The 56553-nt window shown below is 38.9% G+C and carries 72 protein-coding genes, 1 riboswitch and 2 other annotated features (2 of these 75 only partly in view); of the genes, 71 read left to right on the top strand and 1 reads right to left on the bottom strand.

Translation table 11 applies throughout. The annotated features are described in order from the left end of the window. From clpC to rpsI, 64 genes are all read left to right on the top strand, one after another. A protein-coding gene (gene clpC / locus KDN24_RS00580; RefSeq protein ID WP_409970870.1) for an ATP-dependent protease ATP-binding subunit ClpC crosses the window boundary here: on the top strand, positions 1-197 show its 3' portion. Its footprint begins 2257 nt before the window's first position; only the last 197 of its 2454 coding nucleotides appear in the window; the start codon falls outside the window, past its left edge; the stop codon is at positions 195-197. An 81-nt stretch (positions 198-278) separates the two neighbouring features. Continuing rightward, positions 279-1658 carry a DNA repair protein RadA gene (radA, locus tag KDN24_RS00585; RefSeq protein WP_409970869.1) on the top strand — a complete coding sequence of 460 codons (1380 nt, stop codon included), beginning with the start codon at positions 279-281 and terminating at the stop codon, positions 1656-1658. 208 nt (positions 1659-1866) lie between these two features. After that, the gene (locus KDN24_RS00590; protein ID WP_409970868.1) at positions 1867-2949 is read left to right on the top strand and encodes a PIN/TRAM domain-containing protein; all 1083 of its coding nucleotides are present in this window, start codon (positions 1867-1869) and stop codon (positions 2947-2949) included. A 34-nt stretch (positions 2950-2983) separates the two neighbouring features. Further along, complete coding sequence (gene ispD, locus KDN24_RS00595; protein WP_409970867.1) at positions 2984-3673, top strand: 2-C-methyl-D-erythritol 4-phosphate cytidylyltransferase; 690 nt, start codon at positions 2984-2986, stop codon at positions 3671-3673. 17 nt (positions 3674-3690) lie between these two features. Continuing rightward, positions 3691-4173 carry a 2-C-methyl-D-erythritol 2,4-cyclodiphosphate synthase gene (ispF, locus tag KDN24_RS00600; protein ID WP_409970866.1) on the top strand — a complete coding sequence of 161 codons (483 nt, stop codon included), beginning with the start codon at positions 3691-3693 and terminating at the stop codon, positions 4171-4173. A 96-nt stretch (positions 4174-4269) separates the two neighbouring features. After that, entirely contained in the window at positions 4270-5727 is a 1458-nt protein-coding gene (gene gltX, locus KDN24_RS00605) for a glutamate--tRNA ligase (RefSeq protein WP_409970865.1), read from the top strand. A gap of 42 nt (positions 5728-5769) precedes the next feature. Continuing rightward, positions 5770-5998 (top strand) — a binding site (T-box leader). A gap of 99 nt (positions 5999-6097) precedes the next feature. Continuing rightward, complete coding sequence (cysE, locus tag KDN24_RS00610) at positions 6098-6766, top strand: serine O-acetyltransferase (protein WP_409970864.1); 669 nt, start codon at positions 6098-6100, stop codon at positions 6764-6766. Next, positions 6747-8150 carry a cysteine--tRNA ligase gene (gene cysS / locus KDN24_RS00615; protein ID WP_409970863.1) on the top strand — a complete coding sequence of 468 codons (1404 nt, stop codon included), beginning with the start codon at positions 6747-6749 and terminating at the stop codon, positions 8148-8150. The genes cysE and cysS overlap by 20 nt, the downstream gene beginning before the upstream one ends. Positions 8151-8155: 5 nt before the next feature. Next, on the top strand, positions 8156-8578 hold the full coding sequence (locus KDN24_RS00620) for a Mini-ribonuclease 3 (protein ID WP_409970862.1): 423 nt from the start codon (positions 8156-8158) through the stop codon (positions 8576-8578). Then, entirely contained in the window at positions 8578-9321 is a 744-nt protein-coding gene (gene rlmB, locus KDN24_RS00625) for a 23S rRNA (guanosine(2251)-2'-O)-methyltransferase RlmB (RefSeq protein ID WP_409970861.1), read from the top strand. The genes KDN24_RS00620 and rlmB overlap by 1 nt, the downstream gene beginning before the upstream one ends. A gap of 2 nt (positions 9322-9323) precedes the next feature. After that, on the top strand, positions 9324-9833 hold the full coding sequence (locus KDN24_RS00630; protein ID WP_409970860.1) for an NYN domain-containing protein: 510 nt from the start codon (positions 9324-9326) through the stop codon (positions 9831-9833). Positions 9834-9837: 4 nt separating this feature from the next. After that, a complete protein-coding gene (sigH, locus tag KDN24_RS00635; protein WP_525931280.1) occupies positions 9838-10560 on the top strand; it encodes an RNA polymerase sporulation sigma factor SigH in 723 nt (240 codons plus the stop codon). A gap of 415 nt (positions 10561-10975) precedes the next feature. After that, a complete protein-coding gene (gene rpmG / locus KDN24_RS00640) occupies positions 10976-11119 on the top strand; it encodes a 50S ribosomal protein L33 (RefSeq protein ID WP_409970858.1) in 144 nt (47 codons plus the stop codon). A gap of 48 nt (positions 11120-11167) precedes the next feature. Then, the gene (gene secE, locus KDN24_RS00645; RefSeq protein ID WP_409970857.1) at positions 11168-11347 is read left to right on the top strand and encodes a preprotein translocase subunit SecE; all 180 of its coding nucleotides are present in this window, start codon (positions 11168-11170) and stop codon (positions 11345-11347) included. Positions 11348-11499: 152 nt separating this feature from the next. Further along, the gene (gene nusG, locus KDN24_RS00650) at positions 11500-12033 is read left to right on the top strand and encodes a transcription termination/antitermination protein NusG (RefSeq protein ID WP_409970856.1); all 534 of its coding nucleotides are present in this window, start codon (positions 11500-11502) and stop codon (positions 12031-12033) included. Between the two features lie 360 nt (positions 12034-12393). Beyond that, positions 12394-12819, top strand: coding sequence for a 50S ribosomal protein L11 (gene rplK / locus KDN24_RS00655; protein WP_409970855.1), 426 nt, complete (start codon positions 12394-12396; stop codon positions 12817-12819). A 407-nt stretch (positions 12820-13226) separates the two neighbouring features. Further along, entirely contained in the window at positions 13227-13970 is a 744-nt protein-coding gene (gene rplA / locus KDN24_RS00660) for a 50S ribosomal protein L1 (protein WP_525931281.1), read from the top strand. A 69-nt stretch (positions 13971-14039) separates the two neighbouring features. Further along, positions 14040-14182, top strand: a sequence feature (ribosomal protein L10 leader region). A gap of 28 nt (positions 14183-14210) precedes the next feature. Further along, positions 14211-14711: a 50S ribosomal protein L10 gene (gene rplJ, locus KDN24_RS00665; protein ID WP_409970853.1), complete on the top strand. Its 501-nt coding sequence runs from the start codon at positions 14211-14213 to the stop codon at positions 14709-14711. 54 nt (positions 14712-14765) lie between these two features. Next, positions 14766-15131, top strand: coding sequence for a 50S ribosomal protein L7/L12 (gene rplL / locus KDN24_RS00670; protein ID WP_491348251.1), 366 nt, complete (start codon positions 14766-14768; stop codon positions 15129-15131). Between the two features lie 103 nt (positions 15132-15234). After that, entirely contained in the window at positions 15235-15837 is a 603-nt protein-coding gene (locus KDN24_RS00675; RefSeq protein ID WP_409970851.1) for a class I SAM-dependent methyltransferase, read from the top strand. 474 nt (positions 15838-16311) lie between these two features. After that, complete coding sequence (gene rpoB, locus KDN24_RS00680) at positions 16312-19881, top strand: DNA-directed RNA polymerase subunit beta (protein ID WP_525931267.1); 3570 nt, start codon at positions 16312-16314, stop codon at positions 19879-19881. Positions 19882-20020: 139 nt separating this feature from the next. Continuing rightward, the gene (rpoC, locus tag KDN24_RS00685; protein ID WP_491348252.1) at positions 20021-23620 is read left to right on the top strand and encodes a DNA-directed RNA polymerase subunit beta'; all 3600 of its coding nucleotides are present in this window, start codon (positions 20021-20023) and stop codon (positions 23618-23620) included. Positions 23621-23769: 149 nt separating this feature from the next. Then, positions 23770-24018 carry a 50S ribosomal protein L7ae-like protein gene (locus KDN24_RS00690; protein ID WP_409970848.1) on the top strand — a complete coding sequence of 83 codons (249 nt, stop codon included), beginning with the start codon at positions 23770-23772 and terminating at the stop codon, positions 24016-24018. A gap of 102 nt (positions 24019-24120) precedes the next feature. Next, a complete protein-coding gene (gene rpsL, locus KDN24_RS00695) occupies positions 24121-24543 on the top strand; it encodes a 30S ribosomal protein S12 (RefSeq protein ID WP_409970847.1) in 423 nt (140 codons plus the stop codon). Positions 24544-24587: 44 nt separating this feature from the next. Next, positions 24588-25058, top strand: a complete 471-nt coding sequence (gene rpsG / locus KDN24_RS00700; protein ID WP_409970846.1) for a 30S ribosomal protein S7 — start codon at positions 24588-24590, stop codon at positions 25056-25058. A gap of 51 nt (positions 25059-25109) precedes the next feature. Further along, positions 25110-27188, top strand: coding sequence for an elongation factor G (fusA, locus tag KDN24_RS00705; protein ID WP_409970845.1), 2079 nt, complete (start codon positions 25110-25112; stop codon positions 27186-27188). 129 nt (positions 27189-27317) lie between these two features. Beyond that, positions 27318-28505: an elongation factor Tu gene (tuf, locus tag KDN24_RS00710; protein WP_409970844.1), complete on the top strand. Its 1188-nt coding sequence runs from the start codon at positions 27318-27320 to the stop codon at positions 28503-28505. A gap of 212 nt (positions 28506-28717) precedes the next feature. Beyond that, positions 28718-30451, top strand: a complete 1734-nt coding sequence (locus tag KDN24_RS00715; protein WP_409970843.1) for an ABC transporter ATP-binding protein — start codon at positions 28718-28720, stop codon at positions 30449-30451. Between the two features lie 244 nt (positions 30452-30695). Beyond that, positions 30696-31004: a 30S ribosomal protein S10 gene (gene rpsJ, locus KDN24_RS00720; protein WP_213104789.1), complete on the top strand. Its 309-nt coding sequence runs from the start codon at positions 30696-30698 to the stop codon at positions 31002-31004. 45 nt (positions 31005-31049) lie between these two features. Further along, positions 31050-31676, top strand: a complete 627-nt coding sequence (gene rplC / locus KDN24_RS00725) for a 50S ribosomal protein L3 (protein ID WP_409970842.1) — start codon at positions 31050-31052, stop codon at positions 31674-31676. 27 nt (positions 31677-31703) lie between these two features. After that, positions 31704-32327, top strand: coding sequence for a 50S ribosomal protein L4 (gene rplD / locus KDN24_RS00730; RefSeq protein ID WP_409970841.1), 624 nt, complete (start codon positions 31704-31706; stop codon positions 32325-32327). Beyond that, on the top strand, positions 32327-32611 hold the full coding sequence (gene rplW, locus KDN24_RS00735) for a 50S ribosomal protein L23 (protein ID WP_525931268.1): 285 nt from the start codon (positions 32327-32329) through the stop codon (positions 32609-32611). The genes rplD and rplW overlap by 1 nt, the downstream gene beginning before the upstream one ends. Positions 32612-32641: 30 nt before the next feature. Then, positions 32642-33472, top strand: a complete 831-nt coding sequence (gene rplB, locus KDN24_RS00740) for a 50S ribosomal protein L2 (RefSeq protein ID WP_409970840.1) — start codon at positions 32642-32644, stop codon at positions 33470-33472. A 60-nt stretch (positions 33473-33532) separates the two neighbouring features. Continuing rightward, entirely contained in the window at positions 33533-33811 is a 279-nt protein-coding gene (gene rpsS / locus KDN24_RS00745) for a 30S ribosomal protein S19 (protein WP_409970839.1), read from the top strand. An 18-nt stretch (positions 33812-33829) separates the two neighbouring features. Continuing rightward, positions 33830-34171: a 50S ribosomal protein L22 gene (gene rplV, locus KDN24_RS00750; protein ID WP_409970838.1), complete on the top strand. Its 342-nt coding sequence runs from the start codon at positions 33830-33832 to the stop codon at positions 34169-34171. A gap of 3 nt (positions 34172-34174) precedes the next feature. Continuing rightward, complete coding sequence (gene rpsC / locus KDN24_RS00755) at positions 34175-34831, top strand: 30S ribosomal protein S3 (RefSeq protein WP_409970837.1); 657 nt, start codon at positions 34175-34177, stop codon at positions 34829-34831. Between the two features lies 1 nt (position 34832). Further along, the gene (gene rplP, locus KDN24_RS00760; RefSeq protein ID WP_409970836.1) at positions 34833-35267 is read left to right on the top strand and encodes a 50S ribosomal protein L16; all 435 of its coding nucleotides are present in this window, start codon (positions 34833-34835) and stop codon (positions 35265-35267) included. Then, positions 35257-35457, top strand: a complete 201-nt coding sequence (gene rpmC, locus KDN24_RS00765; RefSeq protein ID WP_409970835.1) for a 50S ribosomal protein L29 — start codon at positions 35257-35259, stop codon at positions 35455-35457. The genes rplP and rpmC overlap by 11 nt, the downstream gene beginning before the upstream one ends. Before the next feature lie 21 nt (positions 35458-35478). Continuing rightward, positions 35479-35742: a 30S ribosomal protein S17 gene (gene rpsQ, locus KDN24_RS00770; RefSeq protein WP_409970834.1), complete on the top strand. Its 264-nt coding sequence runs from the start codon at positions 35479-35481 to the stop codon at positions 35740-35742. Positions 35743-35782: 40 nt separating this feature from the next. Next, positions 35783-36151 (top strand): 50S ribosomal protein L14, encoded by a 369-nt coding sequence (gene rplN, locus KDN24_RS00775; protein ID WP_409970833.1) that lies wholly within the window; start codon positions 35783-35785, stop codon positions 36149-36151. A gap of 35 nt (positions 36152-36186) precedes the next feature. Further along, complete coding sequence (gene rplX / locus KDN24_RS00780) at positions 36187-36498, top strand: 50S ribosomal protein L24 (RefSeq protein ID WP_409970832.1); 312 nt, start codon at positions 36187-36189, stop codon at positions 36496-36498. Positions 36499-36525: 27 nt separating this feature from the next. Beyond that, on the top strand, positions 36526-37065 hold the full coding sequence (gene rplE / locus KDN24_RS00785; RefSeq protein WP_409970831.1) for a 50S ribosomal protein L5: 540 nt from the start codon (positions 36526-36528) through the stop codon (positions 37063-37065). Between the two features lie 25 nt (positions 37066-37090). Continuing rightward, positions 37091-37276, top strand: a complete 186-nt coding sequence (gene rpsN, locus KDN24_RS00790; protein WP_009499044.1) for a 30S ribosomal protein S14 — start codon at positions 37091-37093, stop codon at positions 37274-37276. A 30-nt stretch (positions 37277-37306) separates the two neighbouring features. Next, positions 37307-37705: a 30S ribosomal protein S8 gene (gene rpsH, locus KDN24_RS00795; protein WP_409970830.1), complete on the top strand. Its 399-nt coding sequence runs from the start codon at positions 37307-37309 to the stop codon at positions 37703-37705. Between the two features lie 31 nt (positions 37706-37736). After that, positions 37737-38273 carry a 50S ribosomal protein L6 gene (gene rplF / locus KDN24_RS00800; protein ID WP_409970829.1) on the top strand — a complete coding sequence of 179 codons (537 nt, stop codon included), beginning with the start codon at positions 37737-37739 and terminating at the stop codon, positions 38271-38273. 32 nt (positions 38274-38305) lie between these two features. Beyond that, complete coding sequence (rplR, locus tag KDN24_RS00805; protein ID WP_409970828.1) at positions 38306-38668, top strand: 50S ribosomal protein L18; 363 nt, start codon at positions 38306-38308, stop codon at positions 38666-38668. Positions 38669-38692: 24 nt separating this feature from the next. Then, entirely contained in the window at positions 38693-39193 is a 501-nt protein-coding gene (gene rpsE, locus KDN24_RS00810; protein ID WP_409970827.1) for a 30S ribosomal protein S5, read from the top strand. Between the two features lie 13 nt (positions 39194-39206). Beyond that, the gene (gene rpmD / locus KDN24_RS00815; RefSeq protein ID WP_409970826.1) at positions 39207-39389 is read left to right on the top strand and encodes a 50S ribosomal protein L30; all 183 of its coding nucleotides are present in this window, start codon (positions 39207-39209) and stop codon (positions 39387-39389) included. Positions 39390-39423: 34 nt separating this feature from the next. After that, positions 39424-39864, top strand: a complete 441-nt coding sequence (gene rplO, locus KDN24_RS00820; RefSeq protein WP_409970825.1) for a 50S ribosomal protein L15 — start codon at positions 39424-39426, stop codon at positions 39862-39864. After that, positions 39864-41159: a preprotein translocase subunit SecY gene (gene secY / locus KDN24_RS00825; RefSeq protein WP_491348253.1), complete on the top strand. Its 1296-nt coding sequence runs from the start codon at positions 39864-39866 to the stop codon at positions 41157-41159. The genes rplO and secY overlap by 1 nt, the downstream gene beginning before the upstream one ends. 64 nt (positions 41160-41223) lie before the next feature. Continuing rightward, positions 41224-41874, top strand: a complete 651-nt coding sequence (locus tag KDN24_RS00830) for an adenylate kinase (protein ID WP_409970824.1) — start codon at positions 41224-41226, stop codon at positions 41872-41874. Beyond that, the gene (map, locus tag KDN24_RS00835) at positions 41874-42620 is read left to right on the top strand and encodes a type I methionyl aminopeptidase (RefSeq protein ID WP_409970823.1); all 747 of its coding nucleotides are present in this window, start codon (positions 41874-41876) and stop codon (positions 42618-42620) included. The genes KDN24_RS00830 and map overlap by 1 nt, the downstream gene beginning before the upstream one ends. A 231-nt stretch (positions 42621-42851) precedes the next feature. Then, positions 42852-43070, top strand: coding sequence for a translation initiation factor IF-1 (gene infA / locus KDN24_RS00840; protein WP_409970822.1), 219 nt, complete (start codon positions 42852-42854; stop codon positions 43068-43070). Between the two features lie 35 nt (positions 43071-43105). Next, positions 43106-43219 (top strand): 50S ribosomal protein L36, encoded by a 114-nt coding sequence (rpmJ, locus tag KDN24_RS00845; RefSeq protein ID WP_000868344.1) that lies wholly within the window; start codon positions 43106-43108, stop codon positions 43217-43219. A gap of 22 nt (positions 43220-43241) precedes the next feature. After that, entirely contained in the window at positions 43242-43607 is a 366-nt protein-coding gene (gene rpsM, locus KDN24_RS00850) for a 30S ribosomal protein S13 (protein WP_409970821.1), read from the top strand. Positions 43608-43628: 21 nt separating this feature from the next. After that, positions 43629-44018 carry a 30S ribosomal protein S11 gene (rpsK, locus tag KDN24_RS00855; protein WP_057776559.1) on the top strand — a complete coding sequence of 130 codons (390 nt, stop codon included), beginning with the start codon at positions 43629-43631 and terminating at the stop codon, positions 44016-44018. Between the two features lie 174 nt (positions 44019-44192). Next, on the top strand, positions 44193-45137 hold the full coding sequence (locus tag KDN24_RS00860) for a DNA-directed RNA polymerase subunit alpha (RefSeq protein ID WP_409970820.1): 945 nt from the start codon (positions 44193-44195) through the stop codon (positions 45135-45137). 80 nt (positions 45138-45217) lie between these two features. Further along, positions 45218-45580, top strand: a complete 363-nt coding sequence (gene rplQ, locus KDN24_RS00865) for a 50S ribosomal protein L17 (protein WP_409970819.1) — start codon at positions 45218-45220, stop codon at positions 45578-45580. Positions 45581-46344: 764 nt separating this feature from the next. Next, positions 46345-47187, top strand: a complete 843-nt coding sequence (locus KDN24_RS00870) for an energy-coupling factor ABC transporter ATP-binding protein (protein WP_409970818.1) — start codon at positions 46345-46347, stop codon at positions 47185-47187. Next, entirely contained in the window at positions 47163-48032 is an 870-nt protein-coding gene (locus KDN24_RS00875; protein ID WP_409970817.1) for an energy-coupling factor ABC transporter ATP-binding protein, read from the top strand. Before KDN24_RS00870 ends, KDN24_RS00875 begins: the two co-directional genes overlap by 25 nt. Continuing rightward, positions 48029-48826, top strand: coding sequence for an energy-coupling factor transporter transmembrane component T family protein (locus tag KDN24_RS00880; RefSeq protein ID WP_409970816.1), 798 nt, complete (start codon positions 48029-48031; stop codon positions 48824-48826). Before KDN24_RS00875 ends, KDN24_RS00880 begins: the two co-directional genes overlap by 4 nt. A gap of 13 nt (positions 48827-48839) precedes the next feature. Further along, positions 48840-49577, top strand: coding sequence for a tRNA pseudouridine(38-40) synthase TruA (gene truA, locus KDN24_RS00885; protein ID WP_409970815.1), 738 nt, complete (start codon positions 48840-48842; stop codon positions 49575-49577). 367 nt (positions 49578-49944) lie between these two features. Beyond that, positions 49945-50382, top strand: a complete 438-nt coding sequence (rplM, locus tag KDN24_RS00890) for a 50S ribosomal protein L13 (protein WP_409970814.1) — start codon at positions 49945-49947, stop codon at positions 50380-50382. A 21-nt stretch (positions 50383-50403) separates the two neighbouring features. Next, positions 50404-50796, top strand: a complete 393-nt coding sequence (gene rpsI / locus KDN24_RS00895) for a 30S ribosomal protein S9 (RefSeq protein WP_409970813.1) — start codon at positions 50404-50406, stop codon at positions 50794-50796. A gap of 68 nt (positions 50797-50864) precedes the next feature. Here the strand turns inward: rpsI and KDN24_RS00900 are convergent, their stop codons facing one another. Then, complete coding sequence (locus tag KDN24_RS00900; RefSeq protein WP_486303951.1) at positions 50865-51143, bottom strand: tyrosine-type recombinase/integrase; 279 nt, start codon at positions 51141-51143, stop codon at positions 50865-50867. A gap of 85 nt (positions 51144-51228) precedes the next feature. On the opposite strand from KDN24_RS00900, the gene KDN24_RS00905 reads away from it, so the two are divergent. The 7 genes from KDN24_RS00905 to KDN24_RS00935 form a co-directional block, all read left to right on the top strand. Beyond that, complete coding sequence (locus tag KDN24_RS00905; RefSeq protein ID WP_409970812.1) at positions 51229-51753, top strand: cysteine hydrolase family protein; 525 nt, start codon at positions 51229-51231, stop codon at positions 51751-51753. A gap of 242 nt (positions 51754-51995) precedes the next feature. Further along, positions 51996-52064: a hypothetical protein gene (locus KDN24_RS00910; RefSeq protein WP_409970876.1), complete on the top strand. Its 69-nt coding sequence runs from the start codon at positions 51996-51998 to the stop codon at positions 52062-52064. A 279-nt stretch (positions 52065-52343) separates the two neighbouring features. Continuing rightward, positions 52344-53504 carry an acyltransferase family protein gene (locus KDN24_RS00915; protein ID WP_409970811.1) on the top strand — a complete coding sequence of 387 codons (1161 nt, stop codon included), beginning with the start codon at positions 52344-52346 and terminating at the stop codon, positions 53502-53504. Between the two features lie 644 nt (positions 53505-54148). Next, a riboswitch (cyclic di-GMP riboswitch) is annotated at positions 54149-54231 on the top strand. A gap of 36 nt (positions 54232-54267) precedes the next feature. After that, on the top strand, positions 54268-54498 hold the full coding sequence (locus KDN24_RS00920) for a hypothetical protein (RefSeq protein WP_409970810.1): 231 nt from the start codon (positions 54268-54270) through the stop codon (positions 54496-54498). Between the two features lie 254 nt (positions 54499-54752). Next, a complete protein-coding gene (locus KDN24_RS00925) occupies positions 54753-55544 on the top strand; it encodes a MerR family transcriptional regulator (protein WP_409970809.1) in 792 nt (263 codons plus the stop codon). A gap of 2 nt (positions 55545-55546) precedes the next feature. After that, positions 55547-56410 carry an ABC transporter ATP-binding protein gene (locus tag KDN24_RS00930; protein ID WP_409970808.1) on the top strand — a complete coding sequence of 288 codons (864 nt, stop codon included), beginning with the start codon at positions 55547-55549 and terminating at the stop codon, positions 56408-56410. Continuing rightward, positions 56410-56553, top strand: partial view of an ABC transporter permease gene (locus tag KDN24_RS00935; protein ID WP_491348254.1) — the start only. It continues 573 nt past the right edge of the window; 144 of the gene's 717 nt are visible here — the first part of the coding sequence; it begins with the start codon at positions 56410-56412; its stop codon lies off the right edge, out of view. The genes KDN24_RS00930 and KDN24_RS00935 overlap by 1 nt, the downstream gene beginning before the upstream one ends.

Here is a 56553-nt window from a genome sequence, read left to right on the forward strand (position 1 = left end):
TCTCTGAGGGCTATGATCCAGAGTATGGGGCTAGACCACTGCGCCGGGCCATTCAAAAGCATATTGAAGACCGCTTATCAGAGGAGCTGCTTAAAGGAGCTATGTTTACTGGTCAACGAGTGATTATCGATGTTCGTGATGACGAGTTTGTTGTTGAAACAGGTTCAAAGAAAAGAACTGCAACACTTCAAAAGTAAATTTCTGATATTACAGAAAAGAAGGTGCACATAAAGAGCAAGTGTGCCTTCTTTTCACGATTTCGGAGAGGATGTAAGCAAATGGCGAAAAGAAAAACAAAGTTTATGTGTCAGGAATGTGGGTATGAGTCTCCTAAATGGATGGGAAAATGTCCGGGATGTGGGCAATGGAATAGAATGGTTGAAGAAGTAGAGAAAGCTTCCACATCAAGAAGAGGCGCTTTTGCACATTCAGAAGGTTCAACAATTCTGTCTAAAGCTACACCGATAACATCCATTGAGACAGAAAATGAACCGAGAATCCACACGGATTTAAATGAATTAAACCGTGTACTAGGTGGTGGGGTTGTAAGAGGCTCGCTTGTCCTAATTGGCGGGGATCCAGGAATCGGAAAATCAACCCTTCTTCTACAAGTGTCCTCACAATTGGCGAACAAGAACATTTCTGTTTTATACATATCAGGTGAAGAATCACTAAGACAGACGAAGCTCCGTGCAGACCGATTAGGTATTTCCTCAGAAAATTTATTAGTTTATGCTGAAACAAGCTTAGAAGAAATTAGTAGGACGATTGAAAGTGTCAATCCGAGCTTTGTTATTATTGATTCCATTCAGACCATTTATCACCCAGAGGTTACTTCTGCACCAGGAAGTGTTTCCCAAGTGAGAGAATGTACAGCTGAATTAATGAGGATTGGAAAAACGAAAGGGATAGCTATTTTTATTGTCGGCCACGTGACGAAGGAAGGCTCTATTGCTGGACCAAGACTATTAGAGCATATGGTAGATACTGTATTATATTTTGAAGGTGAACGCCATCATACATATCGAATTTTAAGAGCGGTGAAAAATCGATTCGGTTCAACGAATGAGATGGGAATCTTTGAAATGAAGGAATTAGGTCTTGAGGAAGTTGAAAATCCGTCGGAAATTTTCCTGGAAGAAAGATCACAGGGAGCGGCTGGTTCGACAGTTGTTGCCTCAATGGAAGGAACACGTCCAGTTCTTGTTGAAATTCAAGCGCTCATTTCACCGACTAGCTTTGGAAATCCAAGAAGAATGGCTACAGGGGTTGATCATAATCGTGTGCCGTTATTGATGGCCGTTTTAGAAAAGCGAGTGGGTCTGCTTTTGCAAAATCAAGATGCTTATTTAAAGGTAGCTGGAGGGGTAAAGCTGGATGAACCAGCCATTGATTTAGCTATAGCCATTAGCATCGCTTCAAGCTTTCGTGATAAACCGACTAGGCCTACAGACTGTATTATTGGAGAGGTTGGCTTAACGGGTGAAATTAGAAGGGTGTCGAGAATTGAGCAAAGGGTTCAAGAAGCTGCTAAGCTTGGCTTTGAAAGAGTCATTTTGCCAGCGAATAATCTTGGTGGATGGACTGGGCCAAAGGGGATACAGCTTATTGGTGTAAATTCAGTTAGTGAAGCATTAAAAGCTGCATTAGGAGAGTAGGAATATTTAAAGTGACTATTGAACTAAAGTAGAGGGTGTGTTAAAATATTCGTTTGCTTTTATTTGACACTGGATTGCAAATGGTGCTACTCTTAGCAGTAGTACAAACTTTATATTAATTTTTTATATATTAATATAATTTATTTTTTAGTCATTTGACGTTTCAATTTATGGGATTTGTTTATAATGAATAAAAGGAGGTGAAGGAATGTTAAAACGTATCGTTCAAGTTTGTTTCCTCATTATTGGGGTTACGTTAGGGATATTATTAATTCCTGATTTATTAAGATTAATTTCATTAGACGACATTCCTTTTATAAATAATCCATACCTGTCCGCTATTTTAGGTGCTATCATTTTTTATCTTATTTCATTCTGGGCAGTCGATTATGTCGTCAATGTAGTGAAATGGATAGAGGAATCGCTTGTAAAGGCTCCGATAACCGATATTATTTTTGGAAGTGTTGGTCTCGTTTTTGGGCTCATTATTGCTTTTTTAATTGGCTATGCTTTAACAGCTATTGATTTTCCCATTTTAAATACAGTTGCGCCAATTCTCCTAACATTATTATTTGGTTATTTGGGCTTTCAAGTAGGCTTTAAAAAACGAGATGAACTATTAACACTTTTTTCAAAGGCAAGGAAGAAGGCAAATGAAGAGGAGCCAGAAGCTGCTCGCAAAAATGTTTTGAAGCTATTAGATACGAGTGTCATTATTGATGGAAGAATAGCGGATATTTGTCAGACAGGATTTTTGGAAGGAACAATCGTTATTCCACAGTTTGTTCTTGAAGAATTGCAGCATATTGCAGATTCTTCTGATGTATTAAAACGAAATAGAGGCCGAAGAGGCTTAGATATTTTGAATCGAATTCAGAAAGAGCTAGCGATTAACGTAGAAATTTATGAAGGCGATTTTGAAGAAATTCAAGAAGTAGATAGCAAGCTTGTAAAGCTTGCAAAGGTTACGAATGGAATTGTTGTGACAAATGACTTTAACTTAAATAAGGTTTGTGAGTTTCAAGGTGTTTCTGTCTTAAATATTAATGATTTGGCTAATGCTGTTAAACCAGTTGTTCTTCCTGGAGAAGAAATGAAAGTACAAGTCATTAAGGATGGGAAGGAGCAAAATCAAGGAATTGCTTATCTCGATGATGGGACAATGATTGTTGTTGAAGAGGGCCGTGATTACATTGGTAAGTATATCGATGTGTTAGTCACAAGTGTCCTTCAAACCTCTGCGGGACGAATGATTTTTGCGAAGCCGAAGCTATTAGAAAAAGCGTTATAATATCATTGGGGAATTTAAACATTGGGGTGTTTTAATGGCTTATCAAGTCATCATTCCTGCAGCAGGCAAAGGGAGGAGAATGGGAGCGGGGAAAAATAAAGTTTTACTTGAGCTCCAATCCTTGCCTGTATTTATCCATACATTACTTGTTTTTCAAATGGATGAGAAATGCGAAGGGATATTTGTCGCTATTCATCCACAAGATGAAGAGGAAATAAAGGCAATTATTGAAGAAAACGAAATAACAAAAGTGATTGCCTTAGTTCCGGGTGGTAAGGAAAGACAGGATAGTATATACAGTGCTTTAAAATGTGTGAAGCAAAATGGAATTATTCTTGTTCACGATGCGGCTAGGCCGTTTATTGAAAAGAAGTATATTCATTCACTGCTTGAAGCGGCTGAAACGAGTGGGGCAGCAATACTTGCTGTCCCAGTTAAAGATACGGTAAAAAAAGCTACTGGCCAAATTGTTACGGAGACTGTCGAACGAACCAGCTTGTGGGCTGTTCAAACCCCACAGGCTTTTCGTTTTTCTATTTTATTAGCTGCTTATCAAAAAGCGGTGGAGGATGACTTTATTGGAACAGATGATGCCAGTTTAGTAGAACGTCTAGGCTATGATGTTTTGATTGTAGAAGGGGATTACGACAATATTAAGCTGACGACTCCGGAAGATTTATATTTTGCTGAGGCCATTATGCGTAAGCGAAGGCAACTACAATGATAAAAGGAGACAATATTATGTTTCGAATTGGACAAGGCTTTGATGTGCACCAATTAACGGAAGGGCGGCCATTAATTATTGGCGGGATTGAAATTCCGTATGAAAAGGGATTAATGGGGCACTCTGATGCGGATGTATTATTACATACAGTAGCAGACGCATGCTTAGGTGCAATAGGTGAAGGAGATATCGGTCGACATTTTCCAGATACAGATTCGGAGTTTAAGGATGCGGATTCAGCCAAATTATTAGAGCATGTTTGGAATCTAGTAAAGGCTAAAGGGTATGAGCTTGTAAATGCAGACTGTACAATTATTGCTCAAAGACCGAAGATGGCCCCATATGTCGAGAAAATGAGAGAAAGAATTGCACAATTGCTTGAATCAAATATTGAAAACATTAATGTAAAAGCGACGACAACAGAACGGCTTGGTTTTACAGGCAGAGGTGAAGGAATTGCTTCACAAGTAGCGGTATTATTGCAAAAAACAGAAAAATAATAGAAGTTTCATTTTGTCGTATGAAACGGATGTTTTCATAATGCTGGAGTGTTAAAATATTCTCAGTAAGATGAAATTTTAGGAGGCAGTATTTTTATGTCAAATGATATTCGTGTACGCTATGCCCCGAGTCCAACTGGACATTTACATATCGGCAATGCCCGTACTGCACTATTCAATTACTTGTTCGCACGAAATAAAGGTGGAAAGTTCATTATCCGTATTGAAGATACTGATAAAAAACGTAATATTACCGGTGGTGAAGAAAGCCAGTTAAAGTATTTGCAATGGCTTGGGATCGATTGGGACGAGAGTGTCGATAAAGACGGCGGATACGGCCCATACCGTCAGTCTGAACGGAATGATATTTATGAGAAGTACTATAATGAGCTGCTTGAAAAGGGCAGTGCGTATAAATGCTATTGTACGGAAGAAGAGTTAGAGGTAGAGCGTGAAGCTCAAATGGCAAAAGGTGAAACGCCAACCTATTCTGGCAAGTGCCGTCATTTAACAAAGGAACAGCGGATTGAATTGGAAGCAGAAGGAAGAGAGCCAAGTATTCGCTTCTTAGTTCCAGAAGGAAAGGTCTATTCTTTCAATGATATGGTGAAAGGCGATGTTTCTTTTGAATCAGATGGGATTGGTGATCATGTTATTGTTAAAAAGGATGGTACACCTACGTATAATTTCGCTGTGACCATTGATGATCATTTAATGAATATCTCGCATGTTTTAAGAGGTGATGATCATATTTCTAATACGCCAAAGCAATTAATGATTTATGATGCATTAGGCTGGGAAGCGCCAATTTTTGGACATATGACTTTAATTGTAAATGAAAGCAGACGAAAGTTAAGTAAGCGCGATGAATCCATTATTCAATTTATTGAGCAATATGAAGAGCTTGGGTATTTGCCCGAAGCACTTTTTAACTTTATTGCTCTATTAGGCTGGTCACCATCAGGAGAAGATGAGATTTTCTCTAGAGAAGAGTTTATAGATATTTTTGATGCGAATCGTTTATCTAAATCGCCTGCATTATTCGATAAACAGAAGTTAACTTGGATGAATAATCAGTATATGAAGAAGATCGATATTGATCGACTTGTTTCCATTTCATTGCCTCATTTAGTGAAGGCTGGTAGGGTTCATGAGCAGTTAACAGAGAATGAATCCGAATGGGTACGAAGCTTAATTGCCCTTTACCAAGAAAAAATGAGCTATGGCGCTGAAATTGTTGAACTGACAGAAATTTTCTTTAATGATGAAATCGTTTTAGATGATGAAGCAAAAGCAGTACTTGCTGAAGAACAGGTACCTGAAGTGCTTGCAGCGTTTTTGGCTGAAATTGAGCAGTTAGCTGAATTTAAGGCGGATGAAATTAAAGCAGCGATGAAGGCTGTACAAAAATCGACTGGCCATAAAGGGAAAAATCTTTTCATGCCAATTCGTGTTGCGATAACAGGTCAAACACACGGGCCTGACCTTCCACAGGCGATTGCGCTATTCGGAAAAGAGAAAGTAAAAAATCGCTTAGCAAGTATTTTAAGTTAACATCTTGCCTAAAATGTAATATAGTAATAAGTAAATTAATAACTAAAAGTGTAGAAGAGGAAAAGTAAGAATATGATGCTTTTTAGAGAGAACCTACATCAGCTGAAAGTGGTTTAAGCCTCTCATTATTCTGAAGTGCCCCTCTGAGCCTTATTTCGAACTGTCATGATTGTTCTAAGTAGAAATGAGCGGTGCTCCTGCCGTTATTAGGTTAAAGTTGAGACTTGTAAAAGTCTAAACAGAGTGGAACCGCGTGGAAAACGTCTCTGTCATTAATGACAGGGACGTTTTATTTTTTTTCAATTAAGTATTTACCTATAGGAGCTTGCGTTTTCAAATGTCCTGCGCTTTTCACAAGGAGGGTGGTATTATGTTTAAGAGGATGAAGGAAGATATTGAGGTAGTATTTGAACAGGACCCTGCTGCAAGAAGTTATTTGGAAGTACTATTAACATATTCCGGTTTACATGCTATTTGGGCACATCGATTGGCTCATGCACTTTTTAAAAGAAAGCTGTATTTCCTTGCAAGGGTAATTTCGCAAGTTAGTCGTTTTTTTACAGGGATTGAAATTCATCCAGGTGCAAAAATTGGCAGGCGCTTTTTCATTGATCATGGTATGGGGGTAGTCATTGGGGAAACGTGTGAAATCGGTGATAATGTAACTGTTTTTCAAGGAGTAACCCTAGGTGGAACTGGAAAAGAAAAAGGAAAGCGCCATCCAACTATAAAAGATAACGCACTAATTGCTACAGGGGCAAAGGTGCTTGGATCTATTACAATAGGCGAAAATTCCAAGGTTGGAGCTGGCTCGGTTGTTCTACACGAAGTACCACCGAATTCAACTGTTGTCGGTATTCCGGGAAAGGTAAAAGTAAGAGACGGAGTGAAAGTAAGCAAGGATTTAAATCACTCCGATCTTCCTGATCCGATAGCTGATCGGTTCAAAGAGTTGGAAAATGAAATCGCCAATTTACGCAAAGAAATTGCGAGCTTAGAAAAAGAAGGGAGTAAGGTTAATGGCTATTCAGATTTATAATACATTAACGAGAAAGAAAGAGCCTTTCATACCTTTAGAAGAAGGTAAAGTAAAGATGTATGTATGCGGACCAACCGTTTATAATTATATTCATATAGGGAATGCCCGTCCGCCAATTGTATTTGATACCGTTAGAAGATATTTCAAATATCGAGGCTATGATATTAACTATATTTCTAATTTTACAGATGTTGACGATAAGCTGATTAGAGTAGCAAATGAATTAGGAGTAGAGGTTCCGACCGTTGCTGATCGCTTTATCGAAGCTTACTTTGAAGATGTTTCTGCACTTGGCTGCCAACGTGCAGATGCGCATCCTCGTGTAACAGAGAACATGGATATTATTATTGATTTTATTCAAGCGTTAATTGATAAGGGCTTTGCTTATGAATCAGAAGGTGATGTTTATTACCATACGCGAAAATTCGAAGGGTATGGTAAATTATCCCACCAACCAATTGATGAGCTCATCTCAGGTGCGCGCATTGCTATCGGAGAGAAGAAGAATGATGCTCTTGATTTTGCGCTTTGGAAGGCTGTGAAGGAAGGCGAAATTTACTGGGATAGTCCATGGGGGCATGGAAGACCAGGATGGCATATTGAGTGCTCAGCAATGGCGAAGAGATATTTAGGCGAGACAATTGATATCCATGCTGGCGGCCAAGATTTAGCCTTTCCACATCATGAGAATGAGATCGCACAGTCGGAGGCGGTAAGTGGAAAAACATTTGCTCGTTATTGGATGCACAATGGTTATATAAATATTGATAATGAGAAAATGTCAAAATCACTTGGGAATTTTATCTTAGTTCATGACATTATAAAAAAACATGACCCACAAGTATTACGATTTTTCATGTTATCTGTTCATTACCGTAATCCGATCAATTACAGTGAGGAACTTTTGGAAAATACACGTGCCGGTTTAGAACGGCTTAAGACTTCTTATCAAAACTTGAAGCATCGTCAAGAGATAAGTGCGGATTTAACGGATAATAATGAGGAGTGGCTAGAAAAAATTGCTGCTCTACATGAAGAGTTTATCAAAGTTATGGATGATGACTTTAATACAGCAAATGGGATTTCTGTCCTTTTTGAATTATCAAAGCTCGCTAATCTTTATTTAATGGAAAAGAATACTTCTGTTCAAGTGATCGAAGCTTTTACAAAGGAATTTGAGAATCTTTTCAATATTCTTGGGCTTTCTTTAGATCTTTCAAAAGCTGAATTGCTTGATGAAGAAATTGATGATTTAATTAAGCAGCGTATTCAAGCACGGAAGGATCGTAACTTTAAATTAGCCGATGAAATTCGTGATCAGCTTAAAGATATGAACATCATCCTAGAGGATACACCTCAAGGTACAAGATGGAAAAGAGGCTAAAATAAATGCTTCATTACGATAATAAAATTGATGAAAAACAATTGAATAGCCTCGCCCTAGCCTATATGGGCGATGCTGTTTTTGAAATATATGTTCGTAAACATCTTATCCAGTATGGTGGTGTTCGACCGAATCATCTCCATCGAGAAGCGACTCATTATGTGTCAGCGAAAGCACAATCACAAATCATTCATCAATTTCTTGAAGGTGAAGAATTAACCGAAGAAGAGATTGCGGTTGTGAAAAGAGGAAGAAATGCGAAATCCGGAACAGTGCCAAAGAACACAGATGTGCAAACATACCGATATAGTACAGCGTTTGAAGCGCTATTAGGCTATTTGTTTTTATCAGGAAAAGAGGAGCGGCTGGAAGAAATCATCGTAAAAGCTTTTCAAATTGTTGAAAATAAGAAAGGAGGTAATTTGTAATGAGTCAAGACTTTATTATGGGAAAAAACCCCGTCATTGAAGCGCTTAAATCTGGGCGAGATATAAATAAACTTCTTATCGCAGAGGGCTCTCAAGGTGGACAAATGCAGCAAGTAATTGGACTGGCAAAGTCAGCAAATGTATTCGTGCAATTTGTGCCAAAAAAGAAGCTTGATCAGCTTGTTGAAGGTAATCACCAAGGGGTAATCGCACAAGTTGCTGCTTATCAATACGCTGAAATAGATGATTTATTTCAGGCGGCTACGCAGAAAAATGAAGCACCTTTCTTTTTATTATTGGATGAAATTGAGGATCCACATAACCTCGGATCCATTATGAGAACAGCAGATGCAGTTGGCGCTCATGGCATCATTATTCCGAAGCGGAGAGCAGTAGGCCTTACTGCCACTGTCGCAAAGGCTTCGACAGGGGCTATTGAACATATTCCAGTGGTGCGCGTAACAAATATAGCGAGAACAATTGATGAATTAAAAGAAAAAGGCGTCTGGATCGCTGGAACGGATGCGAAAGGAAGTGAAGACTACCGACGTTTTGACGGTACGATTCCACTTGGTCTAGTCATTGGGAGTGAAGGCAAAGGAATGGGGCGTTTAATTAAGGATAAATGCGATTTTCTTATTCATTTACCAATGGCGGGTAATGTCACTTCTCTTAATGCATCTGTTGCTGCTGCAATTCTTATGTATGAGGTTTATCGGAAAAGGCATCCTCTCGAGGGATAAAAATGGACATCCTTATTGTTGACGGCTATAACGTTATAGGTGCTTGGCCTGAATTACGAGAGTTAAAGAAGAAGGATCTTGCAGCCGCCAGGGATCGATTAATTGAAAAAATGGCGGAATATCAAGGCTATTCTGGATATCGCGTCATTATCGTCTTTGATGCGTACGATGTAAAAGGGACAGAGAAAAAAATAAAGAATCATAAAGTAGAAGTTATTTTTACTAGGAAAAATGAAACTGCAGATGAACGAATTGAAAAGCTGGCAATTAGCTTAAGCAATATTAAAACTCAAATTCATGTAGCAACCTCAGATTATACAGAGCAGTGGGCAATATTTGGACAAGGTGCATTACGTAAATCAGCAAGAGAGTTATTAAATGAAATGAATAATGTTGAGAATAAGATTGAGAAGAAAGTAAAAAATATTCAAACGAAAAAACCGATATCAAAGATTCCGCTTAGTGACGAAATGGCAGAAATTTTTGAAAAATGGCGCAGAGGGAAGATGTGAATGGTTGACGCTGGAAAAAGTCCTACTGTATAATATTTCTATCTATGCTTGTGCAGTCGGAGGGATCTTAGTGGATACTGACTTGAAGACAATCGACGAAAATAATTTAGAGTATGTAGAGCTTGAAGATGAAGAGGTAGTTGATTTAGTGCATCAAGGCGAAAGTGAAGCGTTGGATTATTTGATTCACAAGTACAGAAACTTTGTCCGTGCAAAGGCCCGATCTTATTTTTTAATTGGTGCGGATAAGGAGGATATTGTTCAAGAAGGAATGATAGGCTTATATAAAGCCATCCGTGATTTCAAAGGGGACAAGCTATCTTCATTTAAAGCATTTGCTGAACTGTGTATTACAAGACAAATTATCACGGCGATAAAGACAGCAACAAGGCAAAAGCATATTCCTTTAAACTCCTATGTGTCATTAGACAAACCGATCTATGATGAAGAATCGGATAGAACGTTAATGGATGTAATCTCTGGCGCTAAGGTGATGGATCCAGAAGAATTAATTATTAACCAAGAGGAATTTGATCATATCGAAGTGAAAATGTCAGAGCTACTTAGTGATTTAGAACGGAAAGTGCTTGTGCTCTATTTGGATGGGCAGTCTTATCAAGAAATTTCAGAAGAATTAAATCGTCATGTTAAGTCGATTGATAATGCTCTTCAGCGAGTAAAGCGTAAGCTTGAACGTTATCTAGAAGTCCGTGAAATTTCTTTATAGTTGTTGATTGCATATATCTTTATTCTTCTTCCATGCTATTGCTCATATTGACATCAACAATTGTCCATGATAAAGTTTTATGGCATAGATGTATAATTGAATGGAAGTATATAGTTTTTGAGTTGGACAAGTATCTAGCTCTAGTGCCTAGTGGACTTCCCTCCCTCTCTTTGCGATAGCCGACACGCTAAGTTACGCTCATAGAATGTGAAAGTAATGAAGGGCATAACTGTTTTTCTAAAGGAAAACTTTTATGTAGGCGAAGGCTTAAGGATGTGGCATTCGTAGCCTGCAAACCTTGATGTTCCTTTAACTCAGTTGAGGTTAGTAAAGTCCATACGTTGATGAGTACAAAGGTAGGCTTCTACAGTATTCATTGCAAAGGTGCTTATGCTTTTCTTAGTAGGTGTAATTAATGAGAAAGAAAGTAATACTTGCATGTAATGAATGTGGAACAAGAAATTATTCAACGATGAGCAATAAAGGAACTGAACGGTTAGAGCTTAAGAAGTTCTGTAAGACCTGTAATAATCACACAACTCATCGTGAAACTAAATAGGATTTTCATAGATACGATTAGGATATTTTTTGGAAGTTGGTGTTACGAATGCAACGCATCATAAAGTTTTTCCGTGATGTTGGACGTGAAATGAGAAAAGTCAGCTGGCCTAAACGCAAAGAGATGACAAATTATACGGTAACCGTACTTGCGACAGTAGCGTTCTTTGCGATTTTCTTTGCGTTAGTTGACGAAGGTATTTCTTTGTTAATTCGTCTTATTCCTTGAATAACGTAGGGACATACATGGTATAATGGAGAAGAATACAGAGATACTTATGAAGCCCGGAAACGGGTTTTTTCATTTGGCAAAAATAAGCTCCAATAAAAAAAGTAAGTGATTCTATATATAGGGAGGGAAGGACGAATTAGTCCTCTTGAATGGAAAAAAATTGGTATGTTGTTCATACGTATTCAGGTTACGAAAACAAAGTAAAAGCGAACTTAGAAAAACGTGTTGAAACAATGGCGATGCAAGATAAAATCTTCCGTGTTATTGTTCCGGAAGAGGAAGAAACCGACTTCAAAAACGGTAAAAAGAAAGTTGTAAAAAGGAAAGTGTTTCCTGGATATGTGCTTGTTGAAATTGTGATGACTGACGATTCATGGTATGTAGTTAGAAATACTCCAGGTGTTACTGGATTTGTTGGTTCTGCTGGTTCAGGCTCTAAGCCGACACCATTATTGCCAGAAGAAGTAAATGTAATTTTGAAGCGCATGGGTGTTGAAGAAAAACGAGTAGATATTAATTTTGAAATCGGAGAAACGGTACAAGTTAAAGAAGGGCCATTCGCGAACTTCACGGGTGCAATCGAAGATATTGATAAAGACAAAGCGAAAATTAGAGTTCTTGTTAATATGTTCGGCCGCGACACCCCTGTTGAACTAGATTTCTCTCAGATTGATAAGCTATAAGAAAAGCGGAAGCGCCTTGCTCAGGGACGACGAGCATAAGACAATCCGTCGTGAAGGTTGTACTATACCTTCTCGTCGGATAGGCTTATGACCTAGAGTCCCTAGGTGCTGCAGCTGGACAAAGAAAAGCGGAAGCGCCTTGCTCAGGGACGACGAGCATAAGTTCAGTTTAAAAAGTTGTAGCACATTTAGAAAAAAACTTGAAATCATCTTTAAAAAGTGGTAATATTTCAAAGGTCAGTATGTCTCAGATAATGAGACCGGACAATTGTTATGATCTTTATCTTAATATAAAGACGATAAGTTGAGTGGGAGGGGAATCCCTATTACCACATCACGGACTTTAAGGAGGTGTGTCTCGTGGCTAAAAAAGTAATCAAACTTGTTAAGTTACAAATCCCTGCAGGTAAAGCAAACCCTGCGCCACCAGTAGGACCAGCATTAGGTCAAGCAGGTGTTAACATCATGGGATTCTGTAAGGAATTTAACGCACGTACAGCTGAACAAGCTGGCCTAATCATTCCTGTTGAAATTACGGTTTTTGAAGACCGTTCATTTACATTTATTACGAAAACTCCACCTGCTGCAGTTTTACTTAAAAAAGCAGCTGGAATCGAGTCTGGTTCTGGTCAACCAAACCGTAATAAAGTAGCAACAGTCAAGCGTGACAAGGTGCGCGAGATTGCTGAAACGAAAATGCCTGATCTTAACGCTGCTAGCGTAGAAGCTGCAATGTTAATGGTTGAGGGTACTGCACGCAGCATGGGTATTGTTATCGAAGACTAATCCATGCTACAGAACTTAGGTTGCTAATTGAGGTTGCGTTGCTGAATTTGGTTTTCACACGCAACCTTTCTGCTGTCTAGGGCGTGAATGTTTAGCTCTGACACTTAAGGGCTTCAATATCAAAACGAATCCTTTCTAAAAAAAGATGAGTTTTTATGTTGGGTGCTCTTGATTAAGGTGTCTGCGCTTTTCTGATGTCTAGCTCCGGAGCCTAGCCCCGACGTACAGGATGTACTAGTGTCGACAATGCGACAGGACGTCGCGTTTTTGTCGACCTCGAGGTCATAAGCCAAATCTTTCAAAAAGGTAAAGTACAGCCCTTCTGAAAGACTCGTCTTATGCTTGTCGGACTTGCACAGGATGTGCTGACGTCGATGTTCGCCTGCGAGGCTCCTGTGCTTTTCAAAGTGGGAGGTTTTTCCGCTAAAACCACAATCAAGGAGGAAATTATAATGGCTAAAAAAGGTAAAAAGTATGTTGAAGCTGCAAAGCTTGTTGACCGCTTTAAAGCTTATCCAATTGAAGAAGCAATTGAACTTGCGAAGAAGACAAACTTCACTAAGTTTGATGCAACTGTTGAAGTAGCTTTCCGTTTAGGAGTAGACCCTAAGAAAGCTGACCAGCAAATTCGTGGAGCAGTAGTGCTTCCAAATGGTACTGGTAAAACTCAACGTGTTCTTGTTTTTGCAAAAGGTGAAAAAGCGAAAGAAGCAGAAGCTGCAGGAGCAGATTTTGTTGGAGATACTGAATACATTAACAAGATCCAACAAGGTTGGTTCGAATTTGATGTAATCGTTGCTACACCTGATATGATGGGTGAAGTTGGTAAGCTTGGTCGTGTATTAGGACCTAAAGGCTTAATGCCAAACCCTAAAACTGGCACAGTTACATTTGATGTAACAAAAGCAGTTCAAGAAATTAAAGCAGGTAAAGTAGAGTACCGTGTTGACAAAGCTGGAAACATCCACGTGCCAATCGGTAAAGTATCTTTCGAAAATGCAAAGCTTGTTGAAAACTTCAACACAATTTTTGATACAATGCTTAAAGTTAAGCCTGCTGCAGCAAAAGGTACTTATATGAAGAACGTATCTGTTACTTCAACAATGGGACCTGGTGTGAAAGTAGACCCATCTTCTGTTACAGTAAAATAATTTATAAGAAGTTGGTTAAAATAGGAATTGACAAAACAAAATGCATTTAGTAAGATGTATTTTGTTGTTGAAAATATAACATTTGTGCCGTAGACAGCAGGTGCTGATAAGCTTAATTTCCTGCCGAGGTATTACGATAGATTTATTTCTTGCGAAACTATTGTATACAACCTCCATGTCTGCTTAAGATGTGGAGGTTTTTTCGGGTATGAATGTAGAAATTCTACAGGAGGTGTAAAGATGAGCAGTGCTATCGAACAAAAGAAATTGATCGTAGATCAGATTGCTGATAAGTTGAAATCAAGTGTATCAACAATCGTTGTAGATTACCGTGGACTTTCTGTTAGTGAAGTTACAGAACTTCGTAAACAACTTCGTGAAGCTGGTATTGAATTCAAGGTTTACAAGAATTCATTAACTCGCCGTGCTGCAGACGCTGCTGAACTAAGTGGATTAAATGAGGCTCTTGTTGGACCGAATGCGATCGCGTTCAGTAATGAAGATGTTGTTGCTCCAGCGAAAATCTTAAATGATTTCGCGAAAAAGCATGAAGCTCTTGAAATTAAAGCAGGTGTAATTGAAGGAAATGTAGCAACGTTTGAAGAAGTTAAGGCTCTTGCAGAACTTCCATCTCGCGAAGGCTTACTTTCAATGCTACTCAGCGTACTTCAAGCACCTATTCGCAATCTTGCTCTTGCTACAAAAGCTGTTGCAGACCAAAAAGAAGAACAAGGCGCGTAAGTTAGTAACGATAAACGTATTGATTTAAACCAAATATAAGGAGGAAACTTTATCATGACTAAAGAACAAATCATTGAAGCAGTTAAAAATATGACTGTTTTAGAATTAAACGACTTAGTAAAAGCAATTGAAGAAGAATTCGGAGTAACTGCTGCAGCTCCTGTAGCTGTTATGGGCGGAGCTGCTGCTGGCGCTGCTGCTGAAGAAAAAACTGATTTTGATGTAATCCTTGCTTCTGCAGGCGATCAAAAAATCAAAGTTATTAAAGTTGTTCGTGAAATTACAGGTCTTGGACTTAAAGAAGCGAAAGAACTTGTTGACAATGCTCCAAAACCGCTTAAAGAAGGCGCTTCTAAAGAAGAAGCAGAAGAAATTAAAGCTAAACTTGAAGAAGTTGGAGCTGGCGTAGAAGTTAAGTAATATAAATTACAGCCAATAAGAAGCCCGCTATATTTAGCGGGTTTTTTACCTTTTTCGACCTCTATAATTTCTACCTTCTATTCACCATCGGAGGTGATGCTGTTTGTCAGAACACTATTTTTCCAAAACACAAAAAGTAGAGAGTAAACCCAAATATTGGGATTTCACTCTAAATAACCACTCCTTTCGTTTTAAAACAGATAATGGGGTTTTTTCAAAAAGCGAAGTAGATTTTGGCTCAAAATTACTAATTGATGCTTTTGAAGAACCTGAAATGGAAGGCGATATTTTAGATGTTGGCTGTGGTTACGGCCCAATAGGTTTATCTGCTGCAAAACGAATGCCGACTCGACAAGTTCATATGATCGATGTAAATTTAAGAGCATTAGAGTTAGCTAAAGAAAATGCGGAATTAAACGGGATAAATAATGTGTGTATTTATGAGAGTGACAGACTTGAAAATGTCTCGAACCATCAATATGCTGCTATTATAACGAATCCGCCAATTCGTGCAGGGAAGCAAATTGTGCATGATATTTTTGAACAAAGTGTTGGACACCTATTACAAGGTGGATATCTTTGGGTTGTTATTCAAAAAAAACAAGGAGCCCCGTCAGCAATTGATAAACTAACAGAGCTGTATTCTGAAGTTGAAACAGTTGTGAAGAAAAAGGGCTATTACATTATAAGAGCAAAAAAAGATTGACTTGAAATTTTGCTTATGTTAAAGTTATATAATGCCAACAGATTATGCTTCTATCAGTTACTAAATAACACAAAAGTTGTATAAAAATGGTATTTATGGGAGAAGCTAATAAAATAATAGTCGTATGATGAAATTGTGGTTTTTGAAGTAAAAACCCTTTTTTCTTTTTGTTTTATTGATATTTGCTTTAGCTTTTCTATCATGTCTAGCTTCAGCGCCTAGGGGCTCGAGGTCATAAGCCAATCCGCCATGAAGGTAAAGAACAACCTTCAAGTCGGCTCGTCTTATGCTTGTCGCCCCTGGTCAAGGCGCTTCAGCTTTTCTATCATGTCTAGCTTCGATGGCTAGGAGCTCGAGGTCTTAAGTCAATCGGGCAAGAAGGTTAAAGAGCAACCTTCCTGCCCGCTTGCCTTAAGCTTGTCGCTCCTGAGCAAGCCATCTCAGCTTTTCTATAAATAACGCTTGATTTGAGGGGTGAATCAGTTGATAGGTCAACTAGTTCAGTATGGACGACACCGCCAACGTAGAAGTTACGCACGGATCAGTGAAGTTTTAGAATTACCAAATCTAATCGAAATCCAAACCTCTTCTTATCAATGGTTTCTTGATGAGGGTTTACGTGAAATGTTTCAGGACATTTCACCGATTGAAGACTTTACTGGTAATTTATCGCTTGAGTTTATTGATTACAGCCTCGGCGATCCAAAGTACTCCGTTGAGGAATCGAAAGAAAGAGATGTTACATTTTCAGCACCATTGCGGGTTAAAGTACGTCTTGTAAACAAAGAAACAGGCGAAGTTAAAGACCAGGATGTCTTTATGGGTGACTTCCCACTTATGACAGAAACAGGTACGTTTGTTATTAATGGAGCGGAGCGTGTAATTGTATCACAATTAGTCCGTTCACCAAGCGTATACTTTAGTGGAAAGTTAGATAAAAACGGGAAAAAAGGCTTTACAGCTACTGTAATCCCGAACCGCGGCGCTTGGCTTGAATATGAAACTGATGCCAAAGATGTCGTATATGTGAGAATCGATCGTACTCGGAAGTTGCCCGTTACGGTTCTTTTGCGTGCGTTAGGACTAGGCTCTGATCAAGAGATCATTGATTTAATCGGAGACAATGAATATATCCGAAATACGCTTGAAAAGGATAATACGGAAGGCACTGAAAAGGCGTTACTAGAAATATACGAACGTCTTCGTCCGGGTGAGCCGCCAACAGTAGAAAACGCTAAAAGCTTATTAGTGTCAAGGTTTTTTGACCCTAAACGCTATGATTTGGCGAATGTTGGTAGATATAAGATTAATAAAAAGCTTCATATTAAAAATAGATTATTTGGTCAACGACTAGCAGAAACACTTGTAGACCCAGAAACAGGCGAAATTATTGCTGAAAAGGGCACAATTCTTGATCGTCGTACATTAGACCGAATTCTCCCAAACCTTGAGAATAACATCGGTTTTAAAACGATCAGTCTTGTAGGCGGAGTATTAGATGAAGATATCGCTCTACAATCTATAAAAATCTATGCTCCAAATGAAGATGGCGAGAAAGTCATTAATGTTATTGGAAATGCTTATGTGGAAGAAGCTGTGAAAAACATTTCTCCATCAGATATTATTGCTTCTATTAGCTACTTCTTTAACCTACTTCATGCTGTCGGAGATACAGATGATATTGACCATTTAGGAAATCGTCGTTTGCGTTCTGTAGGAGAATTGTTGCAGAATCAATTCCGCATCGGTCTTTCTAGAATGGAACGTGTCGTACGTGAGAGAATGTCAATTCAGGATACGAATACAATCACTCCTCAACAATTAATTAATATTCGTCCTGTTATTGCTTCAATTAAGGAATTTTTCGGTAGCTCACAGTTATCTCAATTCATGGATCAAACGAATCCACTTGCAGAATTGACACATAAACGTCGTTTATCTGCGCTTGGACCAGGTGGTTTAACACGTGAACGTGCAGGATTTGAAGTGCGTGACGTTCACTATTCCCACTATGGACGTATGTGTCCGATTGAGACTCCTGAAGGACCAAACATCGGTCTCATTAACTCTTTGTCATCATTTGCAAAAGTTAACCGATTCGGATTTATTGAAACACCGTATCGCCGAATTGATCCTGAAACAGGTAAAGTAACAAGTCGAATTGATTATTTAACTGCTGATGAAGAAGATAACTATGTTGTTGCTCAGGCCAATGTTCTTCTTGATGATGATGGCTCCTTCCTTGAAGAGGAAGTTGTCGCTCGATTCAAGGGGGAAAATATCGTTGTTGCCAATGAACGCGTAGACTATATGGATGTATCACCTAAGCAAGTAGTCTCTGCTGCAACAGCATGTATTCCGTTCTTAGAAAATGATGACTCAAACCGTGCGCTAATGGGTGCGAACATGCAACGTCAAGCTGTTCCGTTAATGCAGCCAGAAGCACCAAGAGTTGGAACTGGTATGGAATATGTATCAGGAAAAGATTCCGGTGCTGCTGTGATTTGTAAGCATGAAGGTATTGTTGAGCATGTTGAAGCTCGTGAAGTATGGGTGCGCAGAATAAAAAATATCGATGGCCAAGAAGTAAAGGGCGATCTTGATAAATACAGATTATTAAAGTTTATTCGTTCCAACCAAGGAACTTGTTATAACCAGCGTCCAATAGTTGCTGTCGGTAACCGTGTTACTAAAGGAGAAATTCTTGCTGATGGGCCTTCAATGGAACTTGGCGAATTAGCACTAGGCCGCAATGTTCTTGTAGCATTTATGACATGGGATGGCTATAACTATGAGGATGCCATTATTATGAGTGAACGCCTCGTAAAAGATGATGTTTATACATCTATTCATATCGAGGAGTACGAATCTGAGTCTCGTGATACAAAGCTTGGACCAGAGGAAATTACTCGTGATATTCCAAACGTCGGGGAAGATGCTCTTCGCAACTTAGATGAGCGTGGTATTATTCGAATTGGTGCTGAAGTGAAGGATGGAGACTTGCTAGTCGGAAAAGTTACACCAAAAGGAGTAACAGAATTAACGGCTGAAGAGAGACTTCTTCATGCGATCTTTGGTGAAAAGGCTCGTGAAGTCCGTGATACATCTCTTCGTGTTCCTCACGGTGGAGGCGGTATCGTTCTTGATGTTAAAGTATTTAATCGTGAAGACGGAGACGAACTTCCACCAGGAGTAAACCAGCTAGTTCGTGTATACATCGTTCAAAAACGTAAAATTTCTGCCGGAGATAAGATGGCAGGTCGTCATGGTAATAAAGGGGTTATCTCTCGGATTTTACCAGAAGAAGACATGCCGTACATGCCGGATGGAACACCAGTAGATATTATGTTAAACCCTCTAGGGGTTCCTTCTCGTATGAATATCGGACAGGTGCTTGAGCTTCATTTAGGAATGGCCGCAAGAGTACTAGGTATTCATGTTGCATCACCTGTTTTTGATGGTGCGAATGAAGAAGATGTATGGGCAACGATTGAAGAAGCTGGAATGGCAAACGATGCGAAAACAGTTCTTTATGATGGACGTTCTGGAGAGCCGTTTGACAATCGAATTTCGGTCGGAGTCATGTACATGATTAAACTGGCACATATGGTTGATGATAAACTACATGCTCGTTCGACAGGGCCATACTCACTTGTTACACAACAGCCATTAGGCGGTAAAGCTCAATTTGGTGGACAACGTTTTGGTGAGATGGAAGTTTGGGCACTTGAAGCATATGGTGCTGCTTATACACTTCAAGAAATTTTAACAGTAAAATCTGACGATGTCGTTGGACGTGTGAAAACTTATGAGTCAATTGTTAAAGGAGAAAACGTTCCTGAACCAGGTGTTCCTGAATCATTCAAAGTATTGATTAAAGAACTACAAAGCTTAGGGATGGATGTTAAGATTCTCTCTGGAGATGAAGAAGAAATAGAAATGCGTGACACGGAAGATGATGATGAAATTCAGCAAGCTGATTCTTTTGTCGTAGCTCCTGAACCTGAAATTGCAGAATCAGAGCAAGTTTTAACGAAAGAGTAATTTAAGAATAATGCCTGTGGGTAAGGTTTTAAATAGCTTTCATTTCCCACAGGTCGTTTTTACAATAATCGCATTGCACCCGAGTTGCTGCAATTTGCAGTAATGGAATAGCCCGGAGATCAAAAGGGAGGTAGGCCCCTTGCTAGATGTAAACAATTTTGAGTATATGAAAATTGGTCTTGCTTCACCAGACAAAATTCGCTCATGGTCACATGGTGAAGTGAAAAAACCTGAAACGATTAACTATCGTACATTGAAGCCTGAAAAGGATGGCTTGTTCTGTGAGCGCATTTTCGGTCCAACAAAGGACTGGGAATGTCACTGCGGAAAATATAAACGTGTTCGTTATAAAGGAGTAGTTTGTGATCGATGCGGCGTTGAAGTAACGCGTGCAAAAGTCCGTCGAGAAAGAATGGGTCATATTGAGCTTGCTGCCCCAGTTTCTCATATTTGGTATTTCAAAGGGATTCCAAGTCGTATGGGACTCGTCCTTGATATGTCTCCACGCGCGCTAGAGGAAATTATTTACTTCGCTTCCTACGTAGTAACTGATTCAGGTGATACTGCATTAGAGAAAAAACAACTTCTATCTGAAAAAGAGTATCGTGCTTATCGCGAAAAATACGGAAATAAGTTCCAAGCTTCAATGGGAGCTGAAGCGATCAAAAAGCTTTTAACGGATATTAACTTGGATAAAGATGTTGAAGCGTTAAAGGAAGAACTACGTACGGCTCAAGGTCAACGTAGAACCCGTGCGATCAAACGTTTAGAAGTACTAGAAGCATTCCGTGGTTCAGGAAATGAGCCTGCATGGATGATTTTAGATGTTCTCCCTGTTATTCCACCAGAACTGCGCCCTATGGTTCAATTAGATGGTGGTCGCTTTGCTACTTCTGATTTAAATGATCTTTACCGTCGTGTTATCAATCGTAACAATCGTTTGAAACGTCTTTTAGATCTTGGTGCACCTAGTATTATTGTTCAAAATGAAAAACGGATGCTCCAAGAGGCTGTCGATGCATTAATCGATAATGGCCGTCGTGGTCGTCCAGTTACAGGTCCAGGAAATCGTCCATTAAAATCACTTTCCCATATGTTAAAAGGAAAGCAAGGACGTTTCCGCCAAAACTTACTAGGAAAACGTGTTGACTATTCAGGGCGTTCGGTAATTGTAGTTGGACCGAATTTGAAAATGTACCAGTGTGGATTACCGAAGGAAATGGCGTTAGAGTTATTCAAGCCATTTGTTATGAAAGAATTAGTTGAAAAAGGTTTGTCACACAATATTAAATCTGCCAAACGAAAAATTGAAAGAGTTCAGCCGGAAGTATGGGATGTTTTAGAAAGTGTTATTAAAGAGCACCCAGTTCTACTTAACCGTGCCCCTACTCTTCATAGATTAGGGATTCAAGCATTTGAACCAACACTTGTTGAAGGTCGTGCGATTCGCCTGCATCCACTTGTTTGTACAGCTTATAACGCGGACTTTGATGGTGACCAAATGGCGGTTCACGTTCCACTTTCATCAGAAGCACAAGCAGAAGCTCGCTTATTAATGCTTGCTGCCCAAAACATTTTGAATCCGAAGGATGGAAAACCAGTTGTTACCCCTTCTCAGGACATGGTATTAGGTAACTATTACTTAACAATGGAGAGAGCAGGAGCTGTTGGTGAAGGAATGGTGTTTAAAGATACAAATGAAGCATTAGTTGCATATCAAAATGGGTATGTGCATTTGCATACACGTATTGCTATTCAAGCTTCATCTTTAAATAACCAAACATTTACGGCTGAGCAAAATGCAAAGCTTTTGATTACAACAGTTGGAAAGTTAATTTTCAATGAAATTTTACCGGCTTCATTCCCTTATATAAATGAGCCGACAAAACATAACCTTGAAGAAGAAACTCCAGCTAAGTATTTTATTGAAAAAGGAACAGAAATCTTATCTACTATTCAAAAAATGCCGCTTGTCGATCCGTTTATTAAGAAATTCCTTGGGAATGTCATTGCGGAAGTGTTTAAACGATATAAAATTACAGAAACATCAAAAATGCTTGACCGCATGAAGGATCTCGGCTTCAAATATTCAACTAAAGCAGGTATTACAGTAGGTGTCGCTGACATTGTTGTATTAGGTGAAAAAGAGCAGATTATTCAAGAAGCTCAAGTTAAAGTTGATAATGTATTGAAACAGTTTAGACGCGGCCTAATCACTGAAGAAGAGCGCTATGATCGAGTCATTTCAATCTGGAGTGCTGCAAAAGATATCATTCAAGAAAAACTGATGAAGTCTCTTGAAAGATCAAACCCAATCTTCATGATGAGTGATTCAGGTGCCCGTGGTAATGCTTCTAACTTTACTCAATTAGCAGGTATGCGCGGACTGATGGCCGACCCATCTGGACATATTATTGAATTACCGATTAAATCGAGTTTCCGAGAAGGTTTAACCGTGTTGGAATACTTTATTTCTACTCACGGGGCTCGTAAAGGTCTTGCTGATACAGCGTTGAAAACTGCTGACTCTGGATACTTAACACGTCGTCTAGTAGATGTTGCACAAGATGTTATCGTTCGAGAAGATGATTGTGGAACAGACCGTGGTCTTCTAATTAGCTCGTTGAAGGATGGAACTGAAGTAATTGAGACACTTGATGAACGTTTAATTGGCCGTTATGCTCGCAAGGCCATTAAACATCCAGAAACAAATGAAGTTATTGTGCCTGAGAATGGCTTAATAACAGAAGATTTAGCAGTAGAGGTTATTAAAGCAGATATCGAAGAAGTTTGGATTCGCTCAGCATTTACATGTAATACACGTCATGGTGTATGTAAAAAATGCTACGGCCGAAACCTTGCAACTGGTCAGGAAGTAGAAGTTGGAGAAGCAGTAGGAATTATTGCTGCTCAATCTATCGGGGAGCCAGGTACTCAGTTAACGATGCGTACATTCCATACAGGTGGAGTTGCCGGGGATGATATTACCCAAGGTTTACCACGTATCCAAGAGTTATTTGAGGCACGTAACCCGAAAGGCCAAGCTACAATTACTGAAATTGAAGGTATCGTTGTCGGAATTAATGAAGGCCGCGATCGCCAGCATGAGATCATTGTACAGGGTGAAGTTGAAACCCGTACTTATACAGTTCCATATACTGCACGATTAAAAGTAGCTGTAAATGATCATGTTGAAAGAGGTCAAGAATTAACAGAAGGGTCTATCGATCCGAAAGAGTTAATTAAGGTGAAAGATGTCACTGCTGTTCAAGAATACTTATTGCGTGAGGTACAAAAAGTTTACCGTATGCAAGGGGTTGAAATTGGCGATAAGCATATAGAAGTAATGGTTCGTCAAATGCTTCGAAAAGTGCGTGTTATCGATTCAGCAGAAACAGATGTACTTCCTGGTACATTACTTGATATTCATCAATTTACAGATGCGAATGAAAAAGCGCTTCTTGCTGGTAAAATTCCTGCTACAGGACGTCCTGTCTTACTTGGAATTACAAAGGCATCGCTTGAAACAGATTCATTCTTGTCTGCTGCATCATTCCAAGAAACAACAAGAGTTCTTACAGATGCTGCGATTAAAGGAAAGCGCGATGAATTACTAGGACTAAAAGAAAATGTAATTATCGGTAAGCTTGTTCCGGCTGGAACTGGAATGCCTCGTTATCGAAGAGCAGAGCCTTATACAAATGAAGAAGTAGCTGAAGATGTAATAACGATAGAATAAATAAGATAATACGGTGCTTGCGTTTTTCCTAGGTAGCTTGCACCGTATTAACTTCATTTTGTGAGCAATTTTGTTATTGACATTGAATTGTGAAAGTGTTAATATAGCAAAGGTGCTCCTATTAACTGGATACTTTGGAGGATGTATTGATGTCTTATGAAAAAGTATTGCAGGCAAAAGGTATTGTAATAGGAACAAAGCAAACGGTGAAAGCTCTGAAACAAGGAACAATTAAAGAAGTTGTAGTCGCTGAAGATGCAGACCGGAGATTAATTTCGAAAGTGGCTATTGCTGCAACAGAAGTAAATGTTCCAATCCTGTATGTGGATTCAATGGAAAAACTTGGAAAAGCATGTGGCATAGAAGTAGGTGCGGCAGCTGTTGCAATAACTGTTTAAAACTGTTTTTGTAGAATGTATCTGCAAAGACTTTGTTTTTTACAACAAAATGAACCACCTGGATGTGTGGGCTTAACAAATTGATGAAGGGAGGACAAATAAATGCCTACAATTAACCAATTGGTGCGTAAGCCTCGTAAATCTCTTAAGGAGAAATCGGCTTCACCAGCATTAAACAAAGGCTATAACAGCTTCAAAAAAGCACAAACTAACGTTTCATCACCACAAAAGCGCGGTGTATGTACTCGTGTTGGTACTATGACTCCGAAAAAACCGAACTCAGCTTTACGTAAATATGCTCGTGTTCGTTTATCTAATGGAATTGAGGTTAATGCTTACATTCCTGGTATCGGACATAACCTTCAAGAACACAGTGTTGTGCTAATCCGTGGCGGACGTGTAAAAGACTTACCGGGGGTACGTTATCACATTGTACGTGGTGCGTTAGATACTGCGGGAGTTGCAAACCGTATGCAAGGTCGTTCAAAATATGGTGCGAAGAGACCAAAAGCGCCTAAAAAATAAGTTAAGAAAAATTCAATTAATGATTTCTGAAAGGAGGAAATAATATGCCACGAAAAGGTCCTGTAGCGAAAAGAGACGTATTACCGGATCCGATTTACAACTCAAAGCTTGTTAGTAAATTAATCAACAAAATGATGATTGATGGTAAGAGAGGTAAATCACAAGCTATTCTTTACTCAGCTTTTAATATTATTCAAGAGCGCTCTGGCAAAGAGCCAATGGAAGTTTTTGATCAAGCGCTTAAAAACATCATGCCTGTACTTGAAGTTAAAGCACGCCGTGTTGGTGGTTCTAACTATCAAGTACCAGTTGAGGTGCGTCCTGATCGCCGTACAACACTAGGTCTTCGTTGGTTAGTAAACTATTCACGTCTTCGTGGAGAGAAGACAATGGAAGAACGTTTAGCTAACGAAATTCTAGATGCAGCTAATAACACTGGTGCATCTGTAAAGAAACGCGAAGATACACACAAAATGGCAGAAGCAAACAAAGCATTTGCTCACTACCGCTGGTAGGATTTATATATTAAATAAAATATCACTCATACTAGGAAGGAGAAAGACCCAATGGCAAGAGAGTTCTCCTTAGAAAATACTCGTAATATCGGTATCATGGCTCACATCGATGCCGGTAAAACAACAACAACTGAGCGTATTCTTTATTACACAGGGAAGATCCACAAAATCGGTGAAACACACGAAGGTGGAGCTCAGATGGACTGGATGGAGCAAGAGCAGGAGCGTGGGATCACAATTACATCTGCAGCAACAACTGCACAATGGAAAGGTCACCGTGTAAACATCATCGATACACCAGGACACGTAGACTTCACAGTTGAAGTTGAACGTTCACTTCGTGTACTTGATGGTGCTGTAACTGTACTTGATGCTCAATCTGGGGTAGAACCACAAACTGAAACAGTATGGCGCCAAGCAACTACTTATGGTGTACCACGTATTGTTTTTGTTAATAAAATGGATAAACTTGGTGCAGACTTCTTATATTCTGTAGGAACTCTTCATGACCGTCTTCAAGCGAATGCTGCTCCAATTCAATTACCAATCGGTGCTGAAGATCAGTTCTCAGGCATTATTGATTTAGTTGAAATGAATGCTACATTCTACAAAAACGATCTTGGAACTGAGATTGAAGAAGGGGAAATCCCTGCAGAATATCAAGATCAAGCTGATGAGTATCGTGAAAAGCTAATTGAAGCGGTAGCTGAGCTTGATGAAGACCTTATGGAGAAATACCTTGGTGGAGAAGAAATTACGAAGGAAGAATTAAAAGCTGCTATTCGTAAGGCAACTATTAGCGTTGAATTCTATCCAGTTCTTTGCGGAACGGCATTTAAAAACAAAGGTGTTCAAAAAATGCTAGACGCTGCAATTGACTATCTTCCATCTCCACTAGACATTCCTGCTATTAAGGGTGTAAATCCAGAAACAGACGAAGAAACAGAACGTCATGCAGATGATAACGAGCCATTCTCAGCGCTTGCATTTAAAGTTATGACGGATCCTTATGTTGGTAAGCTAACATTCTTCCGTGTGTACTCTGGAACATTAAATTCAGGCTCTTATGTACAAAACTCTACAAAAGGTAAGCGTGAGCGTGTAGGTCGTATCCTGCAAATGCACGCAAACCATCGTCAAGAGATTTCGATTGTACATGCTGGAGATATTGCGGCTGCAGTTGGTTTGAAAGATACAACTACAGGGGATACACTTTGTGATGAAAAGGCTTCTGTAATCTTAGAATCAATGGAGTTCCCAGAGCCAGTTATTCAATTATCTATTGAGCCGAAAACAAAGGCTGACCAAGATAAAATGACTACAGCTCTACAAAAACTTCAAGAAGAAGATCCTACTTTCCGTGCACATACAGACCAAGAAACTGGAGAAGTAATCATCGCTGGTATGGGCGAGCTTCACTTAGATATCCTTGTTGACCGTATGAAGCGTGAATTTAAAGTAGAGGCAAACGTAGGTGCACCACAAGTTGCTTATCGTGAAACGTTCCGTGCTTCCGCACAAGTTGAAGGTAAGTTTGCCCGCCAATCTGGTGGACGTGGTCAATACGGACACGTTTGGATTGAATTCTCTCCAAACGAAGAAGGAAAAGGCTTCGAATTCGAAAATGGCATCGTTGGTGGGGTTGTTCCTCGTGAATACATCGCTCCTGTACAAGCTGGTCTTGAAGATGCTTTAGAACGAGGAGTACTTGCTGGATATCCACTAGTTGATATTAAAGCAAGATTATTCGATGGTTCTTACCATGATGTTGACTCATCAGAAATGGCGTTTAAGATCGCTGCATCAATGGCTCTTAAAAATGCTGCTTCAAAATGTAGCCCAGTCATTCTTGAGCCGGTAATGAAGGTTGAAGTCATTATCCCTGAAGAATACATGGGAGATATCATGGGTAACATCACTTCCCGTCGTGGTCGTGTAGAAGGAATGGAAGCTCGTGGCAACGCTCAAGTTGTTCGTGCGATGGTTCCTCTTTCAGAAATGTTTGGGTACGCTACTTCATTACGTTCAAGCACTCAAGGTCGCGGAGTATTTACAATGCAATTCGACCATTATGAAGAAGTTCCAAAATCTATTTCTGAAGAAATTATTAAAAAACATAAAGGTGAATAAAGTAATTGATTTTACCTTTTTAATCAAGTATAACTACTATTGTAGGCAAAGAAGCTGTGATAAAGTTTTACTTTTTCACAGCTCATAAAAAATACTTATATTTTCTTAATTTAAAGGAGGATTTTCCAAATGGCAAAAGCTAAATTTGACCGTTCAAAACCCCATGTTAACATTGGTACAATCGGACACGTTGACCATGGTAAAACAACTTTAACAGCTGCAATCACTACTGTTCTTGCAAAAGCAGGCGGCGGTGAAGCTCGTGGATATGACCAAATCGATAACGCTCCAGAAGAAAAAGAGCGTGGAATTACAATCTCAACTTCTCACGTTGAGTATGAAACTGCAAACCGTCACTATGCACACGTAGACTGCCCAGGACACGCTGACTATGTTAAAAACATGATCACTGGTGCTGCTCAAATGGACGGCGGTATCTTAGTAGTATCTGCTGCTGATGGTCCAATGCCACAAACTCGTGAGCACATCTTACTTTCTCGTAACGTAGGTGTACCATACCTTGTTGTATTCATGAACAAGTGTGACATGGTTGATGACGAAGAATTACTAGAATTAGTTGAAATGGAAATTCGTGATCTATTATCAGAATACGATTTCCCTGGCGATGACATTCCAGTTGTTAAAGGTTCAGCTCTTAAAGCTCTTGAAGGCGAAGCTGAATGGGAAGAAAAAGTTCTTGAATTAATGGCTGCTGTTGATGAGTACGTTCCAAACCCAACTCGTGACACTGATAAGCCTTTCATGATGCCAGTTGAGGATGTATTCTCAATCACTGGTCGTGGAACAGTTGCTACTGGCCGTGTTGAGCGTGGACAAGTTAAAGTTGGTGACGTTATTGAAATCATCGGTTTAACTGAAGAGCCAAAATCAACTACAGTAACTGGTGTTGAAATGTTCCGTAAGCTTCTTGATTATGCAGAAGCTGGAGATAATATTGGTGCACTTCTTCGTGGGGTTGCTCGTGAAGACATCCAACGTGGTCAAGTATTGGCTAAACCAGGCTCAATCACTCCACACCTTAAATTTAAATCAGAAGTTTACGTTTTATCTAAAGAAGAAGGTGGACGTCATACTCCATTCTTCACAAACTACCGTCCTCAGTTCTACTTCCGTACAACTGACGTAACTGGTATCGTACATCTTCCAGAAGGCGTAGAAATGGTTATGCCTGGAGATAACATTGAAATGAACGTTGAACTTATCGCTCCAATCGCAATTGAAGAAGGAACTCGCTTCTCAATTCGTGAAGGTGGCCGTACAGTAGGTTCTGGTGTAGTTTCAACTATCGTTGAATAATAATTAAATTAAAAAAACCAGATGGGTGACGATCCATCTGGTTTTTTACATTCGACGTAGGTGCCGATTTTAGGATTTAAGTATCGTGCCACTACGTCACTCTCTTTTCTTTTCCATTGCTCGCCAATCGGCGAGTTTTCTTTATCGTTTAGCAATAGAAAAACAGTTGGTCTTATATATAGAACAAGTCCACAAACAAAGGGGAATCAACTATGCTGAAAGTGTTTTTTTCATATTATAAGCCTCATAGTCGATTGTTTTGGATTGATTTTATTAGCGCTATTTTAGTAGCTATTTTGGAACTTGCTTTTCCATTAGCAGTTCAATGGTTTATTGATGAATTGCTGCCAACAAATGATTGGAACGCAATTGTGAAAGTAAGTGTGCTTTTGCTGCTCGTGTATTTAATAAGTACGACCCTTAATTACGTCGTCAACTATTTAGGGCATAAGCTAGGGATTAATATTGAAACCGACATGAGGCGGGAATTATTTAATCATGTACAGAGACAGAGTTTTCGTTTCTTTGATAATACGAAAACAGGCAATATTATGAGCAGAATTACAAATGATTTATTTGATATCGGTGAATTTGCCCATCATGGACCAGAAGATTTCTTTATTGCGATTATGACATTTGTCGGGGCGTTTATTATTATGTTTAAAATAAATCCAACACTAGCATTAGTTGCAATCATCATGGTCCCTATCCTGATTTTTGTTGTTTCGTTCAGCAATATGCGAATGAACAAAGGTTGGTCTATTATGTACAGCAAGATTGCTGATATAAATGCACGGGTAGAAGATAGCGTTTCGGGTGTGCGTGTTGTGAAATCATATACGAATGAACCATTTGAAATGGAGCGATTTCAGGAGCAAAACGGCTTATTCCGAAAAGCAAAGCTGTATGCTTATAAAGTAATGGCAACTGCACTTGCAAGCATTTATATGATGACGAGGCTCCTAACATTGCTTGTTCTCGTTGTTGGAGCGTGGCTTAGCTTTAATGGCCTGCTTACATATGGGGAATTAGTCAGTTTTGTCTTATATACGAATGTCCTCATCAAACCGATTGATAAAATTAGTGCTTTGCTTGAATTATACCCGAAGGGAATGGCTGGGTTTAAAAGATTCCGTTCTCTCATAGAACAAGAGCCTGAGATAAAAGATCATCCTACTGCAGTTGAGGTAGGAAAATTACACGGTAATATAGATTTTAAAAATGTTCACTTTGCTTATGAAAATAAAAAACCAGTTCTTGAGGGAGTTTCCTTATCTATACGTGCTGGGGAAATGACTGCGTTTGTTGGCCCGTCAGGTGCAGGAAAAACGACGATCAGCTCGCTTATTCCACGTTTTTATGATGTCGATGCAGGTTCGATTTTAATTGATGGAATAGATATTCGTGATATGACACAGAAGTCATTACGTGAACAAATCGGAATTGTTCAGCAAGATGTGTTTCTTTTTACAGGAACAATTTATGAAAATATCGAATATGGCAGACTAGGTGCGACTGAAGAAGAAGTTAAGGAAGCTGCGAGACGTGCGCATTTAGAGGATTTTATTGCAGAACTTCCTGACGGATATTATACCCAAATTGGGGAGCGCGGTCTAAAGCTGTCAGGTGGTCAAAAACAACGGTTGGCAATTGCTCGAATGTTTTTGAAGAATCCCCCAATATTAATATTAGATGAAGCAACTTCAGCACTCGATACGGAAACAGAAAGAATTATTCAACGCTCACTTGATGAGCTTGCAAAAAATCGGACAACGCTTGTGATTGCCCATCGACTAGCAACAATTCAAACTGCAGACCGCATTCTTGTTGTAACGACTAATGGGATAGAGGAAGATGGCACTTATGATGTGTTACTTGAGAAGGATGGTTTATTTGCGAAGCTGCACAAAATCCAGTTTGAGCGATCATCTTTACGTTTGAAATAATTGGCTGTACGAGAAAGATTGAAAAACAATTTATGAGAATTTATAATGAAAAAAGTGTTTCGTTCAAATCAAATAAATTTTTATTGCATTCTATATTTGATTTCTGTATAATAATGAATGTTGGTCTTTGACTGCGATGAAGTGAAAGGTTGCTGACACACCCGGCCGCTTTGCCATGGCGAGTGTGTGGGGAGATTTTCACGGAGAAATGTCTATTTAAAATAGGCGAAAAGGAGGGAAAATAATGGCAAAACAAAAAATTCGTATTCGTTTAAAGGCGTATGATCACAGAATTCTTGATCAATCAGCAGAAAAGATTGTTGAGACTGCAAAACGTTCTGGAGCGGCTGTTTCTGGTCCGATCCCATTGCCAACTGAAAAGTCTGTTTATACAGTCCTTCGTGCGGTTCATAAGTACAAAGATTCTCGTGAGCAATTCGAAATGCGCACGCATAAACGTCTAATCGACATCATTAATCCTACACCACAAACTGTTGATTCATTAATGCGTTTAGACTTACCATCTGGTGTAGATATCGAAATCAAACTTTAATGAAATAAAATAATTTAATTTAACAATCTAGGAGGTGTGACTGAAATGACCAAAGGAATCTTAGGAAGAAAGATTGGTATGACTCAAGTGTTTGGCGAAAAAGGTATTCTTATTCCGGTAACTGTAATTGAAGCTACTCCAAACGTTGTTCTTCAAAAGAAATCAGTTGAAACAGATGGCTATGAAGCTATTCAAATCGGTTTCGAAGATAAGCGTGAAAAGCTTTCAAACAAACCTGAACAAGGACATGTTGGTAAAGCTAACACTGCTCCTAAGCGCTTCGTTCGTGAATTACGCGGAGTTAATTTAGGAGAATATGAAGTTGGTCAAGAAGTCAAAGTTGATATTTTCGCAGCAGGCGAAACTGTTGATGTAACAGGAGTTTCAAAAGGTAAAGGTTTCCAAGGTGCTATTAAACGCCACGGACAATCACGCGGACCAATGTCTCACGGTTCACGTTACCACCGTCGAGTTGGTTCAATGGGCCCAGTAGCTCCAAACCGTGTATTTAAAGGTAAATTATTACCTGGTCGTATGGGTGGAGAACAAGTAACTGTACAAAACCTTGAAGTTGTAAAAGTTGATGTTGAACGCAATCTTTTATTAATTAAAGGAAATGTACCTGGTCCTAAAAAAGCATTAATCAAAATTAAAACTGCGGTTAAAGCATAGTAGTAAGTTGGAAAGGAGGAAACAAGAATGCCGAAAGTAGCATTATATAACCAAAGCGGATCTAAAGTTGGAGAAATCGAACTTAATGAATCAATCTTTGGTATTGAGCCTAACAACCATGTATTATTCGAAGCTGTTGTTATGCAAAGAGCTTCTCTACGTCAAGGAACTCACAAAACAAAAATTCGCTCTGAAGTAGCAGGCGGCGGACGCAAACCATGGCGCCAAAAAGGCACAGGACGTGCACGTCAAGGTTCTATCCGTTCACCACAATGGCGTGGAGGTGGTACTGTATTCGGTCCTGTACCACGTAGCTACAGCTATAAATTACCGAAAAAAGTACGTCGCTTAGCGATTAAATCTGCATTATCTTCTAAAGTATTAGAAGAAAATATTTTAGTATTAGAAAGTTTAGCTTTTGATACTCCAAAAACAAAAGACTTTAAAGGTGTTTTACAAGGCCTTTCTATTGATTCGAAAGCATTAATCGTTACAGCTGATTTAGATGAAAACGTAGCGTTATCTGCTCGTAACATCCCTGGTGTAACTGTTGTTACTGCTTCTGGAATCAACGTTCTTGATGTGTTGAATCATGATAAACTTATCATGACTAAACAAGCGGTTGAAAAAGTAGAGGAGGTGCTTGCATAATGGATGCACGCGATATCATTAAGCGCCCCATAATTACTGAACGTTCTTCTGATCTTATGGCTGAAAAGAAATATACGTTTGATGTTGATGTAAGAGCGAATAAAACTCAAGTTAAAGATGCTGTTGAGGAAATCTTCAGTGTTAAAGTTGAGAAAGTTAATATCATGAACTACAAAGGTAAGTTCAAGCGTATGGGACGTTTCGGTGGGTACACGAACAAACGTCGTAAAGCAATTGTAAAACTAACAGCTGATAGCAAAGAAATTGAAATCTTTGAAGCTTAATTAATTTAACTAGAAGAGGAGGGAAACGAAATGGCGATTAAAAAGTATAAACCTACCTCTAATGGTCGTCGCGGCATGACAGGTTTCACTTTCGAGGAAATCACTACTGATAAACCCGAAAAATCCTTGTTAGCTCCATTGAATAAAAAAGCAGGTCGCAACAACCAAGGTAAAATAACTGTTCGTCATCAAGCCGGCGGTCATAAACGCCAGTATCGTATTATTGATTTTAAACGTAACAAAGATGGCATTCCAGGACGCGTTGCTACGATCGAGTACGATCCAAACCGTTCATCAAGAATTGCATTAATTAACTATGTAGATGGTGAGAAGCGTTACATCCTAGCTCCTAAAGGCTTAGAAGTTGGTATGGAAGTAATGTCTGGTCCTGAAGCAGATATTAAAGTAGGTAACGCATTACCACTTGTAAACATTCCTGTGGGTACTGTTATCCATAACATTGAATTAAAACCTGGTAAAGGTGGTCAATTAGTACGTTCTGCAGGTACTTCTGCTCAAGTTCTTGGTAAAGAAGGCAAATACGTACTAGTTCGCTTAAACTCAGGTGAAGTTCGTATGATTTTAGCTACTTGCCGCGCTACTGTTGGTCAAGTAGGTAACGAGCAACACGAATTAATTCACATTGGTAAAGCAGGACGTTCTCGTTGGTTAGGTAAACGCCCAGCAGTTCGTGGTTCTGTTATGAATCCTAATGATCACCCACATGGTGGTGGGGAAGGACGTTCACCAATTGGACGTAAGTCTCCAATGACTCCATGGGGCAAACCAACTCTTGGTTTCAAAACTCGCAAAAAATCAAACAAGTCGGATAAATTTATTGTACGCCGCCGTAAAAAATAACGAGATTGTTCTACGGTTCAAGAGTAGAACCGTAGGTCAATCACGAAAGGAGGTTCAACCATGGGTCGCAGCGTAAAAAAAGGACCTTTTGTTGACGGTCATTTAATGGCAAAGGTAGAGAAGTTGAATGAAACTGACGGCAAACAAGTAATTAAAACTTGGTCTCGTCGTTCCACGATCTTCCCGCAATTTTTGGGACACACAATCGCTGTTTACGACGGTCGTAAACACGTGCCTGTATACGTCACTGAAGACATGGTAGGCCACAAGCTCGGAGAATTTGCTCCAACTCGTGCATATAAAGGCCATGCTAGTGATGACAAGAAAACAAGACGTTAATGAGAGGAGGCCATTCCTATGCAAGCTAAAGCAGTTGCAAGAACAGTTCGTATTGCTCCTCGTAAAGCACGTTTAGTCGTAGATTTAATTCGAGGAAAGCAAGTAGGCGAAGCGGTAGCAATCTTGAACTTAACTCCAAGAGCTGCTTCTCCAATCGTAGAGAAAGTTTTGAAATCTGCACTAGCAAACGCAGAGCATAACTACGAAATGGACGTTACTAATTTAGTAGTTGCTCAAGCATTTGTTGATGAAGGACCAACATTAAAACGTTTCCGTCCACGTGCACAAGGCCGTGCTAGCCAAATCAACAAGCGCACTAGCCATATTACAATCGTTTTATCAGAAAAGAAGGAGGGATAATCTGTGGGTCAAAAAGTAAATCCAGTCGGTTTGCGTATCGGTGTTATCCGTGATTGGGAATCAAAATGGTACGCTGGCAAAGACTATGCTGATCTTTTACACGAGGACCTTAAAGTTCGTGAGTACATCACAAAGCGTCTTAACGATGCCTCTGTTTCTAAAGTAGAGATCGAACGTGCTGCTCAGCGATTAAATATCACTATTCACACTGCTAAGCCAGGTATGGTTATCGGTAAAGGTGGTACTGAAGTTGAAGCACTTCGTAAAGCGCTAAACTCATTAACTGGTAAACGTGTTCACATTAATATTTTAGAAATTAAGAAAGCTGATATCGATGCGAAGTTAGTAGCGGAAAATATTGCTCGTCAATTAGAAAACCGTGTATCTTTCCGTCGTGCTCAAAAACAAACTATTCAACGTGCAATGCGCGCTGGTGCAAAAGGTATCAAAACAATGGTATCTGGTCGCTTAGGTGGTGCAGACATCGCTCGTTCAGAATCATACAGCGAAGGAACAGTTCCACTTCATACACTTCGTGCTGATATCGATTATGCTACAGCTGAAGCAGATACTACTTACGGAAAGCTTGGCGTAAAAGTATGGATCTATCGTGGAGAGGTTCTTCCTACTAAGAAGAATACTGGGGAAGGAGGCAAATAATATGTTATTGCCAAAACGCGTTAAGTATCGCCGTGTACACCGTGGAAAAATGCGCGGTCAATCAAAAGGCGGTACAGAAGTAAATTTCGGTGAATATGGTCTACAAGCTACTGAAGCTTCTTGGATCACAAACCGTCAAATTGAAGCTGCTCGTATTGCGATGACTCGTTATATGAAACGTGGCGGTAAAGTTTGGATTCAAATATTCCCACATAAGCCTTTCACTGCAAAGCCTCTAGAAGTCCGCATGGGTTCCGGTAAGGGTGCTCCAGAAGGTTGGGTAGCAGTTGTAAAGCCAGGGAAAGTAATGTTTGAAATTGCAGGTGTATCTGAAGAGATTGCTCGTGAAGCATTACGACTTGCAGCACACAAACTTCCTGTAAAATGTAAGTTTGTAAAACGAGAAGAAATTGGTGGTGAATCAAATGAAAGCTAATGATATTCGTGACCTTACCACTGCCGAAATTGAACAAAAAGTCAAATCATTAAAAGAAGAGTTATTTAATCTTCGCTTTCAATTGGCGACTGGACAACTTGAAAACACAGCTCGCATACGTGAAGTTCGTAAAGCAATTGCCCGTATGAAAACTGTTGTTCGTGAAAGAGAAATCGGTTTTACAAAGTGATATTGAGAGGAGGTTCGCACAATGAGTGAACGCAACCAACGCAAAGTTTACACTGGGCGTGTTGTTTCAGACAAAATGGATAAGACAGTCACTGTTCTTGTTGAAACATACAAAAAGCACCCATTATACGGTAAACGCGTTAAGTACTCTAAAAAATTCAAGGCTCATGATGAGCAAAATACAGCAAAAATTGGTGATATCGTCCGTATTATGGAGACTCGCCCACTTTCTGCGACAAAACGCTTTCGTTTAGTAGAAGTAGTAGAAAAAGCAGTAATTATCTAATTGTTCGGAAAAAGTTTGATTCCGAAAGGAGGTTACACACATGATTCAACAAGAATCACGTTTAAAAGTTGCTGACAACTCTGGTGCTCGTGAAGTACTGACAATTAAAGTTCTTGGTGGCACAGGCCGCAAGTATGCTAACATTGGTGACATTATTGTTTGTACAGTGAAACAAGCAACACCAGGTGGCGTTGTTAAAAAAGGTGATATTGTTAAAGCAGTAGTTGTTCGTACGAAAAGCGGTGCTCGCCGTAATGATGGTACTTACATTCGTTTTGATGAAAATGCGTGTGTAGTTATTCGTGATGACAAGAGCCCTCGTGGCACTCGTATTTTCGGACCTGTTGCTCGTGAGCTTCGCGATAGCAACTTTATGAAAATCATTTCATTAGCTCCAGAAGTTCTATAATTTAAATTAAACTGCCTTTAAGGAGGTGCTTACAGATGCATGTAAAAAAAGGTGACAAAGTTATGGTCATCTCTGGTAAGGATAAAGGCAAAACAGGAGTTATTCTTGCAGCGTTCCCTAAACAAGACCGTGTTATTGTTGAAGGTGTGAACATTGTAAAAAAACATTCTAAGCCTTCACAAGTGAACCCACAAGGTGGGATCCTCAACCAGGAGGCACCTATTCATGTATCAAACGTTATGCCTGTCGACCCTAAGTCTGGTAATCCAACTCGTGTTGGCTACAAAACGGTTGATGGCAAAAAAATACGTGTAGCAAAAAAATCCGGTGAAGTTCTAGATAAATAGTCTATATCAAGAAGGGAGGTACAATGAATGAACCGCCTAAAAGAAAAGTATACAAAAGAAATCGTTCCTGCTCTGATGAGCAAGTTTAACTATACATCAGTTATGCAAGCACCTGCGATTGATAAAATTGTTATCAACATGGGTGTGGGTGATGCTGTTCAAAATGCAAAAGCACTTGATAGCGCAGTTGAGGAATTAGCAATAATCTCTGGACAAAAACCAGTTGTAACTCGTGCAAAAAACTCTATCGCAGGCTTCCGTCTTCGTGAAGGTATGCCAATCGGTGCGAAAGTTACACTTCGTGGAGAGCGCATGTATCAGTTCTTCGATAAATTAGTATCTGTATCTCTTCCACGTGTGCGTGACTTCCGCGGTATTTCTAAGAAGTCATTTGATGGCCGTGGAAACTACACTCTTGGTGTAAAAGAACAGTTAATTTTCCCTGAAATTGATTACGATAAAGTAAGCAAAGTTCGTGGTATGGATATTGTTATCGTAACTACAGCTAATACTGATGAAGAAGCACGTGAACTTTTAACTCAATTTGGAATGCCATTCCAAAAGTAATCGGAAAATATAGGGAGGCGAAAACGTGGCTAAAAAGTCAATGATTGCGAAACAAAAACGCACGCCTAAATATAAGGTACAAGAATATACACGTTGCGAACGTTGCGGACGTCCACATTCTGTATACCGTAAATTTAAGCTTTGCCGTATCTGTTTCCGTGAATTAGCATACAAAGGACAAATTCCTGGTGTGAAAAAAGCTAGCTGGTAAACCCAAAAGTTGGGAAGGAGGTAAAAACAAATGGTCATGACAGATCCAATTGCAGATTTGCTAACTCGCATCCGTAATGCGAATATGGTACGTCACGAAAAATTAGAAGTTCCTGCTTCTAATATTAAGAAAGAAATTGCTGATATCCTTAAGCGTGAAGGATTCGTGCGTGATGTTGAATTCATCGAAGACAACAAGCAAGGAATCATTCGTATTTTCTTGAAATACGGTGCAAACAATGAGCGTGTAATTACTGGCCTAAAACGCATTAGCAAACCTGGTCTTCGTGTATACGCAAAAGCTGATGAGGTACCTCGTGTACTTAACGGCCTTGGAATCGCACTAGTTTCTACTTCTCAAGGAGTTCTTACAGATAAAGAAGCTCGCGCTAAACAAGTTGGCGGAGAAGTATTAGCATACGTTTGGTAATAGAGTTTCTTAATGAATGGAGGTGCAATAAATGTCTCGTATAGGTAATAAACCAATCGAAATTCCATCTGGCGTTACGATTACTAATAATAGCAACACAGTTACAGTTAAAGGACCTAAAGGTGAACTTACACGTTCATTTAATTCAGATATGATTATCCAAGTGGAAGACAACGTATTAAAAGTTGCTCGTCCATCTGAATCTAAAGAGCATCGTGCATTGCACGGAACAACTCGTTCATTGCTTTTCAATATGGTTCAAGGTGTTTCTGCAGGTTTTGAAAAAGGCCTTGAATTAATTGGGGTTGGTTATCGTGCGCAAAAACAAGGCAGTAAGCTTGTTCTTAACGTAGGATACTCTCATCCAGTTGAAATTGAGCCTGAAGCAGGTGTCGAAGTGGAAGTACCATCTAACACTAAGATCATCGTTAAAGGTATTAGCAAGGAGCGCGTTGGTGCTTTAGCTGCTAACATTCGTGATGTTCGTCCTCCAGAGCCTTACAAAGGAAAAGGTATCCGTTATGAAGGCGAATATGTGCGTCGTAAAGAAGGTAAAACTGGTAAGTAATGCCGCATAATGAAACGAAAGGAGTGACTTAAATGATTACGAAGGTTGACAAAAATGCAGTTCGTAAGAAAAGACATGGTCGTGTACGTGCGAAACTTTCTGGAACTGAAGTTCGTCCTCGTTTAAATGTGTTCCGCTCTAATAAGCATATTTATGCTCAATTAGTTGATGATGTTCAAGGAGTTACTTTAGCAAGTGCTTCTACATTAGATAAAGAAGTTAGCCTAGAGTCTACTGGCAACGTAGATGCAGCTGTTAAGGTCGGAGAATTAGTTGCAAAGCGTGCTGTAGAAAAAGGAATTAAAGCTGTTGTATTCGACCGTGGAGGATATTTATATCATGGCCGCGTAAAAGCGTTAGCAGATGCTGCTCGCGAAAACGGTTTAGAATTTTAATAGACAAAGGAGGGACACAATAAGATGCGTCGTATTGACCCAAACAAACTTGAACTTGAAGAACGTGTAGTCACAGTTAATCGTGTAGCGAAAGTTGTTAAAGGTGGACGTCGTTTTCGTTTCTCTGCACTTGTAGTTGTAGGTGACAAAAACGGTCATGTTGGCTTTGGTACTGGTAAAGCACAAGAAGTGCCTGAAGCAATTCGCAAAGCGATTGAAGATGCTAAGAAAAACCTAATCGAAGTGCCAATGGTTAGCACAACAATTCCGCACCAAGTAATTGGTAAGTTCGGTGCTGGTGAGGTTCTATTGAAGCCAGCATATGAAGGTACTGGAGTTATCGCTGGTGGACCAGTTCGTGCGGTACTTGAACTAGCTGGTATTGGTGATATTCTTTCTAAATCTTTAGGTACGAACACACCAATCAACATGGTTCGTGCAACTTTAGATGGATTAACTCAATTAAAACGCGCTGAGGAAGTAGCAAAATTACGCGGAAAATCAGTAGAAGAACTGTTAGGATAAGGAGGGGAATAAAATGGCGAAAAAACTAGAAATTACCCTCACTCGCAGCGTGATTGGTCGTACAAAAGATCAATGCGAAACAGTTAAAGCCCTTGGTCTTAAAAAAATGCACCAAACAGTTGAGCAACAAGATAATCCGGCTATTCGCGGAATGATTAATAAAGTAGCTCACCTTGTAACGGTAAAAGAAATTTAATAATCACTCTTCTATAAAATAAGGAGGTGCCAACATGAAACTTCATGAATTAAAGCCTGCAGAGGGTTCACGTCAAGAACGTAAACGTAAAGGTCGTGGAATCGGTTCTGGTAATGGTAAAACTGCTGGTAAAGGTCATAAAGGACAAAACGCTCGTTCCGGCGGTGGTGTTCGTCCTGGATTTGAGGGTGGACAAACACCTTTATTCCAACGTTTACCAAAGCGTGGCTTTACAAACATTAACCGTAAAGAATATGCAATCGTGAATCTTGATACACTTAATCGTTTTGAAGATGGAACAGAAGTTACTCCAGAACTTCTCATCGAAACTGGTGTAGTGAGCAACGAGAAAGCAGGAATCAAAATTCTTGCTAAAGGCAAAGTTGAGAAAAAGCTTACAGTTAAAGCTCATAAATTCTCCTCTGCTGCGAAGGAAGCGATTGAAGCTGCCGGCGGTAGTCTCGAGGTGATTTAATGTTTCAGACAATCTCCAATTTTATGCGCGTGGGTGATATAAGAAGAAAGATTATATTCACCCTTTTAATGCTGGTTGTGTTTCGTATCGGTACATTCATTCCTGTTCCTGGAGTGAATGCAGATGTTTTAAAAGCTCAGGATGAATTTAATGTATTTGGTCTTTTAAATACATTTGGTGGTGGAGCACTTAAAAACTTTTCAATACTTGCAATGGGAATTTATCCATATATTACAGCATCCATTATCATTCAGTTATTGCAGATGGATGTTGTTCCAAAATTTACTGAATGGTCTAAGCAGGGAGAAGTTGGTCGTCGTAAGTTAGCACAATTTACACGCTACTTCACGATTGTGCTTGGATTAATTCAAGCTTTTGGGATGTCATATGGATTTAATAATCTTGCAGGTGGACAATTAATTGCAAATCCTGGAGTCGGTACTTATTTCGTTATTGCCATTGTATTAACAGGAGGAACCGCATTTTTATTATGGCTAGGTGAGCAAATTACTGAAAAAGGCGTAGGAAACGGAATCTCCATTATCATTTTTGCTGGTATCGTATCTGGTATTCCAAATGTGATTAACCAAATCTATGCTCAACAATTTGAAAACGCTGGGGAGCAACTTTTTCTTAACATCGTTAAAGCAGTAATTATAATCGCTGCCATTGTTGCAATCGTTGTTGGTACAATTTTTATTCAACAGGCTTTAAGGAAAATTCCAATTCAGTATGCAAAGCGTATGGTTGCTGGAAAGAATCCAATAGGAGGACAGTCAACACATTTACCATTAAAAGTGAATGCTGCTGGTGTTATTCCGGTTATTTTTGCAGTCTCTTTCATCGTTACTCCTAGAACATTTGCTTCTTTCTTCGAGCAAAACGAAGTAACTATGTGGATTATTAAGGTGTTTGATTATTCTCATCCAATTGGAATGGCTTTGTATAGTGCGTTAATTATTGCGTTTACTTACTTCTATGCTTTTATTCAAGTTAATCCGGAGCAGGTTTCGGATAATTTAAAGAAGCAAGGCGGCTACATTCCAGGTATTCGTCCGGGTAAAAATACGCAGGAATATTTAACTCGCGTCTTATACCGTTTAACATTTGTTGGTGCACTCTTCCTTACAGCAATTGCGATATTACCAGTTTTCTTTACGAATCTTGCTGATTTACCTCAATCTGCTCAAATCGGAGGAACAAGCTTACTCATTGTTGTTGGGGTTGCCCTTGATACAATGAAACAGCTGGAATCTCAATTAGTTAAACGTCACTATAAAGGATTTATAAAATAATTTTGTTTTTAGGGAGCTTTTTGCTGTTCCCTAAAAACAAACCTAGATCATAGGGGGAATTCGCGTGAACTTAGTATTAATGGGGCTCCCTGGTGCCGGCAAAGGTACACAAGCAGAGAAGATTGTCCAAAAATACGGTATCCCTCATATTTCAACAGGAGACATGTTCCGTGCAGCGATTAAGGATGAAACGGAATTAGGTCTAAAAGCAAAGTCTTTCATGGATAAAGGTGAGCTTGTACCTGATGAAGTAACAATTGGTATTGTTCGTGAAAGATTAGCAAAGGATGACTGTGTTAAAGGTTTCCTTCTTGATGGCTTTCCACGGACGGTTGCCCAAGCTGAAGCATTGGAGAATATCCTTGCTCAATTGAGTAAAAAAATTGATTATGTAATTAACGTTGAAGTTGATAAGGAGATCTTAATGGATCGCCTGACAGGTCGCCGTATTTGTAAGGATTGCGGAGCAACTTATCATTTAGTTTTTAATCCACCAGCACAGAGTGGTATATGTGATCGCTGTAATGGTGAGCTTTATCAACGTGCTGATGATAATGAGGCAACTGTACAAAACCGCTTAGACGTTAATATTAAACAAACGAAACCATTGCTTGATTTTTATGAATCAAAAGGTTATTTACGCAATATCAATGGTCAACAGGAAATAGATAAAGTATTTTCTCAGTTGGATGAATTACTCGGGGGCTTGCATTAATGATTATTTGCAAAACGCCGCGTGAAATTGAAATAATGCGTGAGGCCGGCAAAATCGTAGCATTAACTCATCAAGAACTGAAAAAACATATTGCTCCCGGCATTACAACGAAAGAACTGGATGCAATTGCTGAAACGTTTATTCGTAATTGTCATGCTGTCCCATCCTTTAAAGGGTATAATGGATTTCCAGGCAGCATCTGTGCTTCAGTTAATAATGAACTGGTTCATGGTATTCCTTCTAATAGGATATTAAAAAACGGTGATATTATCAGTCTTGATATTGGTGCTAAATATAACGGTTATCATGGTGACTCAGCCTGGACGTATCCAGTAGGGGATATTGATGAGGAAGCAAAAGTGTTACTCGATGTGACAGAGCAATCCTTGAATATAGGCTTAAAGGAAGCAAAGCCAGGTGAGCGTCTATCGAACATCTCACATGCGATTCAAACATATGCGGAGTCAAATGGTTTTTCCATCGTGCGCGAGTATGTAGGCCATGGAATCGGGCAAGACTTACATGAGGATCCGCAAATTCCTCATTATGGTCCTCCGAATAAAGGTCCACGTTTAAAACCAGGGATGGTACTTTGTGTTGAACCAATGGTGAATGCAGGAAGCCGGTATGTGAAAACATTAACCGATAACTGGACAGTTGTAACGGTTGACGGAAAATTATGTGCCCATTTTGAGCACACGATTGCTATCACTGAAACGGGATACGAAATTCTTACACAAATCTAAATGGTTCGTAGCTCTTACACCAAATTTTTTAAGCTTTTACCCTATTTTATTAGGATAATAGCGGACGTGATGATGGTTAATGTGCTATAATTAAAAGGTTGTGTAATGTGACCTAGAAGGTTCAGCAAGTAATAAGACATCCTGTCGTGTTATGTATGGATATCATGCTTTATAAACTTGTAAAGTATTGAAATGAATGAGTTCGTATTATTTAAGAAAGGGGAATGTTCGGTGGCGAAAGACGATGTAATTGAAATAGAAGGCACTGTTACTGATACGTTACCAAATGCCATGTTCAAAGTTGAATTAGAAAATGGTCATACTGTATTAGCTCATGTTTCTGGTAAGATTCGCATGCACTTCATTCGTATTTTACCTGGGGACAAAGTAACTGTTGAGCTTTCTCCATATGACTTAACTCGCGGAAGAATCACTTACCGTTTTAAATAACCATTGCACTCCGTACTATTAAGGAGGTTAGGATAATGAAAGTTAGACCATCGGTTAAGCCAATCTGCGAAAAGTGCAAAGTTATCCGCAGACGTGGTAAAGTTATGGTTATCTGTGAAAACCCTAAACATAAACAAAAACAAGGTTAATAACAAGGAGGTGCTTGTATAGATGGCACGTATTGCTGGTGTAGATATTCCACGTGAAAAGCGTGTAGTAATCTCATTAACTTACATCTATGGTATTGGGAAAAATACTGCACAAAAAGTTTTAGCAGAAGCTGGTGTTTCTGAAGATACTCGTGTTCGTGATTTAACAGAAGACGAATTAAATAAAATCCGTGAAGTTATTGATAAATTAAAAGTTGAAGGTGACCTTCGTCGTGAAGTATCCCTTAACATTAAGCGTTTAATGGAGATTGGTTGCTACCGTGGTCTTCGTCATCGCCGTGGTTTACCGGTTCGCGGACAAAACACTAAAAACAACGCTCGTACACGCAAAGGTCCTCGTAAGACTGTAGCGAACAAGAAGAAATAATCGGTAAAGGAGGTATATTAAATGGCTCGTAAAACTAATACACGTAAACGTCGTGTCAAAAAGAATATTGAACAAGGTGTTGCACACATTCGTTCTACTTTCAATAACACTATCGTAACTATTACTGACGCTCATGGTAATGCACTATCTTGGTCAAGTGCTGGAGCTTTAGGGTTTAAAGGTTCTCGTAAATCTACTCCTTTCGCAGCTCAAATGGCAGCTGAAACTGCAGCGAAAGCTTCCATGGAACATGGAATGAAGACGCTTGAAGTTACAGTTAAAGGACCTGGTGCTGGACGTGAAGCTGCAATTCGTGCACTTCAAGCTGCTGGTCTTGAAGTTACAGCTATCAGAGATGTAACTCCAGTTCCACATAATGGTTGTCGTCCACCAAAACGTCGCCGTGTTTAATTTTTCTGTATATATTTTGTATCCTTGACTATAATGGGATATGATAGGCAGTTTTTTGGATTTATACAGAATTTTTTCCAGTTATTGTACGCAAAACGGGAACGTATACATGGGGGAATTTCGGTTAGAGATTGCTAGCCGGGGTTTCGACGTTTTGAAGGAGGGTATATTTTCATGATCGAAATAGAAAAGCCAAAAATCGAAACGGTTGAGATCAGCGATGATGCCAAGTACGGAAAGTTCGTCGTAGAGCCACTAGAGCGTGGATATGGTACTACTTTGGGTAACTCCTTACGTCGTATCCTATTATCCTCACTACCAGGTGCCGCTGTCACTTCGGTTCAAATTGATGGAGTACTTCATGAGTTCTCAACAATTGAAGGCGTCGTAGAAGATGTAACATCAATCATTTTAAACATTAAAAAACTTGCGCTTAAAATTTACTCTGATGAAGAAAAAACTCTAGAAATCGATGTTCAGGGCGAAGGCGTTGTAAAAGCAGCTGATATTACCCATGATAGCGATGTGGAAATTCTGAATCCAGATCTTCACATTGCCACGCTTGGATCAAATGGCCATTTACGTATGCGCTTGACTGCTAGACGCGGACGCGGCTATACCCCAGCTGTCCAAAACAAACGAGAAGATCAGCCGATTGGTGTGATTCCTATCGATTCCATCTATACACCAGTTTCTCGTGTTTCTTATCAGGTAGAAAATACTCGCGTAGGTCAAATGACTAACTATGATAAGTTAACATTCGATGTATGGACTGACGGAAGTACGGGTCCACAAGATGCGGTTGCACTTGGTGCGAAGGTCTTAACTGAGCATTTAAATATCTTTGTTGGATTAACTGACGAAGCTCAGAATGCTGAAATCATGGTTGAAAAAGAAGAAGATCAAAAAGAGAAAGTACTTGAGATGACCATTGAAGAACTCGATCTTTCTGTTCGTTCATATAACTGTTTAAAACGTGCTGGAATCAATACCGTACAAGAGTTAGCTCATAAAACGGAAGAAGATATGATGAAAGTTCGCAATTTAGGCAGAAAGTCTCTTGAGGAAGTTAAAAACAAACTAGAAGAGCTTGGATTAGGATTGCGTAAAGACGACTGATTCGTCAGCAAAGCCGATATTTAAGCATTGAACAAGCAATTTTGCATAAAGAATGACTTCAACAAAGGAGGGAAACTTTCATGGGATACAGAAAGTTAGGACGTACTAGCTCTCAGCGTAAAGCTATGCTACGTGACTTAGCAACAGACTTAATCATCAACGAACGTATCGAGACAACTGAAGCTCGTGCGAAAGAACTTCGTTCAGTTGTTGAGAAAATGATCACTCTTGGTAAACGTGGCGATCTTCATGCTCGTCGTCAAGCAGCTGCTTTTATTCGTAATGAGGTAGCAAATGCGGAAACAAACCAAGATGCACTACAAAAACTATTCAGTGATGTAGCTTCTCGTTATGAAGAGCGTCAAGGCGGATACACTCGTATCATGAAGCTTGGACCTCGTCGTGGAGACGGTGCACCAATGGTTGTTATTGAATTAGTATAATTTCGTATTGAATTGTTCTATAGGGGGCAGGACAGAATGTTCCTGCCCCTATTTTTACAGTGAGTCATAATAAATTGAGTGTTACGATGAGCACATAGTTGGTTTATATGCCGACTGCTTTTCAATGATTCAAGTTGCGGTGGGCAAGGCGCCTCCGCTTTTCGCTATGATATCTAGCTACAGCGGCTAGGGGCTCGAGGTCATAAGCCAATCCATCAAGTAGGTTAAAGGACAACCTACTCGCTGTCTCGTCTTATGCTAGTCGCCCCTGAGCAAGCCGCTTCCGCTTTTAAGTGTGTCTCGTCTAGCTCTTGCATGCACCTTTTCGGTTTTATATGAACGTATTAAGCGTAGCAGGAATATCTGCTTTCGGAGAGGTGCAGGCTTTTTATTTTGGCTAATAAGATAATGTTTCGATAGATTTTTTATAGAAATGAGCTTAATTTGGGAGGCAGTTAATCGTATTTACTTCGGATAGTGCGTGTAAATTAAATAGGTGAGATAGCTTTTTTTATAAAGGTGATATTCATAACTATTATTTTTTGTTATCCTTAAATATAGACACTGTCATACTATGAGCTCGCCAAGAATGGCGGGTTTTTTATTAAAATTAAGAGTTTGATTTTCTGGAAGAAGAGAATAGAAGTGTTTATTAAAAGATAGTATAGTTTGTTTAGTAGAATAGAGAGTATTGCGTTTTGAAGTTTGAGAACTGTCTAGCTTCAGCGCTTACGCTTTTCTATTAGTCGAGAGGAGGAGCAACAATGAGCAGAAAGCCGCTAGTTCAACTAGAACATGTATCCTTTCAATATGATATTGATGCTAAATATGCCGTTCGTGATGTGTCTTTTGAGATATATGAAGGAGAGTGGCTCGCAATTGTTGGTCATAATGGTTCTGGAAAATCAACACTTGCAAAGCTTTTGAATGGATTACAATTTCCGAAAGAAGGATCCATTACGGTTAATGGTATGCATCTTTCAGAGGAAACGGTTTGGGAAATAAGAAAACAAATTGGGATGGTATTTCAAAATCCAGATAACCAGTTTGTTGGTACGACTGTGCAAGATGATGTGGCTTTTGGTTTAGAAAACAACGGGATTGCTAGGGATGAAATGGTTGAAAGAGTAAATAACTCCTTAGAAAAGGTGAAAATGGCGCAATTTCTTGATCAAGAGCCGCACCATCTATCTGGTGGTCAAAAGCAAAGAGTAGCGATTGCGGGAGTGATTGCCTTAAGGCCTGCAATTATTATTCTCGATGAGGCAACATCTATGCTTGATCCACGAGGTCGGGAAGAAGTTTTGGATACGGTGAGAGAACTAAAGAATGATCATAAAATGACTGTCATTTCTATTACACATGATTTAGAAGAGGCCGCTAAAGCTGACCGAATTCTCGTGATGAATAAAGGGGAGCTTTATCGAGAGGGCACCCCTGAGGAGATCTTTCAAATGGACGAGGAACTTGTTCAGCTAGGTTTGGACATTCCGTTTCCAATTAAAATGAGCAAGTTGTTAAGGGAAGAAGGAATCTCCCTTTCAAGGCATTTTTTATCTGAAGAAGAGTTGGTGGCTGAACTATGGACATCTCACTGCAACAAGTAGAATATCGCTATCAAGTAGATACTCCTTTCGAGCGCCTAGCCATTAAGGATGTTTCAATTGATATACCATCAGGCACTTTTTTGGCGATTATTGGGCATACAGGCTCAGGTAAATCGACGGTTCTTCAGCATCTAAATGCATTATTAAAACCAACAGCTGGCAAAGTGGTAGTCGGTGAAAGAGAAATAACATCAGATAAGAAGCAGAAGAATTTGAAGGAGATTCGCCAAAAGGTTGGAATCGTTTTTCAATTTCCAGAGCATCAATTATTTGATGAGACAGTCGAAAAAGATATATGTTTTGGACCAATGAATTTTGGTGTATCAGAAGAGGAAGCAAAAAGGAGAGCGAGGATTGCCATTTCACAAGTTGGGCTTCCCGATGAAATTTTAGAAAAATCTCCTTTCGATTTATCTGGGGGGCAAATGCGAAGAGTTGCCATAGCTGGTGTTCTTGCAATGGAGCCAGATGTGATTGTTTTGGACGAGCCAACAGCTGGGCTTGATCCGCGTGGGCGGAAGGAAATTATGGAGATGTTCTATACTCTTCATAAAGAGAGAAAGCTTTCCACTGTTCTCGTTACACATAGTATGGAGGATGCGTCAAAGTACGCAGACCAAATCGTCATCTTGAAAAGAGGCGAGGTATATAAAAAAGGGACGCCCGAAGAAATTTTCTCATCACCTGAGGGACTCATACAGTTAGGGTTGGACGTTCCGGAAGTTGTCCGTTTCCAACAAAAAATAGAAGAGAGATTTCATACGAAATTATCAAAGACGCATTTAACAATTGAGACACTAACGACAGAGATTGCTTTGTTCGTAAAGGGCGGTGAGCAAAAATGATGGAAAAAATGATTTTTGGCCGGTATGTACCAGTAGATTCATTAATCCATCGGATGGACCCGCGCTCAAAACTAATGCTCATTTTTATCTTTGTCTGTATCGTTTTTATTGCAAATAATAGTTTGACATATGGTGCTTTAATTATTTACACATTATTAATGGTAGCACTATCCAAAGTGCCGTTTCGTTTTATTATTGGAGGGTTGAAGCCTGTTTTATGGCTTGTTCTCTTCACATTAATATTACATTTGTTTTTAAACAAACAAGGGGAAGTCATTTTTCACGCGGGTTGGTTTACGATTTATGAAGAAGGATTAAGACAAGGTATTTTTATTTCTTTACGCTTCTTCCTGCTAATATTGATGACATCTACCTTAACATTAACAACAACACCGATTGAAATTACGGATGGGCTGGAAAGCTTGTTACATCCATTAAATAAGGTGAAATTTCCTGTCCATGAGCTTGCACTTATGATGTCCATTTCGCTTAGATTTATCCCGACCCTTATGCAAGAGACGGATAAGATAATGAAGGCACAAACAGCAAGAGGTGTTGATTTTTCCAGTGGTCCGATGAAGGATCGTGTGAAAGCCATTATCCCGTTACTAATCCCGCTTTTTGTTAATTCCTTTAAAAGAGCAGAAGAGTTGGCTACTGCGATGGAAGCACGAGGCTATCGCGGGGGAGAAGGACGAACGAAATATCGGCAGCTAAGCTGGGGCACTGTCGATACTTTAATGCTGCTGTTACTAGGACTGGTTACCGTTCTCCTAGTAGTATTACGGACGTAATGAGGCTCTAAATATGAAAAGGTATAAATGTATTGTTTCCTATGATGGGACGAGGTTTGCAGGCTATCAAGTCCAACCGAATAAGCTGACAGTTCAGAGTGTGCTTGAGGGAGCATTAGCAAAGCTTCATAAAGGCACAGAGGGGTGTATCACTGCTTCAGGCAGAACAGATGCAGGTGTTCATGCAAAAGGGCAAGTCATTCATTTCGATTCTTCACTCAATATTCCGTTGGCAAAATGGGATATTGCTTTAAATTCTTTATTGCCGGATGATATTGCGATTAAGAGTGTGGAAGAGGTTAAGGCCAGCTTCCATGCAAGATTTGATGCAGTAGGGAAGGAATACCGTTATTTTGTTCAACGCACAGAAAAAAGAGATCCGTTTAGGAGAAATTATGCTTACCATTATCCTTATCCATTAAATATTCATGAAATGAAAAAAGCTTCCCTGGCTTTAATCGGAACACATGATTTCACAAGCTTCTGTTCAGCAAAAACAGAAGTGATGGATAAGGTAAGGACGATTAGGGAAATTGAAATGATAGAAGACGGAACACAGCTTGTTTTCCGTTTCGTTGGCAATGGCTTTCTCTATAATATGGTTCGAATTTTGGTGGGCACACTTATAGAGGTTGGTTCTGGAGCAAGAACGGCAGATTCGATTTCAGAAATAATCGCCCAAAAGGACCGAATCTATGCAGGAAAAACAGCTCCAGCACACGGTTTGTATTTGTGGGAAGTTTATTATTAATTTATCATAAAGTTCACTGTTATTTTGCTGCTTTTGTTGATTGGAGCGGAGGGCACGAGACACCTGCGGGAAAAACGTGTCAAAGGGAGACCCCACAGGAGTGATAGCGACGAGAAGGCTCTCGGACCGCCTGCGGAAAGCGAGTGTCTGCAGCGGAAATCAACAAATTTGATGTGCAAAATTTATTTTTTTAAAAAAAATCTTAAAACAACTAAACCTGGCGTAACATTTTATTGACAATAGCCATCAAAAAGTGTATCATAGCAAAGGTATTGTTATTAAAACCACGATAAGCCCCGGAACTTATTGTGTCGTAGATAAATGAACCAATGAAATTATGATGATGGAATTTTTAGGAGGGAAACTAATGCGTACAACGTTTATGGCGAATTCACAAACAATCGAACGTAAATGGTACGTGGTTGATGCAGAAGGCAAAACTCTAGGTCGTCTTGCTAGTGAAGTTGCATCAATTCTACGTGGTAAACATAAACCAACTTTTACACCACATGTTGACACTGGTGATCATGTAATTATTCTTAATGCAGCAAAGATCGAATTAACTGGTAAAAAATTGACTGATAAAATTTACTATCGTCACACAAATCACCCAGGTGGTTTAAAAACAAGAAATGCTCTTGAAATGCGTACAAACTATCCTGAGAGAATGTTAGAGCTTGCAATTAAAGGCATGCTTCCAAAGAACTCTCTTGGCCGTCAAATGTTCAAAAAATTACACGTATATGCTGGTAGCGAACATAAGCACCAAGCTCAACAACCTGAAGTTTACGAACTTCGTGGATAATTTTTAAGGGAGGTTATTAATTTGGCACAGGTTCAATATATTGGCACTGGTCGTCGTAAGAGCTCCGTTGCACGAGTTCGTTTAGTACCAGGTAACGGAAATATTATTATCAATGATCGTGAAATCGAAAATTACATCCCATTTGCAGCTCTACGCGCAGTTGTAAATCAACCACTTGTAGCTACTGAAACTCAAGGAAGCTACGATGTTCTTGTAAATGTACATGGTGGTGGCTATACTGGTCAAGCTGGCGCTATTCGCCACGGTATCGCTCGTGCGTTACTTCAAGTTGATCCAGAATACCGTCCAACATTAAAAGCTGCAGGTTTATTAACTCGTGACGCTCGTATGAAAGAACGTAAAAAGTACGGTCTTAAAGGCGCTCGTCGTGCTCCTCAGTTCTCAAAACGTTAATAGAAACATTGATATATCAATGTTTACAGAGATTTTTTGGTTCAAGTTGGTTCAAATCAACTTGAACCTTATAAAGCACTTAACAGATTTAAAGCATCGGCATCTTGCTGGTGCTTTTTTTCTGGCATTAATTCCAGATAATAATTTTGTGTGGTTTGTATATTTATGTGTCCTAAACGTTTCGATACATAAGCAATATCTATATCTTGAGCAAATAAAAAAGATGCATGAGTATCTCTTAAACCGTGAAACGTCGTTTTACCAATGTATAATTTCCCCAACAGTTCAGCTAATAGTTCGGATTGTTTAAAGCCTCCAAAACTAAAAATATAACCATTTTCTTTCACTGGAATGGGAAATTAGAGGACTATTTAATTGAAGAACAAATTTAATTAGGACGTGAGTCTCTAAATGATTATTAGGGGGAAAATAATGAAGAAGGCACTTCTGATCATAGACGTTCAAAATGGAATGTTTCAAGAAGGTAATGTTGTATATAAAGGGGATAGATTACTTCGAAGTTTAAAAGATTTAATCGCTCAAGCACGCTCGATGGATACACCAATTTTTTATATACAGCATAATGCACCTACTGGTAAACCTTTAGAGTTTGGGACAAAGGGTTGGGAGATTCATCCTGAAATTACTCCAAATATTCAAGATGTAATCATTCAAAAAACTACTCCTGATTCATTTTTTAATACCTCTTTAGATGATGAACTGAAAAAACAAGGGATTGAACATTTAGTAATTGCGGGAATTCAAACAGAAGCGTGCGTTGATACAACTTGTAGAAGAGCTTTTAGTATGGAGTATAAGGTTACCTTAGTTTCAGATACACACAGCACTTGGGATTCACAAGATATTACTGCCCAACAAATTATAAACCATCATAATGGTGTATTACGTTGGTTTGCCGATGTTTACCCAAGTAAAGAAATTACATTTGATAGTTGATACTGAAACAATAGGTGTTTCCTTTATTTTTTGGAACATTCTATTGAATAAATAAAATCAACACTCAACTTTAACAGAGTCACTTAAAAAAGAACTAGTACACATGAGCTAGTATTAGGTAACGACGAACATTCCAATAACGAACATATCCTTTTCCATCCAAGTGGTGACATAGCGCCATCGAAGGAAGATATTACATTACAAAGAGAGTAACCGAAGCTGGAAAGTTACTAGGCATCGAAGTGCTTGATCACTTAATAGTAAATAGTGATACCAGTTTTACTAGCCTGAAAGAGAGAGGCTATATTTAAAAGGGAGAAGCAGCTCCTTTTTTTTCTTCAAGGTATATTTATATATTCGCATTATTAAATGTAGGTTTTGGTAGTATGATTATTAGAGTTAATGTATCATATAGAACATGGAACTGACGGGGCAGGATAGTGGAAAAAGGAATTAACTTATTATCTATATCATATAAGTATGATAGTGCGAAATAGTAATTGATTGAAAAAATGGAGGTATTTTCCTAAAATAGCAAAAATACATTGCTATTATCTCAGTGTAACTTCTAGTGGGAAAGGAGTTTATAGGTGAAAAAAGAGAGTGATCGTTTATATTTCATCGATAATTTAAAAATAGCTTTAATTATGCTTGTAGTAGCTCACCATGCTGGACAAGCTTATGGACCAGGTGGTTGGTGGTTTTTTTTGGATGATGAATCTATCAATTGGTTGGGCAGATTTTTCTCTGTAAATGCAGCATTTTTTATGAGTTTGTTTTTCTTTTTATCAGTCTATTTTCTCCCCCAATCAATCTCAAGAAAAGGGCCGAAACGGTTTTTAAAAGAACGGCTTATTAGAATTGGTATTCCATTACTACTGGGATTTCTCGTGATGATTCCTATTCTGATGTATTTATATTACATTAATTTCAGAGATTATGAACCCATCCCATTTTTTTCCTACTATGTTAATATATTTTTTGGACTTGGTAATGAACCCGCGAATTGGACTGGGCCATCATGGCCTGATATGCAATTTGGCCATTTATGGTTTTTAGAGCATTTACTTGTGTATGCGATTGTGTTTTCGGTCTGGACCTTCTTTACATCTAAGAAATTCACACAAAAGTCTGATAGAAACATTAAGGTTTATCAGATTCTCTCCCTGTGGTTGGTCGTTAGTTTAGTGACTTTTATTACAAGGATATGGTTTCCTATTGATCATTGGACAGCTTTTTTAGGATTTATTCAAACTGAATTTGCACATATACCACAGTATGTGAGTTTCTTTTGTTTAGGCATTATGGCTTATCATCGCAAATGGTTTTTAACTATGAGTGCGAGAGCAGGATACATCTGGCTTGTTATTGGAATATTAATAGTGACCATTTTGTATTTTGGAGGAAATACGATAGATCCTTTTCTTTTAAAGGGTGGACAAAACTTCGGTTCGTTGGCTCGATCATTAATTGAGACGTTACTGTGTATTTCACTTGTAATCGGTCTTCTAATATTATTTAGAGAGAAAGTTAACGGCGCTAATCGTTGGTCAAAGATGTTAGCAAACAATGTATTTGTTGTTTATTTCATCCATGTCCCAGTAGTTGTCTTTCTTCAATATACATTGAAGGACCTACCAATATCAGTCTGGACTAAATTTCTTATAACGGTATTTTTAGGAATCATTCTAAGCTTTTTGCTAAGTCATTTTGTATGGCGAAAGATTCCATACCTCAAAAAAATGATGTAAAAGGAAATAATTTTTAGATAAGTGAAAAAGCCAGCATTAATGCTGGCTTTTGTCTTAATAGGATAATGATGTGTCATAAAAATAATGGTTCTTGTTCAACGGGTGCTTTACTTTAATAAGCTCCATTATTAAAAGACTTTAAATGTACACATAGCAGTGGAATATATTAGCAAAATGTATTCAACTAACATCTATCTTGTTGGTTCAAATTGGTTCAAGTAATGTCAATTTCAATCCTTTACCATACATTTTTATCCATATAACAATTCCCAAAACGTAGATATAAATGGATTATGATGTATTCAATACACTTAGAATATATCTGTATATTTCTCAAAACGTTAATATATCAACGTATCAAGACTCTTTTCACTTATGTGGAAAGGGTCTTTTTTATGCTTAAAAAGAATTCTCGAATATTTAAATTACTGTTAATACGATTCATAATCTTTAGATTAGTAAATGAAATAAAGTATCTCCTACACAGCTTTTAAGAGTCTGTTTACCATTTTTAAAAATTTATCTTATTTTTTGGCGAAAAAGATAGAAAAATGTCAAAAGATATATTGTGAATTTTTAAATAATTTAGTAATATAGTTCTACTACCTTCTTTTATATCATTTATGGGTTTCCAAATTGCATTTTGTACGAAATGGCAAAGCCATTGAAAAATGGTGACGCAAAACTATAGGGGCTAAGTTATTTAATAAGCCAGCCAGTTACCGAATATAACTCTTACTGAATAGATAAGGGGGAATGTAGTTTGGAGATAGGTAAAGAGCGTAAAGATCGTTCTTTAGAATTAGTCAGTCGTGATATAAGAATTTTAAGAAATTTAATGTATCAAGCTAAAGAACGCTTAGGAAGAATGGATGATCCGCTTTTAATTCAAATTAGTCAATTTTTAGATTTAAAGCTAAATCTACAAAATGAATTAATGAAATCCCATAAACGAAGAGGAGGAATGGTCATATGCGTAAAAAGAAACAAATAAATAAAATAGTAAAAAATAACCTTAAAAAGCTTTCGAAGGAAAATGAACAATTACAATGGCAGAAATCAGTTGTTAGGGAGGAGTACGTGAATTCAAAGTAGGAGAATGATTCATTGAAAATGATAAGTATGAGTGGAAAATCTAATGTATAGATGAAGGTAGACAGTTGACTTGTTAAAAAGTGAACTGTTTTTTTTTTGCTATTGCTCGTGACGTTGCGTCATATATTATAGTAAAGATAAGGAGTTCTTTACATGGTGCAAACGGATTTATTAACTGTTGGAGAGCTGGCAAAGGTGATGGGCGTAACGGTTCGTACTTTACAATATTATGATAAGGAAGGGTTGTTAAAGCCCTCAGCTAAAAGTGAAGGGGGACGCCGTCTTTATTCAAATAAGGATTTAGTTAAACTACATCAAATCCTGTCATTAAAGTATTTAGGTTTTCCTTTAGATAAAATTAAAAATATGATGTTGTCTTTAGACACACCAGATGAGGTCGCTTTCGTATTAGAAAAGCAGTATATGGTTGTTGAAGAGCAAATTAAGAATTTACAAAAAGCACTTACGGCCATTGAGGCGTTGCGAAAAGAGGTTCTATTAATAGAAGAAGTGAATTTTAGCAAATATGCGGATATTATTTCCCTTTTGAAAATGGAGAACAAAAACTATTGGGTGTTGAAATTGTTTGATAATCAATTATCCAGTCATATACGAGATAGATTTGTAGACAATCAAGAATTAGGCGCTGAACTTTACAGAACTTATTTTACGATTCTTGAAGAGGCTGTTTTATTAAATAAGCAAAATGAGCCGGTTCAAAGTAGAAAAAGCATTGAGCTCGCGGGGAAATGGTGGGCGATGATTTCCGAATTTACGGGTGGAGATATGAGTTTACTGCCAAAGCTAATGTCTTTTAACGATAATAAAAAGGGATGGGATGAAGAAATAGCTGCTAAGCAAAAACAAGTCGACGATTACATAGGAAAAGCGCTTATGTGCTATTTTACCAAAAATGGAATTTCCATTCCCGAAATGGAGGGATAACATTGAATACTGTAATGAAAGTTGAAAATTTGCAAAAAAGCTATGAACGTCATTATGTGTTAAATGGGATATCCTTTTCGGTGGAAAAGGGTGAAATTTTTGCGTTGCTCGGCACAAATGGAGCGGGAAAGACGACTGCCCTTGAATGTTTAGAGGGAATCCGTAAGTATGATAATGGGACGATAACGATTCAAGGCAAGATAGGTGTTCAATTGCAATCTTCTTCATTACCACAAAATATGAAAGTAATGGAAGCGGTGAGGCTCTTTACGAAGTGGAATGGTGTTCAAGTTGATCTGAAATATCTTGAAAGACTTGGGGTAACTCAATTCAAGAAAAAGCGATATGGAGAGCTTTCAACGGGGCAAAAGCGACGTTTGCATCTTGCTTTAGCTATGATAGGGAATCCGGATATTGTTTTTTTGGATGAGCCGACTGCAGGATTAGATGTTGAAGGAAGGGTCTCGCTTCATGATGAGATTCGATTACTGAAAAGTCAAGGAAAAACAATTATTATGGCAAGCCATGACATGGCTGAGGTCGAGGAGCTTTGTAATAGAATTGCTATCCTCAAAGATGGTGAGATTGCTTTTATTGGAACGGCAAATGAACTGACGGAGCATATGCAAGGTGTTCAACGAATTCACTTTAGGTTTTCTGGCCCATTTGAAATGACTCACCTTAATTGCAGTATATACAAAAATGAAGAGCAAGGTTATTTTATTTTTGAAACGGAATGTCTTGAGGATTGCTTGCTTGAAATCGCTTCATTAGCAAAACAACAAGCTATTAGCATTCGCGATATGAAAATCGAAAACAAAAGCTTAGAGCAGCGGTTTATGGATATTGCGAGGGAGGGAAAGTAATGGGTGCGTTTTTATATGGTGTCAGCTTACAATGGAAACTGGACATACGAAACAAAGGTGTACTCTTAACGTATTATGTAGTACCACTTGTGTTCTTTGGGTTTATGGGAAGTATTTTTACTTCTATTGACCCTACTGCATAT

This window comes from Cytobacillus sp. Bva_UNVM-123 (assembly GCF_046351715.2).
In the GTDB taxonomy this organism is placed as follows: Bacteria; Bacillota; Bacilli; order Bacillales; family Cytobacillaceae; genus Cytobacillus.

Bases quoted from the DNA above. Each gene is read 5' to 3' on its own strand.
- rplC (WP_409970842.1), top strand. From the start codon at position 31,050: ATGACCAAAGGAATCTTAGGAAGAAAGATTGGTATGACTCAAGTGTTT.
- rplN (WP_409970833.1), top strand. From the start codon at position 35,783: ATGATTCAACAAGAATCACGTTTAAAAGTTGCTGACAACTCTGGTGCT.
- map (WP_409970823.1), top strand. From the start codon at position 41,874: ATGATTATTTGCAAAACGCCGCGTGAAATTGAAATAATGCGTGAGGCC.
- rplX (WP_409970832.1), top strand. From the start codon at position 36,187: ATGCATGTAAAAAAAGGTGACAAAGTTATGGTCATCTCTGGTAAGGAT.
- rpmJ (WP_000868344.1), top strand. From the start codon at position 43,106: ATGAAAGTTAGACCATCGGTTAAGCCAATCTGCGAAAAGTGCAAAGTT.
- ispF (WP_409970866.1), top strand. From the start codon at position 3,691: ATGTTTCGAATTGGACAAGGCTTTGATGTGCACCAATTAACGGAAGGG.
- rpmC (WP_409970835.1), top strand. From the start codon at position 35,257: ATGAAAGCTAATGATATTCGTGACCTTACCACTGCCGAAATTGAACAA.
- rplD (WP_409970841.1), top strand. From the start codon at position 31,704: ATGCCGAAAGTAGCATTATATAACCAAAGCGGATCTAAAGTTGGAGAA.
- KDN24_RS00880 (WP_409970816.1), top strand. From the start codon at position 48,029: ATGATGGAAAAAATGATTTTTGGCCGGTATGTACCAGTAGATTCATTA.
- rpsJ (WP_213104789.1), top strand. From the start codon at position 30,696: ATGGCAAAACAAAAAATTCGTATTCGTTTAAAGGCGTATGATCACAGA.
- KDN24_RS00590 (WP_409970868.1), top strand. From the start codon at position 1,867: ATGTTAAAACGTATCGTTCAAGTTTGTTTCCTCATTATTGGGGTTACG.
- rplQ (WP_409970819.1), top strand. From the start codon at position 45,218: ATGGGATACAGAAAGTTAGGACGTACTAGCTCTCAGCGTAAAGCTATG.
- secY (WP_491348253.1), top strand. From the start codon at position 39,864: ATGTTTCAGACAATCTCCAATTTTATGCGCGTGGGTGATATAAGAAGA.
- rpsS (WP_409970839.1), top strand. From the start codon at position 33,533: ATGGGTCGCAGCGTAAAAAAAGGACCTTTTGTTGACGGTCATTTAATG.
- rpsG (WP_409970846.1), top strand. From the start codon at position 24,588: ATGCCACGAAAAGGTCCTGTAGCGAAAAGAGACGTATTACCGGATCCG.
- rplB (WP_409970840.1), top strand. From the start codon at position 32,642: ATGGCGATTAAAAAGTATAAACCTACCTCTAATGGTCGTCGCGGCATG.
- rplF (WP_409970829.1), top strand. From the start codon at position 37,737: ATGTCTCGTATAGGTAATAAACCAATCGAAATTCCATCTGGCGTTACG.
- rplW (WP_525931268.1), top strand. From the start codon at position 32,327: ATGGATGCACGCGATATCATTAAGCGCCCCATAATTACTGAACGTTCT.
- ispD (WP_409970867.1), top strand. From the start codon at position 2,984: ATGGCTTATCAAGTCATCATTCCTGCAGCAGGCAAAGGGAGGAGAATG.
- truA (WP_409970815.1), top strand. From the start codon at position 48,840: ATGAAAAGGTATAAATGTATTGTTTCCTATGATGGGACGAGGTTTGCA.
- rpsQ (WP_409970834.1), top strand. From the start codon at position 35,479: ATGAGTGAACGCAACCAACGCAAAGTTTACACTGGGCGTGTTGTTTCA.
- rplV (WP_409970838.1), top strand. From the start codon at position 33,830: ATGCAAGCTAAAGCAGTTGCAAGAACAGTTCGTATTGCTCCTCGTAAA.
- KDN24_RS00620 (WP_409970862.1), top strand. From the start codon at position 8,156: ATGCTTCATTACGATAATAAAATTGATGAAAAACAATTGAATAGCCTC.
- rplO (WP_409970825.1), top strand. From the start codon at position 39,424: ATGAAACTTCATGAATTAAAGCCTGCAGAGGGTTCACGTCAAGAACGT.
- fusA (WP_409970845.1), top strand. From the start codon at position 25,110: ATGGCAAGAGAGTTCTCCTTAGAAAATACTCGTAATATCGGTATCATG.
- KDN24_RS00630 (WP_409970860.1), top strand. From the start codon at position 9,324: ATGGACATCCTTATTGTTGACGGCTATAACGTTATAGGTGCTTGGCCT.
- rplJ (WP_409970853.1), top strand. From the start codon at position 14,211: ATGAGCAGTGCTATCGAACAAAAGAAATTGATCGTAGATCAGATTGCT.
- rpsK (WP_057776559.1), top strand. From the start codon at position 43,629: ATGGCTCGTAAAACTAATACACGTAAACGTCGTGTCAAAAAGAATATT.
- cysE (WP_409970864.1), top strand. From the start codon at position 6,098: ATGTTTAAGAGGATGAAGGAAGATATTGAGGTAGTATTTGAACAGGAC.
- rplP (WP_409970836.1), top strand. From the start codon at position 34,833: ATGTTATTGCCAAAACGCGTTAAGTATCGCCGTGTACACCGTGGAAAA.
- KDN24_RS00860 (WP_409970820.1), top strand. From the start codon at position 44,193: ATGATCGAAATAGAAAAGCCAAAAATCGAAACGGTTGAGATCAGCGAT.
- rplE (WP_409970831.1), top strand. From the start codon at position 36,526: ATGAACCGCCTAAAAGAAAAGTATACAAAAGAAATCGTTCCTGCTCTG.
- rplM (WP_409970814.1), top strand. From the start codon at position 49,945: ATGCGTACAACGTTTATGGCGAATTCACAAACAATCGAACGTAAATGG.
- KDN24_RS00870 (WP_409970818.1), top strand. From the start codon at position 46,345: ATGAGCAGAAAGCCGCTAGTTCAACTAGAACATGTATCCTTTCAATAT.
- rpsM (WP_409970821.1), top strand. From the start codon at position 43,242: ATGGCACGTATTGCTGGTGTAGATATTCCACGTGAAAAGCGTGTAGTA.
- rlmB (WP_409970861.1), top strand. From the start codon at position 8,578: ATGAGTCAAGACTTTATTATGGGAAAAAACCCCGTCATTGAAGCGCTT.
- tuf (WP_409970844.1), top strand. From the start codon at position 27,318: ATGGCAAAAGCTAAATTTGACCGTTCAAAACCCCATGTTAACATTGGT.
- rplL (WP_491348251.1), top strand. From the start codon at position 14,766: ATGACTAAAGAACAAATCATTGAAGCAGTTAAAAATATGACTGTTTTA.
- KDN24_RS00715 (WP_409970843.1), top strand. From the start codon at position 28,718: ATGCTGAAAGTGTTTTTTTCATATTATAAGCCTCATAGTCGATTGTTT.
- rpsL (WP_409970847.1), top strand. From the start codon at position 24,121: ATGCCTACAATTAACCAATTGGTGCGTAAGCCTCGTAAATCTCTTAAG.
- gltX (WP_409970865.1), top strand. From the start codon at position 4,270: ATGTCAAATGATATTCGTGTACGCTATGCCCCGAGTCCAACTGGACAT.
- secE (WP_409970857.1), top strand. From the start codon at position 11,168: ATGCAACGCATCATAAAGTTTTTCCGTGATGTTGGACGTGAAATGAGA.
- KDN24_RS00905 (WP_409970812.1), top strand. From the start codon at position 51,229: ATGAAGAAGGCACTTCTGATCATAGACGTTCAAAATGGAATGTTTCAA.
- KDN24_RS00925 (WP_409970809.1), top strand. From the start codon at position 54,753: ATGGTGCAAACGGATTTATTAACTGTTGGAGAGCTGGCAAAGGTGATG.
- rpmD (WP_409970826.1), top strand. From the start codon at position 39,207: ATGGCGAAAAAACTAGAAATTACCCTCACTCGCAGCGTGATTGGTCGT.
- KDN24_RS00690 (WP_409970848.1), top strand. From the start codon at position 23,770: ATGTCTTATGAAAAAGTATTGCAGGCAAAAGGTATTGTAATAGGAACA.
- rpsH (WP_409970830.1), top strand. From the start codon at position 37,307: ATGGTCATGACAGATCCAATTGCAGATTTGCTAACTCGCATCCGTAAT.
- KDN24_RS00875 (WP_409970817.1), top strand. From the start codon at position 47,163: ATGGACATCTCACTGCAACAAGTAGAATATCGCTATCAAGTAGATACT.
- rpsE (WP_409970827.1), top strand. From the start codon at position 38,693: ATGCGTCGTATTGACCCAAACAAACTTGAACTTGAAGAACGTGTAGTC.
- radA (WP_409970869.1), top strand. From the start codon at position 279: ATGGCGAAAAGAAAAACAAAGTTTATGTGTCAGGAATGTGGGTATGAG.
- cysS (WP_409970863.1), top strand. From the start codon at position 6,747: ATGGCTATTCAGATTTATAATACATTAACGAGAAAGAAAGAGCCTTTC.
- rplR (WP_409970828.1), top strand. From the start codon at position 38,306: ATGATTACGAAGGTTGACAAAAATGCAGTTCGTAAGAAAAGACATGGT.
- rpmG (WP_409970858.1), top strand. From the start codon at position 10,976: ATGAGAAAGAAAGTAATACTTGCATGTAATGAATGTGGAACAAGAAAT.
- nusG (WP_409970856.1), top strand. From the start codon at position 11,500: ATGGAAAAAAATTGGTATGTTGTTCATACGTATTCAGGTTACGAAAAC.